The 56,498-nt window shown below is 68.3% G+C and carries 53 protein-coding genes and 1 riboswitch (1 of these 54 running past the window's edge); of the genes, 25 read left to right on the top strand and 28 right to left on the bottom strand.

The window, feature by feature from the left end:
• On the bottom strand, nt 1-96 hold the 5' portion of the coding sequence (locus tag GOALK_RS24375; protein ID WP_232283195.1) for a hypothetical protein. Its footprint begins 1,263 nt before the window's first position; only the first 96 of its 1,359 coding nucleotides appear in the window; it begins with the start codon at nt 94-96; its stop codon lies beyond the left edge, outside the window.
• Nucleotides 97-158: 62 nt separating this feature from the next.
• Nucleotides 159-740: a phosphatase PAP2 family protein gene (locus GOALK_RS20010; protein ID WP_006360655.1), complete on the bottom strand. Its 582-nt coding sequence runs from the start codon at nt 738-740 to the stop codon at nt 159-161.
• A gap of 226 nt (nt 741-966) precedes the next feature.
• On the opposite strand from GOALK_RS20010, the gene GOALK_RS20005 reads away from it, so the two are divergent.
• Nucleotides 967-1,689 (top strand): hemerythrin domain-containing protein, encoded by a 723-nt coding sequence (locus GOALK_RS20005; RefSeq protein ID WP_006360654.1) that lies wholly within the window; start codon nt 967-969, stop codon nt 1,687-1,689.
• A gap of 126 nt (nt 1,690-1,815) precedes the next feature.
• On the opposite strand, the gene GOALK_RS20000 is transcribed toward GOALK_RS20005, so the two are convergent.
• A complete protein-coding gene (locus tag GOALK_RS20000; RefSeq protein WP_006360653.1) occupies nt 1,816-2,955 on the bottom strand; it encodes an acyl-CoA dehydrogenase family protein in 1,140 nt (379 codons plus the stop codon).
• Between the two features lie 108 nt (nt 2,956-3,063).
• On the opposite strand from GOALK_RS20000, the gene GOALK_RS19995 reads away from it, so the two are divergent.
• Nucleotides 3,064-3,648 (top strand): TetR/AcrR family transcriptional regulator, encoded by a 585-nt coding sequence (locus GOALK_RS19995; RefSeq protein ID WP_006360652.1) that lies wholly within the window; start codon nt 3,064-3,066, stop codon nt 3,646-3,648.
• A 262-nt stretch (nt 3,649-3,910) separates the two neighbouring features.
• On the opposite strand, the gene GOALK_RS19990 is transcribed toward GOALK_RS19995, so the two are convergent.
• Together GOALK_RS19990 and GOALK_RS19985 are read right to left on the bottom strand one after the other, a co-directional pair.
• On the bottom strand, nt 3,911-6,700 hold the full coding sequence (locus GOALK_RS19990; protein WP_006360651.1) for a sacsin N-terminal ATP-binding-like domain-containing protein: 2,790 nt from the start codon (nt 6,698-6,700) through the stop codon (nt 3,911-3,913).
• 17 nt (nt 6,701-6,717) lie between these two features.
• A complete protein-coding gene (locus GOALK_RS19985) occupies nt 6,718-7,506 on the bottom strand; it encodes a DUF3027 domain-containing protein (RefSeq protein ID WP_006360650.1) in 789 nt (262 codons plus the stop codon).
• A gap of 236 nt (nt 7,507-7,742) precedes the next feature.
• On the opposite strand from GOALK_RS19985, the gene GOALK_RS19980 reads away from it, so the two are divergent.
• Nucleotides 7,743-9,563 carry an MFS transporter gene (locus tag GOALK_RS19980; RefSeq protein ID WP_006360649.1) on the top strand — a complete coding sequence of 607 codons (1,821 nt, stop codon included), beginning with the start codon at nt 7,743-7,745 and terminating at the stop codon, nt 9,561-9,563.
• The gene (locus tag GOALK_RS19975; protein ID WP_006360648.1) at nt 9,560-10,093 is read left to right on the top strand and encodes a DUF2771 family protein; all 534 of its coding nucleotides are present in this window, start codon (nt 9,560-9,562) and stop codon (nt 10,091-10,093) included. Before GOALK_RS19980 ends, GOALK_RS19975 begins: the two co-directional genes overlap by 4 nt.
• Before the next feature lie 37 nt (nt 10,094-10,130).
• Here the strand turns inward: GOALK_RS19975 and GOALK_RS19970 are convergent, their stop codons facing one another.
• Nucleotides 10,131-10,544 carry a cold-shock protein gene (locus GOALK_RS19970; protein WP_006360647.1) on the bottom strand — a complete coding sequence of 138 codons (414 nt, stop codon included), beginning with the start codon at nt 10,542-10,544 and terminating at the stop codon, nt 10,131-10,133.
• Nucleotides 10,545-10,785: 241 nt separating this feature from the next.
• On the opposite strand from GOALK_RS19970, the gene GOALK_RS19965 reads away from it, so the two are divergent.
• The 5 genes from GOALK_RS19965 (at nt 10,786) to GOALK_RS19945 (ending at nt 14,006) form a co-directional block, all read left to right on the top strand.
• Nucleotides 10,786-10,995 carry a hypothetical protein gene (locus tag GOALK_RS19965; RefSeq protein WP_006360646.1) on the top strand — a complete coding sequence of 70 codons (210 nt, stop codon included), beginning with the start codon at nt 10,786-10,788 and terminating at the stop codon, nt 10,993-10,995.
• Between the two features lie 7 nt (nt 10,996-11,002).
• The gene (locus GOALK_RS19960; protein ID WP_040004380.1) at nt 11,003-11,548 is read left to right on the top strand and encodes a flavin reductase family protein; all 546 of its coding nucleotides are present in this window, start codon (nt 11,003-11,005) and stop codon (nt 11,546-11,548) included.
• Between the two features lie 13 nt (nt 11,549-11,561).
• Nucleotides 11,562-12,650, top strand: a complete 1,089-nt coding sequence (gene moaA / locus GOALK_RS19955; protein ID WP_006360644.1) for a GTP 3',8-cyclase MoaA — start codon at nt 11,562-11,564, stop codon at nt 12,648-12,650.
• Nucleotides 12,651-12,661: 11 nt separating this feature from the next.
• The gene (locus tag GOALK_RS19950) at nt 12,662-12,910 is read left to right on the top strand and encodes a MoaD/ThiS family protein (protein ID WP_006360643.1); all 249 of its coding nucleotides are present in this window, start codon (nt 12,662-12,664) and stop codon (nt 12,908-12,910) included.
• Nucleotides 12,911-13,164: 254 nt separating this feature from the next.
• Nucleotides 13,165-13,364: riboswitch (cyclic di-AMP (ydaO/yuaA leader) on the top strand.
• A gap of 6 nt (nt 13,365-13,370) precedes the next feature.
• Entirely contained in the window at nt 13,371-14,006 is a 636-nt protein-coding gene (locus GOALK_RS19945) for a transglycosylase family protein (protein WP_006360642.1), read from the top strand.
• Between the two features lie 111 nt (nt 14,007-14,117).
• Here GOALK_RS19945 and GOALK_RS19940 read toward each other — a convergent pair whose 3' ends face one another.
• On the bottom strand, nt 14,118-14,969 hold the full coding sequence (locus GOALK_RS19940) for a helix-turn-helix domain-containing protein (protein ID WP_006360641.1): 852 nt from the start codon (nt 14,967-14,969) through the stop codon (nt 14,118-14,120).
• A gap of 53 nt (nt 14,970-15,022) precedes the next feature.
• On the opposite strand from GOALK_RS19940, the gene GOALK_RS19935 reads away from it, so the two are divergent.
• Entirely contained in the window at nt 15,023-15,850 is an 828-nt protein-coding gene (locus GOALK_RS19935; protein WP_006360640.1) for an SDR family NAD(P)-dependent oxidoreductase, read from the top strand.
• On the opposite strand, the gene GOALK_RS19930 is transcribed toward GOALK_RS19935, so the two are convergent.
• From GOALK_RS19930 to GOALK_RS19915, 4 genes are read right to left on the bottom strand one after another with little or no spacing between them, the layout of a single operon-like run.
• Nucleotides 15,847-16,278 carry a molybdenum cofactor biosynthesis protein MoaE gene (locus GOALK_RS19930; protein ID WP_006360639.1) on the bottom strand — a complete coding sequence of 144 codons (432 nt, stop codon included), beginning with the start codon at nt 16,276-16,278 and terminating at the stop codon, nt 15,847-15,849. The two genes, GOALK_RS19935 and GOALK_RS19930, sit on opposite strands and share 4 nt — an antisense overlap.
• Nucleotides 16,279-16,315: 37 nt before the next feature.
• Complete coding sequence (locus GOALK_RS19925) at nt 16,316-16,819, bottom strand: MogA/MoaB family molybdenum cofactor biosynthesis protein (RefSeq protein ID WP_006360638.1); 504 nt, start codon at nt 16,817-16,819, stop codon at nt 16,316-16,318.
• Nucleotides 16,812-17,348 carry a cyclic pyranopterin monophosphate synthase MoaC gene (gene moaC, locus GOALK_RS19920; protein ID WP_006360637.1) on the bottom strand — a complete coding sequence of 179 codons (537 nt, stop codon included), beginning with the start codon at nt 17,346-17,348 and terminating at the stop codon, nt 16,812-16,814. Before moaC ends, GOALK_RS19925 begins: the two co-directional genes overlap by 8 nt.
• Before the next feature lie 5 nt (nt 17,349-17,353).
• Complete coding sequence (locus GOALK_RS19915) at nt 17,354-17,584, bottom strand: hypothetical protein (RefSeq protein WP_006360636.1); 231 nt, start codon at nt 17,582-17,584, stop codon at nt 17,354-17,356.
• A gap of 88 nt (nt 17,585-17,672) precedes the next feature.
• Between GOALK_RS19915 and GOALK_RS19910 the strand changes: the two genes are divergently transcribed.
• Complete coding sequence (locus tag GOALK_RS19910; RefSeq protein ID WP_006360635.1) at nt 17,673-19,871, top strand: RCC1 domain-containing protein; 2,199 nt, start codon at nt 17,673-17,675, stop codon at nt 19,869-19,871.
• A 141-nt stretch (nt 19,872-20,012) separates the two neighbouring features.
• Nucleotides 20,013-22,382 (top strand): protein kinase domain-containing protein, encoded by a 2,370-nt coding sequence (locus tag GOALK_RS19905; protein ID WP_006360634.1) that lies wholly within the window; start codon nt 20,013-20,015, stop codon nt 22,380-22,382.
• A 24-nt stretch (nt 22,383-22,406) separates the two neighbouring features.
• Here the strand turns inward: GOALK_RS19905 and GOALK_RS19900 are convergent, their stop codons facing one another.
• On the bottom strand, nt 22,407-23,168 hold the full coding sequence (locus GOALK_RS19900; RefSeq protein ID WP_006360633.1) for an IclR family transcriptional regulator: 762 nt from the start codon (nt 23,166-23,168) through the stop codon (nt 22,407-22,409).
• A gap of 150 nt (nt 23,169-23,318) precedes the next feature.
• Here GOALK_RS19900 and GOALK_RS19895 point away from each other — a divergent pair, with 150 nt between their 5' ends.
• The gene (locus tag GOALK_RS19895) at nt 23,319-24,593 is read left to right on the top strand and encodes a DUF6986 family protein (protein ID WP_006360632.1); all 1,275 of its coding nucleotides are present in this window, start codon (nt 23,319-23,321) and stop codon (nt 24,591-24,593) included.
• A gap of 56 nt (nt 24,594-24,649) precedes the next feature.
• Complete coding sequence (locus GOALK_RS19890; protein WP_040004377.1) at nt 24,650-25,462, top strand: bifunctional allantoicase/(S)-ureidoglycine aminohydrolase; 813 nt, start codon at nt 24,650-24,652, stop codon at nt 25,460-25,462.
• A gap of 168 nt (nt 25,463-25,630) precedes the next feature.
• Here the strand turns inward: GOALK_RS19890 and GOALK_RS19885 are convergent, their stop codons facing one another.
• From GOALK_RS19885 to GOALK_RS19865, 5 genes are all read right to left on the bottom strand, one after another.
• Nucleotides 25,631-25,921, bottom strand: a complete 291-nt coding sequence (locus GOALK_RS19885) for a type II toxin-antitoxin system RelE family toxin (protein WP_006360630.1) — start codon at nt 25,919-25,921, stop codon at nt 25,631-25,633.
• The gene (locus GOALK_RS19880) at nt 25,918-26,193 is read right to left on the bottom strand and encodes a type II toxin-antitoxin system Phd/YefM family antitoxin (RefSeq protein ID WP_035753144.1); all 276 of its coding nucleotides are present in this window, start codon (nt 26,191-26,193) and stop codon (nt 25,918-25,920) included. The genes GOALK_RS19885 and GOALK_RS19880 overlap by 4 nt, the downstream gene beginning before the upstream one ends.
• Before the next feature lie 153 nt (nt 26,194-26,346).
• A complete protein-coding gene (locus GOALK_RS24370; RefSeq protein ID WP_006360628.1) occupies nt 26,347-26,592 on the bottom strand; it encodes a type II toxin-antitoxin system Phd/YefM family antitoxin in 246 nt (81 codons plus the stop codon).
• A gap of 81 nt (nt 26,593-26,673) precedes the next feature.
• Complete coding sequence (locus tag GOALK_RS19870) at nt 26,674-27,396, bottom strand: aspartate/glutamate racemase family protein (protein ID WP_006360627.1); 723 nt, start codon at nt 27,394-27,396, stop codon at nt 26,674-26,676.
• Between the two features lie 20 nt (nt 27,397-27,416).
• Entirely contained in the window at nt 27,417-28,970 is a 1,554-nt protein-coding gene (locus tag GOALK_RS19865) for an NCS1 family nucleobase:cation symporter-1 (RefSeq protein WP_006360626.1), read from the bottom strand.
• A gap of 249 nt (nt 28,971-29,219) precedes the next feature.
• Between GOALK_RS19865 and allB the strand changes: the two genes are divergently transcribed.
• The 4 genes from allB to GOALK_RS19845 all read left to right on the top strand — a co-directional run bounded on the left by allB (nt 29,220) and on the right by GOALK_RS19845 (nt 35,864).
• A complete protein-coding gene (allB, locus tag GOALK_RS19860; protein ID WP_006360625.1) occupies nt 29,220-30,614 on the top strand; it encodes an allantoinase AllB in 1,395 nt (464 codons plus the stop codon).
• Nucleotides 30,615-30,666: 52 nt separating this feature from the next.
• Nucleotides 30,667-33,015, top strand: a complete 2,349-nt coding sequence (locus GOALK_RS19855) for a helicase-associated domain-containing protein (protein ID WP_006360624.1) — start codon at nt 30,667-30,669, stop codon at nt 33,013-33,015.
• Between the two features lie 199 nt (nt 33,016-33,214).
• Nucleotides 33,215-34,138 (top strand): oxygenase MpaB family protein, encoded by a 924-nt coding sequence (locus GOALK_RS19850; protein WP_006360623.1) that lies wholly within the window; start codon nt 33,215-33,217, stop codon nt 34,136-34,138.
• 55 nt (nt 34,139-34,193) lie between these two features.
• The gene (locus GOALK_RS19845) at nt 34,194-35,864 is read left to right on the top strand and encodes a DNA repair helicase XPB (RefSeq protein ID WP_338155879.1); all 1,671 of its coding nucleotides are present in this window, start codon (nt 34,194-34,196) and stop codon (nt 35,862-35,864) included.
• A gap of 127 nt (nt 35,865-35,991) precedes the next feature.
• On the opposite strand, the gene GOALK_RS19840 is transcribed toward GOALK_RS19845, so the two are convergent.
• Complete coding sequence (locus GOALK_RS19840; protein WP_006360621.1) at nt 35,992-37,698, bottom strand: serine/threonine-protein kinase; 1,707 nt, start codon at nt 37,696-37,698, stop codon at nt 35,992-35,994.
• 130 nt (nt 37,699-37,828) lie between these two features.
• Nucleotides 37,829-38,383: a hypothetical protein gene (locus tag GOALK_RS19835; RefSeq protein WP_006360620.1), complete on the bottom strand. Its 555-nt coding sequence runs from the start codon at nt 38,381-38,383 to the stop codon at nt 37,829-37,831.
• 101 nt (nt 38,384-38,484) lie between these two features.
• On the opposite strand from GOALK_RS19835, the gene GOALK_RS19830 reads away from it, so the two are divergent.
• Complete coding sequence (locus tag GOALK_RS19830) at nt 38,485-39,651, top strand: pyridoxal phosphate-dependent aminotransferase (protein ID WP_035753159.1); 1,167 nt, start codon at nt 38,485-38,487, stop codon at nt 39,649-39,651.
• Between the two features lie 243 nt (nt 39,652-39,894).
• Here the strand turns inward: GOALK_RS19830 and GOALK_RS19825 are convergent, their stop codons facing one another.
• Nucleotides 39,895-40,878, bottom strand: a complete 984-nt coding sequence (locus tag GOALK_RS19825; protein ID WP_006360618.1) for an LLM class F420-dependent oxidoreductase — start codon at nt 40,876-40,878, stop codon at nt 39,895-39,897.
• Between the two features lie 51 nt (nt 40,879-40,929).
• Complete coding sequence (locus tag GOALK_RS19820; protein ID WP_157139174.1) at nt 40,930-41,640, bottom strand: DUF3558 family protein; 711 nt, start codon at nt 41,638-41,640, stop codon at nt 40,930-40,932.
• A 99-nt stretch (nt 41,641-41,739) separates the two neighbouring features.
• Here GOALK_RS19820 and GOALK_RS19815 point away from each other — a divergent pair, with 99 nt between their 5' ends.
• The 3 genes from GOALK_RS19815 to GOALK_RS19805 are packed head-to-tail and all read left to right on the top strand — an operon-like array spanning nt 41,740 to nt 45,573.
• Nucleotides 41,740-42,321 (top strand): TetR/AcrR family transcriptional regulator, encoded by a 582-nt coding sequence (locus GOALK_RS19815; RefSeq protein ID WP_006360616.1) that lies wholly within the window; start codon nt 41,740-41,742, stop codon nt 42,319-42,321.
• A complete protein-coding gene (locus GOALK_RS19810) occupies nt 42,314-43,855 on the top strand; it encodes a flavin-containing monooxygenase (RefSeq protein WP_006360615.1) in 1,542 nt (513 codons plus the stop codon). Before GOALK_RS19815 ends, GOALK_RS19810 begins: the two co-directional genes overlap by 8 nt.
• Nucleotides 43,852-45,573: a GMC oxidoreductase gene (locus GOALK_RS19805; protein WP_006360614.1), complete on the top strand. Its 1,722-nt coding sequence runs from the start codon at nt 43,852-43,854 to the stop codon at nt 45,571-45,573. The genes GOALK_RS19810 and GOALK_RS19805 overlap by 4 nt, the downstream gene beginning before the upstream one ends.
• Nucleotides 45,574-45,630: 57 nt before the next feature.
• Here GOALK_RS19805 and GOALK_RS19800 read toward each other — a convergent pair whose 3' ends face one another.
• On the bottom strand, nt 45,631-46,260 hold the full coding sequence (locus tag GOALK_RS19800; protein WP_006360613.1) for an alpha-ketoglutarate-dependent dioxygenase AlkB: 630 nt from the start codon (nt 46,258-46,260) through the stop codon (nt 45,631-45,633).
• Between the two features lie 330 nt (nt 46,261-46,590).
• Between GOALK_RS19800 and GOALK_RS19795 the strand changes: the two genes are divergently transcribed.
• Entirely contained in the window at nt 46,591-47,103 is a 513-nt protein-coding gene (locus GOALK_RS19795) for a hypothetical protein (RefSeq protein ID WP_006360612.1), read from the top strand.
• 77 nt (nt 47,104-47,180) lie between these two features.
• Here GOALK_RS19795 and GOALK_RS19790 read toward each other — a convergent pair whose 3' ends face one another.
• Together GOALK_RS19790 and GOALK_RS19785 are read right to left on the bottom strand one after the other, a co-directional pair.
• A complete protein-coding gene (locus GOALK_RS19790) occupies nt 47,181-48,068 on the bottom strand; it encodes an oxidoreductase (protein ID WP_006360611.1) in 888 nt (295 codons plus the stop codon).
• Nucleotides 48,069-48,191: 123 nt separating this feature from the next.
• Nucleotides 48,192-49,907 (bottom strand): adenylate/guanylate cyclase domain-containing protein, encoded by a 1,716-nt coding sequence (locus GOALK_RS19785; protein WP_006360610.1) that lies wholly within the window; start codon nt 49,905-49,907, stop codon nt 48,192-48,194.
• 233 nt (nt 49,908-50,140) lie between these two features.
• On the opposite strand from GOALK_RS19785, the gene GOALK_RS19780 reads away from it, so the two are divergent.
• A complete protein-coding gene (locus tag GOALK_RS19780; RefSeq protein WP_006360609.1) occupies nt 50,141-51,982 on the top strand; it encodes a hypothetical protein in 1,842 nt (613 codons plus the stop codon).
• A 103-nt stretch (nt 51,983-52,085) separates the two neighbouring features.
• On the opposite strand, the gene GOALK_RS19775 is transcribed toward GOALK_RS19780, so the two are convergent.
• The 4 genes from GOALK_RS19775 to GOALK_RS19760 all read right to left on the bottom strand — a co-directional run bounded on the left by GOALK_RS19775 (nt 52,086) and on the right by GOALK_RS19760 (nt 54,882).
• A complete protein-coding gene (locus GOALK_RS19775; protein ID WP_006360608.1) occupies nt 52,086-52,637 on the bottom strand; it encodes a YceI family protein in 552 nt (183 codons plus the stop codon).
• 203 nt (nt 52,638-52,840) lie between these two features.
• Nucleotides 52,841-53,089 (bottom strand): hypothetical protein, encoded by a 249-nt coding sequence (locus tag GOALK_RS19770; RefSeq protein ID WP_230461904.1) that lies wholly within the window; start codon nt 53,087-53,089, stop codon nt 52,841-52,843.
• 147 nt (nt 53,090-53,236) lie between these two features.
• Nucleotides 53,237-53,839 (bottom strand): NUDIX hydrolase, encoded by a 603-nt coding sequence (locus tag GOALK_RS19765; protein WP_040004372.1) that lies wholly within the window; start codon nt 53,837-53,839, stop codon nt 53,237-53,239.
• Nucleotides 53,836-54,882, bottom strand: coding sequence for a hypothetical protein (locus tag GOALK_RS19760; RefSeq protein WP_006360605.1), 1,047 nt, complete (start codon nt 54,880-54,882; stop codon nt 53,836-53,838). The genes GOALK_RS19765 and GOALK_RS19760 overlap by 4 nt, the downstream gene beginning before the upstream one ends.
• 546 nt (nt 54,883-55,428) lie before the next feature.
• Between GOALK_RS19760 and GOALK_RS19755 the strand changes: the two genes are divergently transcribed.
• The coding region (locus GOALK_RS19755) for a tyrosine-type recombinase/integrase (RefSeq protein ID WP_006360603.1) at nt 55,429-56,498 on the top strand (1,070 nt) is incomplete at its 3' end.

Raw genomic sequence — 56,498 nt, 5'->3', positions numbered from 1 at the left:
CACCACCGTCGGATGCGCGGGTTGGCTCGTCGTCGGCGGCTCGTCGGGCCGGGGCGCGCCGGAACCACCTTCGAACGGCGGCCCCGGATGCGACATCACCCCAGTCAAGCTCAGTTCACGATCGCGGGACTATCCTTCGCGCAGACGAATCCCGTGAGTCAGCCCGCGTGTGCGGCGGGAACGTCTGCACGCCTCCGCGTTTCGTACCGCACCAGCACCCACGTGCAGAGCGCGACCCACAGCACACCGACGATCCAGCCGGACACCACATCCGTCGTCCAGTGCACCGCGAGCTGAATGCGGGTGAGCCCCACCAGGATCGACATCAGTGGCGCGAGCAGCAGAATCCACCGGTGGTCGCGCACCCACGCGAAGCAGCGGTAGGCGACGACCGCGAAGAGGCCGAACACGACCATCGTCATCATCGCGTGGCCCGACGGGTAAGAGAACGAGTCGATGTTCAGCAGCCGGTCCTCGATGGGCGGGCGGTTGCGCGCGAACCCGAACTTGAGGCTCTGCATCAGCACGTAGCCCAGGATCGTGCCGAGGGCGACGTACACGGCGTCGACGCGGCGTCCGGCGTACGCCAGTGCGACCACGGCCAGAACGGTGAGGGCGGTGACCACCAGGGTGTTGCCGAGGGTGGTGATCACCTGGGCGATCGTGATCCAGGGCTCGGAGCGGTTCTGGACGACCCAGTCCCACGCGTTCTCGTCGATCGTCGTCGGCGAAATGAACATCCGCTGCCGGCCTTTCTCCACCGCGGTCGCGCTGTCCGTCGCAACCGATCCCACACGTCAGCCACTTTATCCGGGGCTTCGCAACCGTTCGTCGCCACCGCCACCGGACCGGCTGTGACCTGCCGGAATCCGATGCTCAAGCCGTCCTCAAGTGCACTGCAAGAGGCCAGACCGACAGTGGTCTCCGTCAGCCCGAACCCCGACCCCTGAGATGAGGACCCACCCGATGACGACCCATCCCGCTGCCACCGCGTTCCCGATCCAGCTCCGCCTCCCCGGTCAGGCCGCCGCGCCCGAGGGTCCGATCGACCCGTTCATGATGTACGTCCTCCACCACGCGTTCCGCCGCGATCTCGCCGACTTCGCCGCGGCCGTCCCGCGCACCAAGCTCGACGACCCCGGCACCTGGCGAGCCCTCGCCGACCGGTGGACGATGTTCGCCACGGCGCTGCATCACCACCACAACGGTGAGGACCTGGAGCTGTGGCCGCTGCTCGAGGAACGCTGCGACGAGACCGAGAAGCGGGTCCTCGAGGCGATGGACGCCGAACACGATCAGATCGACCCGATCCTCGAGGAGTGCGCTGCCGGTTTCACCATGATGGCCGCGCACCCGAACGAACAGACCCGTGCCGAGCTGGTCGACGCACTCGTCCGCGCCCAGCCGATTCTCGGCGATCACCTCGCGCACGAGGAGGCTGACGCCCTCGCCATCGTGCAGCGTCGGATGACCATGCACGACTGGGAGGAGTTCGAGGCCAAGATGAGCAAGCAGTCGGGCCTCGGCGAGATGCTGAAGATGAGCCCGATGATGGTCAAGGGGCTGTCCGACGTCGACCGCGAGGTGGTGTTCGCCCGCCTCCCCGGCATCCTCAAGCTGCTCGTCAGGCTCGGCGGCCCGCGGTTCCGTCGCCTCGACAGCCGCGCGTTCTACTACCTGAACCGATGAGCGCGTGCTGGTCGGGCGGTCCCGGCCGCCCGCGGGATCGCTACCTCACCCCGGAGGCGCAGGCTGCGAACAGCGCTTCCGAGCGGAGGGCGCGATCCTGCAGCGGGTCCGGGCCACGCCGAGACGTCACTTCGCGAGCGCGCGCCCGATCACGAGACGCTGGATCTGGTTGGTCCCCTCGAAGATCTGCGTGATCTTGGCCTCGCGCATGTAGCGCTCGACCGGGAAGTCGCGGGTGTAACCGTAGCCGCCGAAGACCTGCACCGCATCGGTGGTGACCTTCATGGCGGCGTCGGTCGCGACGAGCTTCGCGGTCGCCGCGGCCCGGGAGTACTCCATGCCCGCATCACGACGACGCGCCGCGTCGAGGTAGGTGGCACGTGCGGAGTCGACGGCGGCGGCCATGTCGGCCAGCACGAACGACAGACCCTGGTGATCGATGATCTTGCGGCCGAACGCGGCTCGCTCCTGCGCGTACTCGACGGCCGCGTCGAGCGCTGCCTGCGCCAGACCGGTCGCCACCGCGGCGATGCCGAGTCGCCCGGAATCCAAGGCGGAGAACGCGATCTGCAGGCCTTGTCCTTCGGCGCCGAGACGGCGGCCCTCGTCGATGAAGGCGTTGTCGTACGACGCGCCGGTGGTGGGGACCGCGTGTAGGCCCATCTTGTCCTCGGGCTTGCCGAAGGTCAGGCCCTCGGTGTCCCGGGCGACGAAAAGACAGGAGATGCCCTTCGAGCCCTCGCCGGTACGCGCGAAGACGTTGTAGACGTCGGCGATGCCGCCATGGGTGATCCACGCCTTGGAGCCGGTCATCGTGTAACCGCCCTCGGTGGGCGTCGCGCGGCACGCCAATGCCGCCGCGTCGGAACCGGCCTGCGGTTCACTCAGGCTGTAGGCACCGATCAGCTTGCCGTTCAACAAGTCCGGGAGCCAGCGCTGCTTCTGCTCCTCGGTACCGAAGTTGAACAGCGGATGGCACGCGAGGCCGTGGACGCTCACGGCCACCGCGACCGACGCCCAGCGCGCGCCGAGTTCTTCGAGCACCTGCAGGTAGACCTCGTACGGCTGACCGCCGCCGTCCCACTCGGTCGGGTACGGCAGGCCGAGGAGGCCGGCCTCACCCAGTTCGGCGAACAGCCCCTCCGGATACTGCCGATCCTTCTCGTGCTGGTCGACGATCGGCTTCATCCGCTTGTCGGCGATGTCGCGGACCAGCGCGATCAGGTCGCGAGCCTCGTCGTTGGGGAGCAGACGGTCAACCGGCATCGGTACCTCCATGTCAGAGAGCTCAGGTAATCAAACTAGTACTCAAGTCCTCTGCACAGTACTATTCCGGGAGCGGTCAGTACAGCCGACGTAGTCGGGAGGAGTCGTATGCCACGCGAGGGGTTCGCGACGCGGCGTCGTGCCGCCCTGTTCGACGCCCTGCTCGAGCTGATCCTGCGCGACGGTTTCGCCCACCTGTCGATCGCCGACATCGCCTCCGAGCTCCGGTGCTCCAAGTCGACGCTCTACACCCTCGCGGCGAGCAAGGAACAGCTGGTCACGGCCACCGTCACCCACTTCTTCCGCACCGCGACCGAGCAGGTCGAAGCGCGGGTCGCGGCGTCGAACAGCCCACGCGAGCGGGTCATCGCATACCTGGTCGCCGTCGGTGAGGCGCTGTCACCGGCGTCGGAGGCGTTCATGCGCGACCTCGACGCCTTCACCCCGACCCGCTCGCTCTACGAACTCAACACCGCCGCCGCCGCGACCCGGGTACAGAAGCTGATCGCCGACGGTGTCGCCGCGGGCGACTTCCGCAACATCGACGCCGCCTTCGCCGCCGACCTCGCCGCCTCGATGATGAGTCGCATCCAACGCCGCGAGGTGTGGGCCGCCACCGGCCTCGACGACGCCGCCGCATACCGCCAGCTCGCGAGCATCCTCACCGCGGGGATCGACGCGGGCCGGCAATAGGTTTCGCTGACCGAAACCTACTGCTGGCTGCCAGATCCGAACGCGCGCTTACCCCATCGCTGCCTGAGGTGTGAGGAGCGTAAGCGACGAGCCTCGAAGGCCTGGTGAGTGGTTGTCGAAAACTCTGATGTCGCAATAGGTATCGCTGATCGATACGAATGGCTACATCTGGTGCGTTGGTGAGTCGCCAGCCCTTCGAGGCTCGTCGCTATCGCTCCTCGCACCTCAGGGAGCAGGAGTTGCGGGCGACATCGGTCCGGCTTCAGGACGTAGGAGCCGCACGCCGCTCGAGATGCGTGACCCCGTCCTCCACCCACCAGCGCACGCGGATGTCTCGCTGGGAATCCGCAGAGCGCAACGAGATCCACAACTCGTCATGCAACCGCACCTGGCCACGCGGTACCTCGACCCCGCGTTCGGCACCGAAACGCACCGCCTCGGGGTGGGCCCAGGTCGCGGCGTCGCCGGGGTCGCGGACGGTCGCGGTGTACTCCTCGGAGCCGAGCGGCAGGTCGAGCAGCGTCGCCAGGACCTCGGCGTCGGCGGGAGTGATCACCGGTCCGGCGAGAACCGCCTCCAGGTCCGGCACGGCCTGCAGCAACCACGGCTGGTCGACGACGACCGCGCGTTCGGTGACGGTGCCGGCGATCGTCCGAACCCGTTCGGGCACCTCGACATCCGCAGGATCGATGACGCCGCGACGGCACGCCGCGACCACGGCGGCGTGCACCATCACCGCGGCACCGGCGGAGATGTCCCGCTCCGGATCTCCGAGGCGAATCAGCAGGAGGTCGGCATCGACGGCGGTGTCGGGTTCGAGGCGTGCGAGCGCGCCTACCAGCGCGTCGGCGTGCGGATGATCGAGCGGGTCGATGATCCCGGCGAGGATCTCATCCGAGGATGCGCGGTACTCCCCCAGCAACAATCCGTCGACCTCGGCATGCCGCCGCAACCACCAGGCGGTGTACCCGTCGCGGTCGGCGAGCAGCGGTGCAATGTCCGCGTCGGTCGCCATCATGGTCAGCGCCTCGGACCAGGACCGGTCGTCGATCAGGTCGAGATCCCGGACCGCCGTGAGCCTTTCGGGTGCGTCGGGCAGCGTGTCCCACCAGTCCTCCTCGTCGGGGAGGTCGTGGTCGGGACCGACCGGCAGGTCGTCGACGACGGTGAGGAATCCCCACCCGACGCCCAGGCGCCGCAATTCTTCTGCGCCACACTCGGACACGACCTCGTCGTCGACGACACCGAACGGATGGTCGTCGACGAGGACCGACAGCAGCGGACTGTCGGGCAGCAGCAGTTCATCGGCGGGGCGGAGCTCGCCGTCGCTGTCGAGCAGCGGCAGGGTGGCCAGCCACGGCGGTACGGACGCATCCGGATCGGCCCGTAGGACCGCACAGATCTCGGCGGCCAGCCCGTCGTCGCCGGCACCGTCGAGGTCGATGTCCTCGACCAGCACCCGAAGTGCCGGGTCGGCCAGTGCGTCGGCGACGGAGAGTTCCCGCACGCCCAGGCGTTCGAGGAGCGAATGCCGGGCGTCTGGGTGGACGGTGGGCATCCATCGCATCGGCGTGGCGATGCGATCGCTCACGAACAGTCCGCGGACCCCGACCGACATCCGTCCGTCGGATCGCGGGATCGGCAGCGCGCCCAGTTCCTCGACCTCGCGTCCCGTCGACACGAGCGGCGCGAGCGCGTCGTACAGGTCGTGCCACCAGGACGGCTCGTGGTGCAGGCCGCCGAGCCGCTCGGCCAGCGCCGCCAGCCCGAGTTCCTCGACGCCCAGCCGCCCGAGCGTCGGAAGATGCTGGGCGAGTGAGATGTCGGGGTGGACGAGATCCGCGAAGTGTTCGGACAGCATCCCGGCCAGGCGATCGGTCAGCCCGATCAGGACCACCGACCGCGACGGCAGCAACGGCTCGCCGTCCGCACCCGGCAGCCACGCGACGTCGCGGAGCTGTACGCGCACGGCCTCGATCAACCTGGCGTCGTCACGATTTCGCGCGAGATGCAGCTCCGGCACGAGCTGTAGCCGACGAACCGGGTCGACGAGGAGCAGAAGGTCCACATAACCGGCTGCAGCATCGCCGATCTCGGCACCCGGGTGAAGGTGCCGACGGTCGGGGGTGAGCGCGAGGTCGGTGATGCACCGGCACGGCAGGCTCAGTTCGATGTCGGTGGGCGTGGGTGCGCGCAGCACATCGTGCTCGGGTGCGCGACCGCCGTCGGCGTCGACGAGCCAGCGCGTCCCGCCGCGGGTGACCTCCAGCCAGCGTTGCGTCGACGACGACCCGGGACCGTCCACGGACACGGTGACGATCGCGGACGAGGCCTGATCGTCACCGATCTCGGGTCCGGCGGACCGCTCGACCGTGACCTCCACGCCGTCCACGGTGATCCGTTGCAGCGCAGCGAGTTCCACGACAAGATCCGGCGCCTGGACGAGCATCGCGTCGATGAGCGGCCCGGACGGCTCACGCAGACTCAGGACCACCTCGGTGTCGAAGCCCGCTGTGCTGGAACCCACCCCCGCCCCCGGCACGGCATCGGTCGGCCACACAAGCCGTAGGACCGGAACGGTGTCCGCCGAGAGCCCGGCATCGTCGACGGCTTCGGCGGTGGCGGCGCGGTCGAAGACGATCGACCCGGTACGAGACCGGACCTCGACGCGGTCGGCGACCGTTGCGGTGGCGGTGAATCCGACGCCGAATCGTCCGATCTGACCGTCGGTGGGCGCCTTCGCCGACACCCGCAGCGCGGCCAGCGATCGGACGCCGTCGACACTCAGCGGCTCACCGGTGTTCGCGACATGTAGCTCGTCACCGTCGACCCAGACGGCGAGCTCCCCCGCGATCCCCGCCGCGGCCGCGGCATCGGCGGCATTCGCGGCGAGTTCGGTGAGCAGCCGATCGCGGTATCCGACGGTCACCAGATCCGACTCGGCAGCCGCGTCCTCGGCGAGACGGGTCGGCGAGGCCGTCCAGGCGTCGAGCGTCGACGACCGCAGTGCGGCGGTGCCAAACGGGTCCGGGCCGAACGGATCGGCGCTCATGGATGGTGGCGAGTCGTTCAGGAGCGGGCCGGTTCGGCGTCCCGGGTGACCGAGATGACCTCGAGGGCGCCGTCGTCGTAGGCGTCGTAGGCGGGTGAGCCCTCACCCTTGGGCGCCTGGACATCGGAGTGCGCTCCGCAGCCGTACTCGGCGGAGACCACCCGGCCGTCGGCTGCGTATTCGTTGGTGCAGGCACCGAATCCGGCGCGCAGCGCACCCGCGAGGGGCACATAGAAACCACAGGTGCAGCAGGGGAACGGGGCCGCCTGAGCCATCTCCGACGACGGACCGAAGTCGCCGTCGTACCAGCGCTGCGCGGCGTCGGCGCGACCGTCGTAGCTCAGCAGTCGGCGACGGCCGAGGCCGATCTCGCCGGCGATCTGACCGATGTCGTCGGGGTCCTCGGACTCGGAGTCGAAGCGGAACTCGTCGCCGGTGTCGATCTGGTTGGGCACCAGACGCGGATCGTCGGGTTCGGCGGCCAGCAGGTCACCGGGCGCGAGGTCGCCGGAGGCGACACGCTCGGCCCACGGCACCCACGGCGGTGCGAGCAACGAGCCGTCGCCCGGCAGCAGCACGACCTCACTGAGGGTGATCTCGTCGCTGCCCGGGGAACCGGCCAGCACGACGCACCACTGCCATCCGCGATAGCCTGCGAGCTCGGCGTCGAAGTAATGCGCAGCGGCCCACTCGCCCTCGGCGACGCTGCGCCGATGCGCGCCGGGCTGCTGTCCTTCGTCGACCAGCGCGGCTCGTGCGATGTCGACGGCCGCCAGCAGTCGTCCGCCCTCACTTACGTCAGTCACGCTTCCAGTGTGCAATATCGCCGACGTGTGCCACACAACGACCCGCTTCAAGCGGCACCGGCACGAGATGAGGAACAATCGGGGGCGTGATCCCACGGAGTTCCCGACACGACGATGGGCGCGGGGCCCCCAGGGGTCCGGCGAGCCAGCATTCTCGACCGCCGACAGACGATCGCGGCCGTCGCGCCGCGCAGCACCCCGGGTCGGCCAACTACCCGGCCGACGAGACCCGCCAGATGCGCGGCCGCCGGCCCGCACCCGGCTGGGGACCGCCACCCGGACCGGGTCCCGGCCGCAATGCCTACCTGCCCCCGCCCACCCACAATCCGCATCTGCCGCCGCTCGACGAGCGAGGTCAGCCGCAGTACGACGAGTCGGCGACCCGGGCGATGCCCGCCGACCACGGGCCGCGAACGCCCAAGAAGCTGACCGTGATGCGCGTCGCCGCGATGCGCAGCCGCGAGCTGACGGGCAAGGGCATCGGCAAGATCCACCGGGCCGCGACCGCCGACGGCGCCGACCAGTCCGGCCTCACTGCGCTCACCCTGCCGGTGATCGCGAACTTCGCCGCCGACGCCGCGATGGCCGTCGCGCTGGCCAACACCCTGTTCTTCGCCGCCGCGTCGGGTGAATCCAAGACCAACGTCGCGCTGTATCTGGCGCTGACGATCGCGCCGTTCGCACTCATCGCTCCCCTGATCGGTCCGCTGCTCGACCGACTCCAGCGCGGGCGTCGTATCGCGATGGCCACGACCTTCGGTCTGCGCGTCATCCTGGCGCTGCTGATCATGTCGAACGTCCAGTGGAACGACGCCACCCAGCAACTCGAGTACGACCCGTGGGTGCTCTATCCCTGCGCGCTGGGCCTGCTGGTGCTGTCGAAATCTTTCGGCGTGCTCAAATCGGCGGTCACCCCACGTGTGGTGCCCCCGACCATCGACCTGCCGCGGGTGAACTCCCGCCTGACCACCTTCGGCCTGATCGGCGGCACGATCGTCGGCGGTGCGGTGGCCGCGCTGATCGAGATGCTGCTCGGCAAACTGCTGCCGCTGCATCTGCCGGGAGCCATGGTGTGGCTGGCGATCGTCGCCGCGGCCGGCGCCTACCTGTGCATGCGCATCCCGTCGTGGGTCGAGTCGACCGAGGGCGAGATCCCCACGACCCTGACCTATCACGGCGAACCGGCCCGCTCGGCGATGCCCGAACACGAGCCGACCAGCGCTCGCGAGGGCGCCAAGATGCTCGCCGCGAAGATGCGTCAGCCGCTGGGCCGCACGGTGGTGGCCGGTCTGTGGGGCAACGGCACCATCCGCATCCTGACCGGCTTCCTGACGCTGTTCGTGGCCTTCTACGCCAAGGCCCAGCAGGGCGACGCATCGGACTGGACGCAGCTGCTGCTGCTCGGCGCCGTCGGTGCCGCCGCCGGCGTCGGCAACATGATCGGCAACGGCGTCGGCACCCGGCTGGAGCTGAAGAACCCGCCGGGCATCATCGTCTGGGCCACCGTGGCCTGCTTCGTCGTCGCGGTCCTCGCGGCGATCTTCGGCAACATCCTCTTCGCGGCGGTCGCCGCGCTGGTCGCCTCGGGCGCCAGCGCGATCGGCAAGGTGTGCCTCGACTCGTCGATCCAGGACGACCTGCCCGACGAGTCGCGCGCCTCGGCCTTCGGCCGTTCGGAGACGGTCCTGCAGTTGTCGTGGGTGTTCGGCGCCTCACTCGGGGTGCTGCTGCCCCCGACCCTGTGGATCGGCTTCACCGTCGTCGCCGTGCTTCTCGGGCTGGGCCTGCTCCAGACCGTGATGACGACCCGCGGCACATCGCTGGTGCCGGGTCTGGGCGGTCGACGCCCCGACCACGCCGCACCGACTGTCGCCTTCCGGGCCGCCGGTTCGGACGATGCCGCACGCCGGACCGGACCGGGGTCGGCACCGACCCGGGCGCATTCCCAGCGGCCGACGACCACGCGGATGCCGTCGACGGCACCGTTCCCGAACTCCGGTCACCGGCCACCCGGTGACCGCTCCACCCCCGACGAGACAGGACAACGCCGACCGTGATCAGCAGTGGTGAGAAGAAGGCACTTTCGATCATCGCGATCGTCGTGGTGGCGTTCGTCGCAGTCGTCGGCGTCTCGGTGTTCCTGCTGACCCGCAACTCCACGCACGACGACCGGCCGTACGTGCACATCGCCGTCGGCAAGAACCTCTACACCGTCGAACCGGTGCGGTGGTGCGACCTGATGCTCGACGAGTGCGACCCGCCGCTCGGCACGTCGCAGCGCGAGGCGCCCCGGGTTCCGGTGGCGGTCGGCGACACGGTGATGCTGTCGGTCTCCGGCGACATCGCGAAGGGACCCTGGAACCTCGCGGCCGTCTACTGGACGCCGAAGGGGCTCGTCGAAGACGAGCAGCCCCAGGCGTCGGGTGAGACGTACACGGTCACGCTGAAGACGGCACCCGAATTCGTCCTGCTGGGGGTCACCGTCTACCCGGCGTCGGCCCGGTTGACGCAGAACGACGAGATCATCCCGCGCGGAGTGCTGGCAGCACAGACCGCACCGGAGAATTTCCTGCAGTACCTCGGCTGACGCCGCGGCGTCGAGGTCAGCGCTCGACGACCGGGGTTCAGCTCTCGAGTTCGCGGGCGACCGCGCGCACGACCTCGGAGATCCGCTGCGCGGTCTTGCGGTCGGGGTAGCGCCCCTTGCGCAGGTCCGGCTGCACCTTGCCCTCGAGCAGGGTGATCAGATCGGCGACCATGCCGTGCAGTTCATCGGGGGTGTGCCGCTTGGTGTCCTTGCGGGCGGCCTCGCGCACGTTCTTGGACACGCTCGGCGCGGGTTCGAGAACCTTGACGCTCAGTGCCTGCGGCCCGCGGCGACCGGCGGCCATGCCGAACTCCACCCGCTGCCCCGGCTTGAGGGCCTCCACCCCTTCGGGCAGGGCGGACGAACGGACGTAGACGTCCTCACCGCTCTCCTGAGCGAGGAAGCCGAAGCCCTTGTCCGCGTCGTACCACTTCACCTTGCCGGTCGGCACTGTGCTCACCCTCATCTGTACGTCGTAGATCTCTTGCGGATCTGCCTGTCACAACAAAAGACGCCGTCACCCATCACACGACCCACGGCGGAAAGTCCGTATGGGCCCAGACGGATGCAAGGCGCCTGCTGCGCCCCATGGTAGCCAACACCCCACCCCGCGGTCACACCATTACCTCAGCCCAACCCGTCACACCCTTGCGCGACGTCGCCCTCCCGGAGAGTGCACTACCGTAGACGGCATGCAGAAGACGACGTCCCCGCGGCTGCTGCAGGTGGCCATGGTGATCTTCGCGATCGGACTCATCGCCCTCGTGGCCTTGTTCGTGACCCCGCTGGTCACCGACGGCGACACGGCACCGACCTTCGTCTACCTGCTGACCATGTGCGCACCCCTGGGTTTTCTCCTCGGCCTGGTGTATGCACTCCGTGCCGGACGCCGAGCCAGGTGAGGACCCCGTGACAGCGACCATCGACACCACCCCAGACCTCGCCCCCGTCTCCGACGCCAAGGCTCTCCGGGCAGCGTTCAGCTGCTTCCCCAGCGGCGTCGTCGCGGTGTGTTGCCTACAGGGTGAGGGAGATTCGACCACGCTGATCGGAATGGCGGCGAGTTCTTTCACCACCGTCTCCCTCGACCCTCCGCTGGTGTCGGTGTGCGTTCAGAACACGTCGACGACGTGGCCGCAGATCCGTACCGCGCCGGCCATCGGGGTCAGCGTCTTCGCCGGCGACCAGACCGACGTCTGCAAACAGCTCGCCGGTCCGTCGGAGCGCCGTTTCGACGGCATCACACCGCTGCGTACCGACGCCGGGGCCGTCTTCGTCCCGGACGCCGCCGCCCATCTGTCGTGCACCATCCACAACGAGATCCAGGCCGGCGACCACACCGTCGTGCTGCTGGAGATCAGCACCCTGCGCGCCGACCCCGACGTCGAGCCGCTTGTGTTCCACGCCAGCACCTTCCGTGCTCTCGAGGCCCGTAAAGACCCGAACGCCACGTGATCTGCAGGACAGCATGAGCACGGTCGGCCTCGGGATCCCCACGCCACGGTCGATGACGGCCGCGGCACCATCGGACGTGCCCACGCAGGGACCCCTGCGCGACACGTTCGGGCGGGTCGCGAAGGACCTGCGGGTCTCGGTGACCGACCGATGCAATCTGCGCTGTACCTACTGCATGCCGGCCGAGGGACTCGACTGGATGCCCAACGACGCGGTGCTGAGCGCCGACGAACTGATCCGTGTGCTGACGGTCGCGGTCCGGGATCTGGGGATAGAACGCATCCGCTTCACCGGCGGGGAGCCCCTGCTGCGCCGCGACCTCGAGCAGGTCATCGGCGCCGTCGCCGCCCTGCCCCGGCGACCCGAGATCGCGATGACCACCAACGGCCTGGGTCTCACGCGGCGGATCGACGGTCTCGTCGCCGCCGGCCTCGACCGCATCAACATCTCCCTCGACACCGTCGACCGCGAACGATTCGCCGAGATCACCCGGCGCGACCGGCTCGACGACGTGCTGGCCGGTCTCGCCGCCGCCGCACGCGCGGGCCTCGACCCCGTCAAGGTCAACGCCGTGATCCCCGACCGCGCCGACCTCGACGCCGTCCCCGATCTACTCGCCTACTGCCTGGAACACGGCTACGAGCTGCGGATCATCGAGCAGATGCCGCTCGACGCCGACCACGCCTGGCAACGGACCCGGATGGTGACCGGCGACGAGATCCTCGCGACGCTTCGCACACGGTTCGATCTGCTGCCCGATCCGGCACCGCGCGGCAGCGCCCCGGCGGCCACCTGGATCGTCGACGGCCATCGGACTTCGCGGGGCCCGGCCAGGGTCGGGGTGATCGCCTCGGTCACCCGCCCGTTCTGCGGCGACTGCGACCGCACCCGGCTCACCGCCGACGGATCGCTGCGCAACTGCCTGTTCGCGTCGTCGGAGACCGATCTGCGCGCCGTGCTGCGCACGCTGCCCGACGACGAGATCGACGCCGCCATCGCGGCGCTGTGGCGCACCGACATGTGGCAGAAGGCTCCCGGACACGAGGTGAACGCGGCCGGCTTCGTGCAGCCGACCCGGCCCATGTCCGCCATCGGCGGATAGGCTCTGCCCCGATGAACCTCACCGTCCGCTTCTTCGCCGCGGCTCGCGCCGCCGCCGGCACCGAGGCGCGCGTCGTCGACATCGACACCGCGACCACCCTCGGCGACCTGGAGTCGACGCTGTCGGCCGGCAACCCCGAACTGGCGAAGGTCCTGAAGCGCTGCTCTTATCTCCGCGACGAAACGACCTTCACCGACCGTTCACAACAGCTCGGCATCTGCTCGACACTCGACGTCCTCCCCCCGTTCGCCGGTGGCTGACACCACAGTCGCCTTGTGACCTTTATCACATAACGGCCCGATAACGAGATGGCCACGGGAGCGCATCCGGCCCGATGAACTGCGATGACGCCGAATGTTGGTCGGGAGACCCGGTTCTGGCGAAAAAATCAGTTGCGTACAAGCAGGTGAATCGGCCGATCGAACGACGTACTGTACGAAGCGACCTTCCCGAAGGTCACGGTAAGGAAACAGAACATACGTCCCGCCGGCCGCGCCGAGCCTCGCTCCGCCGGAGGGTACGACCGCACGAAATCTAGGAGCGAGGACGGGGGACCCACCCTCATCCCCTGAGACCGGGCACCAAACACGGTGTCCTCGGGGTTAAGTCCCAGGCGCAGAACCATGGTTAACAAATCATGGTGACGCACTGGGGCCGAGCAGCCTCTCGCTCGAACCCGACAGCTGACTTCGTAGGCGCGTGGAGAGAGGAATTCGATCTATGTCCGGACGTCACCGCAAGCAGACGACCAACTCGACCACCAAGACCATCACCAAGGTCGCCCTCACCGGCGCCGTCCTCGGTGGCGGAGCCGCACTCCTGGGCACCGGTACCGCGAATGCCGCGACCGACGCCGAGTGGAACCAGGTCGCCCAGTGCGAGTCCGGCGGTAACTGGGCCATCAACACCGGCAACGGCTACCACGGCGGCCTGCAGTTCTCGCCGAGCACCTGGAGCGGCCACGGCGGCGGCGAGTTCGCCCCGACCGCCGAGCAGGCCACCCGCGAGGAGCAGATCGTCGTCGCCGAGCGCGTGCTCGCCTCGCAGGGCAAGGGCGCATGGCCCACCTGTGGCGTCGGCCTGTCGGGCCACACCCCGCGCACCGCGCCGAGCGATGTCCCGGCCCCGATCGTCAAGAAGCTCCAGGACGGCAACGGCAGCTTCAGCCTCGTCAAGGCCCCTGAGGCCAGGACCACCGACGACGTCGCCAAGCAGGTCACCTCGGTTCTCACCGATGCCGGTGTGAGCCCCGAGGTCGAGAACCTCTGGAACGCGGCCAAGAACAGCGGTGTCTCGCTGAGCCCCGATCAGATCAAGATGTTCAACGACAACAAGCACCTGCTGCCCAACCCCTGACGAGTAGCAACCCTTACCTGTAGCAGCTCGGACACAATCCGCAGCGCACAGAGGGACCCAGACGAAGGGCCCCGCACGATGACTGATCCGTGCGGGGCCCTTTTCCAATTCTCAGCTGGTTTCCGACAACCCCGCAGCGTCGGAACCGAGAACCTGCAGCAGGGCGAGCGCCTCGGCGTCCGCCGAACCCGCCGGCGCACTGTAGAGAACCAGATGCTGATCCCGCTCGGCGAGCTCCAGCGAATCGCAGTCGACCGTGATCTTTCCGACGACGGGATGCTGCAGACTCTTCCGGAGCGTCGGTGCAGCTGCGACGTCGTGCTGATCCCACAGCCGGGCGAACTGTGCGCTGCCTTCCCGGAGATCCTCGATGAGACCGGCGACCGTCGGGTCGGAGGGATAGCGGGTCGCCGCGAGCCGCAACCTGGCGACGACGTGGTGACGGAACTCCGCGCCGTCGGAGATCCCGTACAGCGGCGCGGCGTCGTCGGTGAGGAACGCCCGACGCGCGAGATTGCGTTCGGCCGGGCCGAGTTCGCCGAAGTCCTCCAGAAGCGCAGCCGCCAGATCGTTCCACGCGAGAACCTCGAAGATCGCCGACATCACGAACCCCGCGGTCTGCGGCATGCGGCCCAACAGGGCGACGATGCTCGGACGCACGTCCCGCCGATGAAGGGCGGTGCGGAGTGGGGCTGTCCCGGCGAGCATGTGCAGGTGATCGGACTCCTCATCGGTGAGCAGCAGCGCACCGGCGATGCCGACGAGCACCTCCGCCGACGGGCGGGGTGCGCGACCCTGCTCGAGGCGTACGTAGTACTCGGTCGAGATGTGTGCGAGCACTGCGACCTCTTCCCGCCTCAGCCCGGGAGTCCGACGCCGGGTACCGGCCGGCAGACCGACGTCCTCCGGCTGCAAACGCTCGCGTCGACTCCGCAGGAAGGAGGCGAGCCCGTGTTTGTCCATACCTCGAGTGTGCGTCCGGTCGGCCGGCGGAGAGTAGTACAGCCTGTGCCTGAATGAGCTCGTCTGTCGCGGCCACGCTGAACGGCATGACACACAACCCCGACATCCGGTCCACCCCGTCCATCGGCCTGCTCCGCGGCAAGGTCGTCTTCATCAGTGGCGCCAGCCGCGGAATCGGCGCCGCCGCAGCTCATCTGTTCGCCCACGAGGGCGCCTCGGTCGTCCTCGGTGCGCGCGGCCTCGATGCCCTCGAGCAGATCGTCGACGACATCCGGTCGACCGGCGGCACCGCCGACGCGGTGGCCCTCGACCTGGCCGACGACGCGAGTGTCCACGCCGCGATCGACCGTGTCGAGGAGCTGCACGGCCGCCTCGACGGCGCGTTCAACAACGGTGCCGTCGTCCAGGAGGTACCCGGTCAGCTGCAGGACACCACGGCAACCGACATCGACCGGCAGTTCGCGGTGAACTTCCGCGCGCACTGGATCGCGATGAACGCCGAAGCGGCGCTGATGCGGCGCAGTCGCGGCGGCGCGATCGTGAACACCTCGAGCATCGGGTCACGACGCGCCAACCCCGACCTGCCCGCCTACGGCGCGATGAAGCGCGCGCTGAACAGCATCACCGAGACCGCGGCCGTGAGCTGGGCCCGCGACGGCATCCGCGTCAACGGGCTCACGCCCGGGGGCACCGCCACCGAGATGATCGACGAGTGGGAGGCGGCCAGCCCGGGCGTCACCCGATGGATCAGCGACACCACCCCGCTCGGCCGGATGGCCGCTCCGCGGGAGATCGCCGAGGTGGCCGCATTCCTGCTCAGCGACCGCGCCTCGTTCGTCACCGGCGCGATCGTGCCCGTCGACGGTGGCGCCGGGGCCTAAGCCGAGTTGATCCACTCCTCGGTGCCGTCGTCGTAGTACTGGTGCTTCCAGACCGGCAGGCGCGCCTTCACCTCGTCGACGAGCCGCGCGCACGTCTCGAAGGCCGCGCGACGATGGTCGGCGGCGACGGCGACCACGAAGGCGACATCACCGATCTCGAGCTCTCCGACGCGATGCGAGACGGCGACCGCGCGGACTCCGTCGACCGCCGACACCTCTTCGACGACCTCGGCGAGCACCTTCGGCGCCGTCGGATGGGCGGAGTAGTCCAATTCGGCGACGGTCCGGCCGCCGTCGTGATCGCGGACCGCCCCGACGAAACCGACGATCGCGCCGGCCTTGCCGTCCGAGGCGTCGGCGACCATCGCCTCGTGGTCGGCGAGCCCGATGGGCTTATCCGACACCGCGGTGTGTACGACTACGGTCATTCGTCGATCCTGTCTTGTCGCGGTGATCGGGGGACGATCAGTGATCCCCGCCGCGGATCTGATCGAGGGCGTGGTGCACGACGCCGGAGAGGACGCTCAGGCCGTCCCGCACGCCGCCGGTCGAGCCGGGCAGGTTGACCACCAGTGTGGTCCCGGCGACCCCGGCGAGGCCACGCGAGAGCACGGCGGTCGGCACGTCGGGCAGTCCGGCGGAGCGGATGGCGTCGGCCAGGCCGGGGATCTCGACGTCGAGCAGCGGCCGCGTCTCCTCGGGCGTGCGGTCGGTGGGTGACAGACCCGTTCCGCCGGTGGTGAGCACCAGGTCGACGCCGGCGTACACAGCGGCGCGGATCGCGGCGCCCACCGGTGGGCCGTCGGCCACCACATCGCGTTCGGCGACGCGGAAACCCTGCTCGGCGAGCCAGTCCTCGATGATCGGGCCGGTGCGGTCGGGATAGACCCCGGTGCTCGCCCGCGTCGAGGCCACGACGATCTGCGCGACGCGTTGCCGCGCGGGGTCGGACGAGGGGTTCTCAGCCATCGGCCGGGTCGTCCCGCAGCCAATCGCCGGATTTGCCGCCGGTCTTCTCGAGCAGACGGATGCCGTCCATGTGCGCACGCTTGTCCACGGCCTTGACCATGTCGTGCAGCGTCAGCCCGGCGACGGCGACCGCGGTCAGTGCCTCCATCTCGACGCCCGTCTGGCCGGAGGTGGCTACGGTCGCGGTCACGTCGATGGAGTCGGTGCCGATGGTGAAGTCGACCTCCACCGACGACAACGCCAGCTGATGGCACAGCGGGATCAACTCATCGGTGCGCTTGGCCGCCATGATCCCGGCGATGCGGGCGGTCGCCAGCACATCGCCTTTGGGCAGCTTCGACTCACTGAGGAGACCGATCACCTCGGTCGTGGTGTGAAAGGTGCCGCCGGCGATCGCGCGACGCTTCGTCGGCGCCTTGTGCCCGACGTCGACCATGCGCGCCGTGCCGCTGCTGTCGATGTGCGACAGGCGGCCGGCACCTTCCCTCGGAGATACCGACCCGCCGCTGTTGGTTCCGGTGGTCGGCATCGGCGTCAGCGGTTGACGACCGTCTTCGACTGCACGAACGGCAGGTCGTCGACCGGGAGCGGGAACTGGGTGTCACCGAACGGGGACAGCGCACCCGAGATGTGCGTCGCGAGCTCGGAGACCGCGTGGTCGGGATGGTTGCCGTCCTCGTCCTTCGGCCAGCCGTTGTCGACGTAGTGCTTCTTGTCGGCTTTGTCACCACTGTTGTTTGCCACGGGAGCATTGTGCCACGCCATTCGAATGTAAGAAGTGCGGTGTCCGGGCATGGCGGCCGGACCGGGGCTATCGTCGTCGCATCACAGGTCACGCCACCAGGAGGCGCTGATGGCCCACCACCCGGAAGAGGTCGCCGGCTACCGCGTGATCAGCCGCCTGGGCACGGGCGGCATGGGCACGGTCTACCTGGTGGAGAACCCGCAACTCCGACGCCGCGAGGCACTGAAGGTCATCTCGGTCGCCGAGACCGTCGACGAGGAGTTCGTCCGCCGGTTCAGCCGGGAGGCACAGACCGCGGCATCCCTCGACCACCCGAACATCGTCACGATTTATCACTACGGCGTCACCGACGACGACCCGTGGTTCACCATGGCCTACCTCGACGGACGCGACCTGCGGAGCAGCTCGTTCCGGCCGGACGAGATCCTGACGATCGTCGACCGCGTCGCCGACGCCCTCGACTACGCGCACGCCCACGGCGTCGTGCACCGCGACATCAAGCCGGGCAACATCCTCGTCACCCGGCGGGCGATGGACGACGCTCTCGACCGGGTCGTGGTCCTCGACTTCGGGATCGCGAAACTGGCCACCGCCACCACGCTCACCGCACCGTCGTCGTTCGTGGGCACGCTGGTCTACGCCGCGCCGGAGATCCTCGACGGCAAACCGGCCGGTCCGGCGTCAGATCAGTACGCGCTCGCCTGCACCGCCTACGAGCTGTTGTCCGGCACGACGCCGTTCGAGGCCGACACCCAGACCCGGCACATCGTCGCGAAGCTGACGTCACCGCCGGAGCGGATCAGCCGGTACCGGCCCGACCTCACCGCACTCGATCCCGTCTTCGACCGCGCCCTGGCCCGCGGGCCGCTGGACCGCTACCCCACGTGCACCGACTTCGCCGTGGAACTGCGGCGGGCACTCACCGCGGCCGGCGTCGGCACCGCGGCGACGCAGATCGTCCCACCGCCCTCCGGTACGGAGACCCTGCCACCGGAGACCCAGCAGCGGCGGCCGTATCCCGGTCCGCCGCCGCCTCTGTACGCGCAGGGCCCGCCGCCGGATACCCATCACCTCTCCGCACCGGGCTTCACTCCCCCGCTGCCCGCCCACTCCGCACCCACCCGGGCCGCGACGCCGGGCCGCCGACGCCGCCTGCCGTTGCTCGCCGGCGCGATCGGCGTGGTCGCGCTGCTGGCGGTGGTCGCGGCCGTCGTCCTGCTCACCCGCGGCGACGACAAAGGCGGCGACGGTGGTTCGAGCCCGCAGGCAGCCGCGACCGAGGAGATGCGACTCAGTGCCGGTCTCGGTGCCTCCTGTTCGATCCGGGACGGCACCGCCTGGTGCTGGGGTGACAACCAGGCCGGACAACTCGGCGACGGCACCACGACAAACCGCTGGACACCCACCCGCGTCGCCGACCTCACCGGCGTCACCTCGATCACCACCGGCGGCCCCAACACCTGCGCCATCGCCGAGAGCGTCGCCTACTGCTGGGGCAACAACGACTACGGACAGATCGGCGACGGCACGACGACCAGCCGCTGGAAGCCGGCCCGGGTGGCCGACCTCGCCGACGTCACCGCGATCTCCACCGCGAACTGGGCCACGTGCGCCATCGCGGCCGGAACCGCCTACTGTTGGGGCACAAACGATTTCGATCAGCTGGGCGATGGATCGACGGCCAACCAGTACCGTCCGGTGCGCGTCGCCGGGCTGGCGGACGTGACCTCGATCAGCGTCGGCGTCAACTTCGCGTGTGCGGTCGCCGGCGGCGACGCGTACTGCTGGGGACTCAACGACAACGGGCAGGTCGGTGACGGCACCACCTACAACCAGTCCAAGCCCACCCGCGTGGCCGACCTCGACGCCGCGACCTCGGTGTCGGCGGGCGATCAGGCTGCCTGCGCCGTCGCCGGCGGCAGCGCGTATTGCTGGGGCAACAACGCTTTCGGGCAACTCGGTGACGGCACCAAGGACTCCCGCACCTCCGCGACGCTCGTGTCCGGCGTCGACGACGTGACCGCGATCAGCACCGGAACCGGGCACACCACCTGCGCGATCGCCGGCGGCGTCGGCTGGTGCTGGGGCGCCAACGCCTGGGGGTCGGTCGGAGACGGCACCCTGGAGGACCGCCCGAATCCCACGCGGCTCAACGGGTTGTCCGATGTCACCGCGATCTCGACGGGCGAACGGACGACGTGCGCACTCGCGTCGTCGAACGTCTGGTGCTGGGGCTTCAACGCGACCGGTCAGCTCGGCATCGGCACCACCGACGACAAGCTCACACCCACGCAGATCGGGTACTAGACATGGCCGTCATCGGATCGGCAGTCATCCGGTTGAAGGGTGCCCCGCACCAACGCCGCTTGGGTATCGTCCCAGCGTACGTCCGCCAGGAGTCCGAGTTCTCCCCGTAAGTGATTCTCACCGTAAGAAAGAGGTGTCGCCGTGCCACTGAGTCCGGGCACCCACATCGCCGGCTACCGCGTGATCTCCCAGCTGGGTGCCGGTGGCATGGGCGAGGTGTATCTCGTCGAGAACCTGCAACTCGAACGGCGAGAGGCGTTGAAGGTCATCTCGACCGCCGTCAGCGCCCAGCTCGGGTTCAACCAGCGCTTCACCAACGAGGCGAAGACCACCGCGAAACTCGACCACCGCAGCATCATCACGATCCACCAGTACGGCATCGAGGACGGTTCGCCGTGGTTCTCGATGAGCTACGTGGAGGGCAAGGACCTCACCGAGGAGCGCCTGAAGCCGGCCGAGGTCTCGACGGTCGTCACCCAGGTCGCCGACGCCCTCGACTACGCGCACCGTCATCAGGTGGTGCACCGGGACATCAAGCCCGCCAACATCCTCGTCACCCGCGACCCCGCCTCCGGCACGATCGACCGTGCCCTGGTGCTCGACTTCGGCATCGCGAAACTCGCCGGCTCGGCCAACCTGACCGGTACCCACTCGTTCATCGGGACCGTCGCGTTCTCCGCACCGGAAACCCTCGAAGGTGCCGACGCCACAGCACGTTCCGACCAGTACTCGCTGGCGTGCACAGCCTATGCACTGCTCGCCGGACAACCGCCGTTCGTCGGGCAGTCCGAACCGTCGGTGATGCTCGGCCACATCCAGCGGCCGGTCCCCCACATCGGCCAGTTGCGCGGCGACCTCGCGCACCTCGACCCGGTCTTCCAGCGCGCACTCGCCAAGGACCCGGCGGCCCGCTACCCCGACTGCCGCAGCTTCGCCGCCGCCCTGAAGTCGGCGATCGAATCGCCGTCGGCACAGGGCAACACGATCGCGGCCGCACCGGTTCCCCCACCCACGCTCGTCGGCGGCAGCACCGGCGCACCGTCGGCACCGCAACCGCCGTACGGCCGGCCCTACGGGCAGTACACCCCGCCGCCGCAGCCGACGATGACCGGACCGTCCGGCCCACAGCCGCTGATGAACCACCCCTCGGGGCCCGGCGCGACCGCGAACATCTCCGGGCCGCAGCCGCTTTACAGCTCACAGCCGCACGGCGCGATGCCACACGCGCCGGCCGGCCATCCGGGCGCACCGGGTACACCGCCGAAGAAGAAGCGCACCGGCCTGATCATCGCCGGCGTCCTGGGCGCCGTGCTGATCGTCGTCATCGGTGCGATCGCCGGGCTGGTCCTCCTGAGCAGCACCGCCGACGATCCCGAAAAGGCCACCGTCGCACAGCCGTTGGTCAGCACCAACTTCGGCACCAGCTGCGCGATCGTCAACGAGGCCGTGAACTGCTGGGGCGACAACACGACCGGCCAGCTCGGCGACGGGACGACCACTCCGCACAGTCGCCCGGCCACGGTCGGCGGCGTCACCGACGCGACGTCGGTCTCCGTCGGCGGCTACCTCACCGGTGAGAACAAGTACGTCGGCACGGCGTGCGCGGTCGCCGCCGGCGAGGCGTGGTGCTGGGGCAACAACCACTACGGCGAGGTCGGCAACGGCTCCGACGGCAACACCGTCGAGACCGCGACCAAGGTCGGCACCCTCTCCGACGTGAAGGCGATCACCACCGGCTGGGGCACCAGCTGTGCGGTCGCCGGTACCGACGCCTACTGCTGGGGCAACAACGAATACGGACAGCTGGGCACCGGCGGCACCGATGCCGTCTCGGTCCCCGCCAAGGTCCCGGGCCTCGGAGTCGTCACCGAGATCACCACCGCCTACGGCACCACCTGCGCGGTGTCCGACGGTTCGGCGTTCTGCTGGGGCAACAACGACAGCGGCCAGATCGGCGACGGCAGCACCACCGAACGGTCGGCGCCGGTGAAGGTCGGCGGGCTGGGCGAGGTCACCGACATCTCCCTCGGCGGTTACCACGAGTCGGCCCCCGACGACGACAACGACCCGAGCACCAACACCAGCACGTACTTCCAGACGGCCTGCGCGATCGCCGGCGGAGACGCGTACTGCTGGGGCGCCAACGCCTACGGCCAGATCGGCAACGGCACCGCCGAACCGCGCAAGACACCCACCAAGGTGAACGACATCTCCAAGGCCTCGGCCATCTCCACCGACTGGGGGACCACCTGTGCGGTCGCCGACGGAAAGGCCTGGTGCTGGGGCGACAACGACCGCAGCCAGCTCGGCTCCAGCGGCGGCTCGGTGAAGATCCCCCGCGAGGTCAGCAGCCTGACCGACGTCACCTCGATCTCGACCGGCAACGGCACGTCGTGCGCGATGGCTTCCGGGTCGGTCTGGTGCTGGGGCTTCAACAACGACGGCCAGATCGGTGACGGCTCGAGCGGCGACTCGGCCAATCGCACGACGCCGACGAAGCTCACCATCTGACACCACCGCGCGATTCTGCGTCGGCTACGACTCCTTCGCGCCGACGAGGGCTTCGGAGATGGTCTCGGCCGCTGCTCGCAGGGCGCCGACCGCCCGCGTACGCAGGCCCTCGTCGAACCGGGCGACCGGCCCCGAGATGCCGACCGCCATGGGCGTCGGCGCACCGGGCACCGCGACGGCCATACCGCAGACCCCGACCTCGTACTCCTGTTCGTCGGTGGCGACACCCTCTGCGCGCACCTGTTCGACGGCCGCGAAGACGCCGGACAGCGAGGTGACGCTCCACTCGGTGGCGGGCGTGAGGCCGGCCTGGGTGACGTGCTTGAGGATTCGCGCGTCGTCGAGTTCGGCGAGGACCGCCTTGCCGACCGCGGTGTTGTGCATCGTCACCCGACGCCCGACCTCGTTGTTGGTGCGCATGCTGTGTGGCGACGGGACCTGCGCCACGTAGATGACCATGTCGCCGTCGAGCACGGCGAGACTCGCGGTTTCACTGAGTTCGGCGACGAGCGAGCCGAGTACGGGCGCGGCCACCGCGCCGAGTTGCCGGTTGGCCACCTCGCCGAGTCGGATGAGGCGCGGGCCCAGCGCATACGACCGGTTCGGCAGTTGCCGGACGTATCCGATGCCCACGAGAGTGCGCAGCAATCGGTGGATGGTCGGTGGCGGCAGCGGCGACTCCGACGACAGATGGCTCAGGGAGCACTCACCACCGGCGCGTCCGATGAGTTCGAGCAGCTCGAAAGCCCGCTCGACCGACTGGACACCACCCGAGTTCCCCGCCATTGCCACCTCCACAGTTCGGCGCAAGATTACGTTCCATGATGTGAAACCACAATCGGAGTCCATGTCCACCTGCGACTGGCGACGTGGACTCATTCAGGTAAACTCCACTCTGCGGAATTATTTTTCCATCAGACCGACGGAGGACTCCTCATGAGCGTGCAGCCCGGCCGCCTCGGTGCGGCCTTCCTGGCCGAGGTCGAGGCAGCCCTCGCCCCGGCGGACGCCCTCCTGTCCGCGAGGTATCCCGGCGACGACGGGAGCCGGCAGCCGGTCCACACCGTCTACGTCCCTGCCGACCGTTATTCCGCGGACCTCGCCCGGTCGTGGGGTCGCACGGCGCTGGATGCCGCCGCCGACCACGGCGGCCTCGACGCGATCGCCCGCGCGACCGTCGCCCGGACCGATTCGACCGCAACCGAACTCGCGACCCTCGTCGAGGCGAAGCTGCGCACCGAGCCCATCGAGGATCTGCGCGTCGACTTCGAGGACGGTTACGGCGTCCGCGCCGACGACGAGGAGGACGCAGCCGTGGCGGCTGCCGTCGCCGCGATCCGCGACTCCGGCGACAGCTCGCCGCCGTTCCTCGGTATCCGCTTCAAGTGCTTCGAGGCCGATGTGCGAGCTCGTGGCCTGCGCACCCTCGACCTGTTCATCTCCGGACTCGCCGACACCGGCGACCTCCCGGCCGGCCTGACGCTGACACTGCCGAAGGTGACCTCGACCGATCAGGTGGCCGCGATGGTCACCGTCGCCCGCGAGCTCGAGCGCGTCCATGGACTGCCGGACGGACGGATCGGGTTCGAGATCCAGGTGGAGACCCCGCAATCGGTGATGGGCATCGACGGTTCGGCGCCGGTCGCGAAGATGATCCACGCCGGCGAGGGTCGAGTGACCGCGCTGCACTACGGAACCTACGACTACTCCGCGTCCCTCGGCATCGCCGCCGCCTACCAGTCGATGGAACATCCGGCCGCCGATCACGCGAAGGCCGTGATGCAGCTGGCCGCAGCCGGCACCGGTGTGCGCCTGTCGGACGGATCGACCAACATCCTCCCGGTCGGCGACCGCGAGGCCGTCGAAGCCGGTTGGGCATTGCACTCGCGACTGGTCCGCCGCCACCTCGAACGCGGTTTCTATCAGGGCTGGGATCTCCACCCCGCCCAGCTGGTCACCCGCTTCCTGGCCACGTACGCCTTCTACCGTGACGGATTCGATTCCGCCGCAGAGCGTCTGCGCAACTACGCCCACCAGATCTCGTCGTCGGTGCTCGACGAACCCGCGACCGCCCGCGCCCTCGCCGGCTTCATCCGCCGCGGTGAGGTGTGCGGCGCGCTGACCGTCGACGAGGTGGAGACCGCAACCGATCTGCCCATCGCGAAGGTGCGTGAACTCGCACTCCACCGGCCGCCAGCACCGAGTAACTGAGCCGAGACCAACAGCCCGACATGACCATTGACCCATCCATCGAGAAGGACACCCCGATGACCGCGTCGCCGTACTACACCCCCGCGGGCGGACTCCCGCCGCAGACCGATCTGCTCTCCGACCGCGCAGTGGTCACCGAGGCCTACACCGTGATCCCGCGCGGCGTGCTCCGCGACATCGTCACCTCGGTCTTCCCCGAGTGGACCGGCACCCGCGCGTGGGTGCTCAACAGCCCGGTACCCGGTGGCGCGCAGACCTTCTCGCAGTCGATCGTCGAGGTCGCGCCGGGCGGCGGATCGGAGGCACCGGAGCCGCAGCCGGAGGTCGAGGGATTCCTCTTCGTCACCGCGGGCACGCTGACCGTCTCCGTCGACGGCGTGGAACACACACTGACAGAGGGCGGGTTCGCCTTCCTGCCCGCGGGCACCGCGTGGTCGGCGCACAACCGCAGCGACGCCACCACGACCTTCCACTGGATCCGCAAGCGCTATCAGCCGATCGCGGGCCACGCCCCGGCCCCGAAGTTCGGCAACGAGCGCGACATCGAACCCTCCCCGATGCCCGACACCGACGCGTGGAGCACCACCCGGATGCTCGACCCGCAGGATCTCGCGTACGACATGCACGTCAACGTCGTCACCTTCAAGCCCGGCGGCTCGATTCCCTTCGCCGAGACCCACGTGATGGAGCACGGCCTGTACGTCCTCGAGGGCAAGGCCGTCTACCGGCTCAACGAGGACTGGGTCGAGGTCCGGGCCGGCGACTACATGTCGCTGCGCGCCTTCTGCCCGCAGGCCTGCTACGCCGGCGGGCCGTCGAACTTCCGGTACCTGCTCTACAAGGACGTGAATCGGCAGATCGTCCTCTGAGTCAGGCGATTGAAGAACAATGAGGCGCCCCGGTGTGGGTCGACGGCCAGATCGTCGCGGTGGGCGAGGTGACGGTAGTCGCGCTCGGTGTCGAGGGCCTGGCGAGCGTGTTCCCGGGGTCGTTCACGACGTTCTCCCCTTCGTCCAGGTATGCAGCGCCACAGTCAGTCAGGTGCGATATGCGTGGGCACGGTGGTCGATTCTGACGACGACGATGGTGTGGTTGGGGTCGTCGATGCGCAGCAGGACCCGGTAGTCACCGCGGCGGGCGCTGTGGAGGCCTCCGAGGTCGTCGCGCAGCGGTTTGCTGAGCCGGTGCGGGTTCTCGGCGAGGGGTCCGGAGATGAACTCGATGACGGCGTGGACGATCCGGGATGGAAGGCGTTGAAGGTCGCGGCGAGCTGGGGATGCGACCTCGACCCGGTAGGGGGCAGGCGAGTCTGTCGGAGCGTCGTTCATTTCGGCGGCAGGCCGTGTTCGGCGCGCAGGTCGTCGATGGAGACGGTGTGGCCGGCGGCGTACTCGGCGTCGGCGGTGGCGACGTCGTCGCGGAGACCGGCACGTGAGAGCCAGTAGATCGTCTCGTGCAACGATTCGAGGTCGTCGGCCGACATCAGCACCGCGGCGGGTTTGCCGTGCTTGGTGATCGTGATGATGTCGTGCGTGGTCTCGGCGCTGTCGATGAGCGCGGAGAGCTTGTCCTTGGCCTCGCCGAGTGGCACTGTAGTCATGGCTACAGCGTAGCCGCAATAATGGCCTTTCAATAGCCAGACTTCTAGCCGGGCTGTGCGGCGTGTGGCTGGCGGCGAGCGGCGGCCGCCGCGCCCACCTGTGACAACAACAGTTCGCGGCGCATCGGTCCGAACTCATGCGCATGAGGGATCTCACCGACGAACCCCACTTCGTGGTCGCCAGGATCGGCGGTTTGGACCGACACCGTTATCGAGCTCCCGTAGAGGGTGTCGAGAGCGTTGGATCGTCTCGCGCAGCGATTCGAGGTCGTCGGCCGACATCAGCACCGCGGCCGGTTTGCCGTGCTTGCTGATCGTGATGATGTCGTGGGTGGTCTCGGCGCTGTCGATGAGCGCTGTGAACTTGTCCTTGGCTTCGCCGAGTGGCTGTGTCGTCATGGCTACAGATGGCTTGTCTCGAGAGACAACGACAGCGCCCCGGTGTCAGGTCACCGGGGCGCTGTCGTGTTCAGATGTCCGTCAGATCTTGAACGGCCACCCCGTGACCTTCTTCTCCCGCGGCGTCGCGTAGGTCCTGACCTTCGACGTCGAGAGTCCCATCCGGACAAGCCCTTCGGCGATCGTGACGGCCGAACGCACACCGTCGACGATCGGGACGCCGGTCGCGGCGCGGACCTGCTCCTCGAGCTCGGCCATGCCGCCGCAGCCGAGGCAGATCACCTCGGCCTTGTCGTCGGCGACCGCCAGCCGCGACTGTTCGACGATCGCCTCGACCGCCCGCACGGGATCCGACTCGAGTTCCAGCACACCGAGTCCCGACGCCCGGACCGACGCACATCGCGCATCGAGGCCGGCGAGCTTGAGCCTGTCCTCGATCAGCGGGACCGTGCGGTCCAGCGTCGTCACGACCGAGAACCGGTGTCCCAGATACATCGCCGTCGACGCCGCGGCCTCGGTGATGTCGACGACCGGGACCTCGAGGAGTTCCTGCAACCCTTCCCGGCCGTGTTCGCCGTACCCGGCCTGGATGACGGCGTCGTACGGTTCGGGGTAGGCGAGGATCGCGTCCATCACCGCGATCGCCGCGAGATAGGACTCGAAGTTGCCTTCGCACGAGTCGGCGCCGAATCGCGGTGTGATGCCGACGATCTCAGTACCCGGTGAAGCGACCGAACGAGCCGAGGCGGCGATCGCCTCGGTCATCGACTCGGTCGTGTTGACGTTGGCGACGAGGATGCGCATCGGGATCTACCTCCTGGCGATCAGTGGGTGCTGGCGACGGAGATCGGCTCGCCCGACACCTCGGCGAACGGTCCGCGACGGTCGGCGACCAGCAGGTAGACGACCGCGCCGAGACCGGCACCGATGAACCAGGAGAACTCCGAGACCACTTCGAAGGCCGGAACGAAAGCCATCACCAGGGCGAAGGCTGCCGTCGGGACCAGCGCGACGATGGCCCGCAGGTTCACGCCGTTCCGGTAATGGTAGGCGGCGTCGGGCGCTTCGGAGAACAACGCGGGCACGTCGATCCGCGAACGGCGGACGAGCCAGTAGTCGGCCATGACGATGCCGAACAGCGGTCCGAGCAGCGCACCCAGCCCGCCGAGGAAGTAGTTGATCACCGCAGGCGAGTTGTAGAGATTCCACGGCAGGATGACCAGTCCGATGATGGCGGTCACGAGCGCCGCGCGGCGGAAGTCCAGGTAGCGCGGGAACAGGTTGGACAGTGCGTAGATCGGCGCGACGAAGTTGGCCATCAGGTTCACCGCGACCGTGAGGATCAGCAGCGCCAGGCAGGCCAGCACCAGCAGGAAGGTGTTGGGCACGGTCTGGACGATGTCCGACGGCGACTCGATGACCCGGCCGTCGATCCGGAACTGCGCGCCGGCCAGCACGACCACGATGCCGCCGAAGAGCAGCATGTTGAGCGGGATGCCCCAGAAGTTGCCGCGCACGATGGCTTTTCGCGATTCCGCGTTGCGGGTGAAGTCGCAGAAGTTCAGGACGAAGGTGCCGTAGATGGCGACCCACAGGCTCGCGCCGCCGATGATCTGCAGCCACATGTCCACGCCGGTCAGCGAGTCGGGAGTGGTCCACGCGATGGTCCAGTCCGCGTTGCTGAGCATCCAGATGGCCAGCGCCACCATCGTGAACAGGATGACCGGGCCGGCGAAGGCCTCGTAGCGGCGGATCATCTCCATGCCGTAGCTGACGATGATCACCTGGATGACCCACAGCGAGACGAAGGAGATCCAGCCGAGGGTCGAGAGGCCGAGGAAGCGGTTGGCGTCCAGGTCCTCCGCGCCGGGGAACAGCGCGACCAGCATGATCCGGAGGACGACCGACGCGAGGTAGGTCTGGATGCCGAACCAGGCGATCGCCACGCCGCCGCGGATGAGGGCGGGGATCTGCGCACCGCGGATGCCGAACGAGATGCGGCTCATGACCGGGAACGGGACGCCCGTCATCTCGCCCATGAAGCCGGACAGGTTGAGCAGCAGGAAGAGGAAGACACCGCCGAGCACCAGCGCGGTCAGGATCTGCCAGCCGCCCAACCCGAGCGCGAAGAGTCCGATGGCGAAGGCGTAATTGCCCAGACTGTGTACGTCGTTGGCCCACAGCGTGAAGATGTTGTAGCTCTTCCAGCGACGACCTTCGCGGCTCGTGGGCGCCAGGTCGTCGTTGTACAGCTTGGGACTCAATCCGGCCGGGACGGTTCCGGTCACGCCGTGGCTCTCCTCGCCGGCGGACACGCCGATCGTGGACGTCATCGGCGTCGCCTCGTCACGCTGGATCGTGGGCGGTTCAGTGCTCATCTCTGCACTTTCGTCGGACGGTCATCGATGACCGCGCTCCTACACTCGTGGAACTTCCGTGATGTGGAATCAGGGTTCCGCGTTGGTGAAGGTTAGCGCCCGCGTGCGGGGCGTTGTCAATAGCATCGCTCAGCGCTACTCGCGAGTCACGTTTCCGAAATCGCGACGCGACATTCCACGATGAGGAATCTGCTGGGTTAGTCTCTGGAACGAACCCAGGACACGGCGATCAGCAAGGAGTCCCGCCCCATGACCTCAGAAACCGGTGCCCCGGCCCCTCTCTCCGACGCCGCCACGGACTCGACCGCTGCGCCGTTCGACCTGGTCGTGCGCGGTGAACAGACCCTGACGACCGCGGGCATCGTGGCGCGCGAGATCGGTATCCGCGACGGCCGCGTGGTCGCCATCGAGCCGCTCGGCAGCGGGCTCGTCGGCACCGAGGTCATCGAACTGGCCGACGACCAGGTGATGATTCCCGGATTGGTGGACACCCATGTCCACGTCAACGAGCCCGGCCGCACCGAATGGGAGGGCTTCGACTCGGCCACCCGCGCGGCCGCCGCCGGTGGCGTCACCACGCTCATCGACATGCCGCTGAACTCGATCCCGCCGACCGTCAACGTCGACGCCCTGGCCGAGAAGCGCGCCGCCGCACAGGGCAAGACCCACATCGACGTCGGCTTCTGGGGTGGCGCCATCCCCGGCAACTCCGACGACCTGCGCGGCCTGCACGACGCGGGCGTGTTCGGCTTCAAGTGCTTCCTGCTGCATTCGGGCGTCGACGAGTTCCCGCACCTGACGGCCGACGAGATGGAAGCCGACATGGCCGAGCTCGCCGAGTTCGACTCACTGATGATCGTGCACGCCGAGGACTCCCGCGCCATCGACCACGCGCCGTCCCCCGAGGGCGACGAGTACGCCCGCTTCCTCGCCTCACGCCCGCGCGGCGCCGAGAACCTGGCCATCGCCGAGGTCATCGAACGTGCCCGCTGGACCGGCGTCCGCGCACACGTGCTGCACCTGTCGTCGTCGGATGCCCTGCCGATGCTGGCCAGCGCCAAGCGCGACGGCGTGAAGATCACGGTCGAGACCTGCCCGCACTACCTCACCCTGCTGGCCGAGGAGGTCCCCAACGGCGCGACCGCCTTCAAGTGCTGCCCGCCCATCCGCGAGGCCGGCAACCGTGAGTTGCTGTGGGAGGGACTGCTCGACGGCACGATCGACTGCATCGTCTCCGACCACTCGCCGTCGACCATCGACCTCAAGGACCCCGAGAACGGTGACTTCGGCGTCGCCTGGGGCGGGGTGGCCTCATTGCAGCTCGGACTGTCGCTGATCTGGTCGGAGGCCAAGAAGCGCGGCATCGGTCTGCCGCAGGTCATCGAGTGGATGGCGTCGAAGCCCGCTGATCTCGCCGGCCTGCCGACCAAGGGCCGCATCGCCCTCGGCTGCGACGCCGACTTCGCCGTCTTCGAGCCGGAGTCCGCGCAGATCGTCGACGTCAACCGACTGCACCACAAGAACGCGATCAGCCCGTACGACGGCCGCGCACTGGCCGGCGTGGTCAAGGGGACCTGGGTTCGCGGGCAGAAGGTGGACTTCGAAACGGCTCGCGGCCGGATGCTGCGCCGCGGCGACGTCTGAGGGCTGCCGCACCGGAGGTGGCGATCACACACCGACCGGTAAAGTCGATCGAATGAGTTCGGATGACCAGCACGCCGGCCTGGCCGAGGAGTTGGCCGCGCGTTCCGACGACGAGCTCACCGAGCTGCTGATCGAACGCCCCGACCTCGCCTCCCCCACCCCGCAGGGCACGCGTGTGCTGGCGCAGCGTGCGCTGTCCGCGGCGTCGTTGGCGCTGGCCGGTGAGGATCTCGACGTCTTGGCGGTCGCCGTCCTCGAGCAGGCGATCGCCCTGGGCAGCCGCAAGGCCACGAAGACCAAGCGCCCGTCGGAAACCATGATCGTCAAGTCGTTGTCCGGGCGCGCCGCGGCCAAGGACGTCCGCGCCCGCATCGACCTCCTTCGACGCCGCGCGATCCTGTGGGGCGACAAGACCTCACTCTGCGCGGGCGAGCACGTCGACTCCGCGATGCCCTGGCGGTCACCACATCTCACCGGACCGCTCGCGGGCCGGAGCGGCGAGGAGATCGCCGCGATGGTCGCCGACCTCGACGAGCGGCCGAAAGAACTCCTGGAGACCCTCGCCCGCGGTCCGGCGCTGGGCCGCAGCCGCGACGCCGATCCCGACGCCGACCCGAGCACACCCGTCGCGCAACTGATCTCGTCGGGTCTGCTGGCCCGCGTCGACAATCAGACCGTCGAACTCCCGCCGATGGTCGGCGCGGTGATCCGCGACGAACCCGCTTGGCGCACCGACGATCTCACTCCCCCACCGCTGCACGAGGCCGGCCTCAAGCCGCGTTTCCCGGCGAAAGCGGTCGACGCCGCGGCGGGCGGCGAGGCACTCGAACTCATCCGTCACCTCACCTCGCTGATCAACATCCTCGGCGCCACCCCCGCGACGGTTCTGCGGTCGGGGGCGCTCGGTGTCCGCGAACTCCGGCGCCTGTCGAAGCTCTCCGGGATCGAGACGCAGCGCGTCGCATTCCTGATCGAGCTCGCCGGCTACCTGCGGATCATCGACGCCGGGTTCCCGGAACCGCCGCCGCCCAACGACTCCGGCGAACAGTCCTTCGCGCCGACCTCCACCGCGGACACCTGGCTGCACCAGCCACGTGAGCGTCAATGGTTGTCCCTCGCCGACGCCTGGCTGCACATGCCCCGACGCGCCTGGCAGGTCGGCGACCCCGACCGCGACGGCAACGCGACGGCCACTCTGTCCGCCGATCTCCACGACGCGTACGCGCCGATCCAGCGGCAGCTCGTCCTGTCGACGCTGGCCCACGCCGACCCCGCGGTCGCGGTGACGCCCGACGCCGTGCTGGCGAACCTGCACTGGCACCGTCCCCGCCAGATCCGACGCTTCAGCAAACGCCTCGTCGCCGAAACCCTGCGTGAGGCACGCGAGATCGGGCTCGTCGCACACGATGCGCTGACCACCGTCGGCCGGGCATACACCGTCGATCCGCCGGCCGATGCCGATCCCGCCGACGCCGACGCAGCGGTGCTGGCGGCGATGCGCGCCGTGCTGCCCGAACCGGTGGACCACTTCCTCACCCAGGCCGACCTGACCCTCACCGTGCCGGGTCCGATGACGCCCGAACTCGCGGAGCAGGTCGAACTCGTCGCCGACCTCGAATCCGGCGGCGCCGCATCGGTGTACCGGATCACCCCGGAGAGCGTTCGACGCGCCCTCGACGCCGGACGCAGCAGCAACGAGCTGTTGTCGATGTTCACCACGCACTCGAGAACTCCGGTGCCGCAGTCACTCTCGTATCTCATCGAGGACGTCGCCCGAAGACACGGGCAACTCCGCGTCGGCGTCGCGTCGGCGTTCATCCGCTGCGAGGACCCGACGGTCCTGGCCGCGGTGCTGCGCAGCCCGGCCGCCGAGCCGCTCGCACTGCGGGCACTCGCCCCGACCGTGGCGATCTCACCGTCCGAGGTGCGCGAGGTCATCGACCAGTTGCGTGCCGCGGGTTTCGCTCCGGCAGGCGAGGATTCGACAGGCGCCGTCGTCGACCTCCGCGAACGCGGCAGCCGCGTCACCGTGTCGCGGGCCCGCCGCCAGGCCCAGCCGCGTCGCAGCGCGCCGTCGGAGGAACAACTCCGGTCGGTGGTCGGCCGCATCCGTTCGACCGACCGCGCCGCCGCGGCCACCCCGGTTCGCAGCACCTCGGCGTCGACGCCGGTGCGCGCCACCGGCAGCGGCGAGTCGGCCACCGCACTCATCCAGCTCGCACTGCGCGCCAAGCGCCGGCTTCGCGTCGGCTATGTCGACGCCCAGGGATCGGCCAGCCGCCACGTCGTGACCCCGAAGGTCCTCGGCGCCGGTCAGCTCGTCGCCGTCGAAGAGGGCAGCGACACCGAGCAGCGATTCTCGCTCCACCGCCTGACCAGCGTCGAACTGCTCGACGCGTAGCCTCCGAGGGCCGGTCCTCACCCGCTGCCCACCCAACCACCGGTCGACTTCAACCCGACCTGCAGACTTCGATCGACGTCTGCCGGTCGAGTTGAGGTTCGGCAGTCGGGATCCCCACCGCAATGACACGACCTGTGACATCCGTCTCACAATCTTGGTAGGCTCGCGGATACTCAGCGCCGAGGAAAGCTGGCCCGTCATGACCGCTGTACGCCACCTCACCGACGCCTCCGCCGGGGTACCGGACACCTACCAGCACGATCTCGTACATCGGATCAAGCCACCGTCACGACGCCGCCGCGTGAAACGTCCGGTCGACCTCGTCACCGTCATCGGTCCGACGCTCTCCGTCGCGAACGTGATCATGCAGCTGTCCAACCCTAAGGTCGGGTACGGCGTGCACGAGAGCCGCGTTCCACAGGGCAACGCCATCAAGCGCCCGGTCAAGCGGGCCCGCACCACCGGTACGTACCTGGCCGTCGCGCTGGTGGGCAGCGACTCCGACAAGGAGTACATCCACAACTGCGTCGGCCGTGTGCACGACCAGGTGTATTCGACCGGGACCAGCCCGGTTCGCTACAGCGCCAACGACTCGCGCCTGCAGCTGTGGGTGGCGGTGTGCCTGCTCAAGTACTTCATCGACCAGTACGAGCTGATCTACGGACCGCTCTCCGCCGCCGAACGGCACATGGTCCTCACCGAGGCGCATCCGCTCGGCACCGCGCTCAACGTGCCCCGGGACAAGTGGCCGGCCACCTACGACGAGCTCCTCGTCTACTGGAACAGCCAGCTGGCCGAACTCCGGATCGACGAGCCGGTGCGGCAGGAACTGCAGAGCCTCGCCGACCTCTCGTTCCTCGAGTTCCGCGCCGGCGTCGTCGGCACCATCGCCCACAAGACCCTCGGTGGTTTCCTAACCTATGCCATCAACGCCGGGCTCCCACCGGAGTTCCGGTCGATGATGGGCTGGACGTGGACCGAGGACGACGCCCGTCGCTACCAGGCACTTCTCTCCGCACTGCGCGTCGTCGACCCGGTCGTGGCGCCGGTATTGCGCGGCATCTTCCGGCTGAACATCGTCGACCTGCGGGTGCGCCGCCGCCTCGGCATCCCCGTGTTCTGACCCACAAAGAGGCCCGTCGCTGACAATCACCGCTCCTATCTGGACAATGGAGCGGGTGACCGATGGACCCCTGATCGTGCAATCCGACAAGACCCTGCTGCTCGAGGTCGACCACCCCGATGCGCAGGCGGCTCGTCAGGCGATCGCACCTTTCGCCGAACTCGAACGTGCCCCCGAGCACGTCCACACCTACCGGGTCACCCCGCTCGCGCTGTGGAACGCCCGCGCCGCCGGTCACGACGCCGAACAGGTCGTCGACGCGCTGGTCACCTTCTCGCGCTACGCCGTCCCGCAGCCGCTGCTGATGGACGTCGTCGACACGATGGGACGCTTCGGCCGGCTGCAGCTGGTCAAGCATCCCGCGCACGGACTGACCCTCGTCAGCCTCGACCGTGCCGTGCTGCTCGAGGTCATGCGGCACAAGAAGGTCGCGCCGATGCTCGGCGCGCAGATCGACGACGACACGGTCATCGTGCATCCGTCCGAGCGCGGACGCCTCAAACAGGTCCTGCTGAAGGTCGGCTGGCCGGCCGAGGACCTCGCCGGGTACGTCGACGGCGAGGCGCACCACATCGAACTGGACCAGGACGACTGGCACCTGCGCGACTACCAGGAGATGGCGGCCGACTCGTTCTGGGCCGGCGGCTCCGGTGTCGTCGTGCTGCCGTGTGGTGCGGGTAAGACGATGGTCGGCGCGGCCGCGATGGCCAAGGCCGGTGCCACCACCCTCATCCTGGTGACCAACACCGTCGCCGGCCGGCAGTGGAAGCGCGAGCTCATCGCGCGGACCACGCTGACCGAGGAGGAGATCGGCGAGTACTCCGGCGAGCGCAAGGAGATCCGTCCGGTCACCATCGCGACCTATCAGGTGATGACGCGAAAGTCGAAGGGCGAGTATCGGAATCTCGACCTCTTCGACTCCCGCGACTGGGGTCTGATCATCTACGACGAGGTGCACCTGTTGCCCGCACCGGTCTTCCGGATGACCGCCGACCTGCAGTCGCGCCGACGCCTCGGCCTCACCGCAACGCTCGTTCGTGAGGACGGCCGCGAGGGTGACGTCTTCTCCCTCATCGGCCCCAAGCGCTACGACGCCCCGTGGAAGGACATCGAAGCGCAGGGCTGGATCGCACCGGCCGAGTGCATCGAGGTGCGCGTGACCCTCACCGACGAGGAGCGTCTGCAGTACGCGGTCGCCGAGCCGGAGGAGAAGTACAAGCTCTGCTCCACCGCGCACACCAAGGTCAACGTCGTGAAGGCGATCCTGAACAAGCACAAGGGTCAGCAGACGCTGGTCATCGGCGCCTACATCGACCAGCTCGAAGAGCTCGGCCGCGAACTCGACTGCCCGGTCATCCAGGGGTCGACGAAGAACAAGGAGCGCGAGATCCTGTTCGACCGCTTCCGTTCCGGCGAGTTGCAGACCCTCGTCGTGTCGAAGGTCGCCAACTTCTCCATCGACCTGCCCGAGGCGTCCGTTGCCGTCCAGGTGTCGGGCACGTTCGGCTCGCGCCAAGAGGAGGCCCAGCGTCTCGGTCGCCTGCTGCGACCGAAACACGATGGCGGACAAGCACACTTCTACTCGGTGGTCTCTCGCGACACCCTCGACGCCGACTACGCCGCCCACCGGCAGCGCTTCCTCGCCGAACAGGGCTACGCCTACCGCATCACCGACGCCGACGACCTCCTCGGCCCGACCATCGGGGACACCACCCCGGCGGACTAGCGGGGTTCCCCCTCCCTGACCTGCTGAAACACGCCCCTGGGAACCACCCTGCACAGGCGGGCCGGTGACATGGTGTCGCCGGGTCGCCTGCGCAGGGCGGATCCTGGGGGCGCTTTTCGGTGGCCCCTCACACCTCCATCAAGCAGTACCCGATCGACTCGGGCTGGAAGAACGTCCAGCGGGCCTCGCCGGCAGCGCAGGTGACGGTCGACGCGCCTCGCCTGGTCACCTGCGCGAGCACCGTCCGCAACGCGGGTGCACTCGTGCACGGGACCTCGCGATAATCGGCCAGCGATCCGTCCTCATTCGGGATCAGGTAGCAGAGTCCTTCGTAGAAGTTCGGGGTGAGGCACAGCTTCCGGGTGCTGTTCGGGAAGGTCAGCGTCGAATTCTGTTCGCTGGCACAGGGAGTCGCGGTGGCGATGATCGACGCGGTGTAGAAGTTCATGCCCGACGAGTCGCAGTCCACCTCCGATGCCAGCACCGTCGCCGACGACCCGGCCTGCATGGCGATGGTGACGCACTCGCCGACCTGAACGTCGTCGGGACCCGTGACCGACAGCGGCGTCGTGTCGGTGGTGCGCGCCGCGGGGCTCTGGCTCGGAGTGGTCGCGGTGGTCACCACCGGCGCCGAAGCGGTCGTCGACGTCCCGGCGGCTTCCGGTGCGGACGACACCTTGGTCGCCACGTAGACGACGCCGGCGACGATCGCGAGCACGAGGACCAGCGCCAGCGCACCGAGCGCGATCAGCACCCCCGACCCCTTCTTCTCGGGCGGCGGCGGGTAGCCGGGTTGGGACGAATAGCCCTGGTAGCCGCCGGGATACGTGCCCGGCGGTGGTTGCCCGGGCGGAGTGCCCTGCGTCCCCGGTGGAGAGGCGGCGTACGACGGCTGCCCCGCATACGGCGGGTGCGATGGGCGCGCGGGTTGGGGTGGCTGCTGAATGCCCGGCTGCCGATAGGGGGCGCCCGGCGGTGGTGGCGCCGGTTCGCGGGTGGTCAGTGCATTTTCGAGTGCGACGCCGAACTCCCGGCACGACGGGTAGCGACGCTCGGGCTCCTTGGCCAGCGCGCGACTGAACACCGCGTCGGCGGCGGGTGAGATCCCGGGACGCAGGCTCGACAGTCGCGGGGGCATCGACTGCAGGTGGTGGGCGATGATCGACGCCGTGCTCGCGCCCTGGAACGGCGGCCGGCCGGTGAGGAGTTCGAAGACGGTGGCGGCGAGCGCGTACTGGTCGGCGCGGGCGTCGACCGCGTCGCCCAGTAGTTGCTCCGGCGCCGCGTAAGCCACGGTGCCGAGGAAGACGTTCGTCGACGTCAGGTGGCTGACGTCCTGCTCGGACTTGGCGATCCCGAAGTCCGCGAGCAACACTCGCGGTTCCGGACCGTCGAGGCCCTGCAGCAGGATGTTGGCGGGTTTGACGTCGCGGTGCAGCAGACCGGTCGCGTGGGCACGGTCGAGGGCGGCGCCGACGGACCGGACGATGGCGATCACGATCTGGGGATCGAGGCCCTGCGGGGTCTTCCGCAGCAGTTTGAGGGCGTCGATACCGTCGATGAACTCCATCGCGATCCACAGATGACCGTCGTACTCACCGGAGTTGAAGATCGTGACGATCGACGGATGCACGACGCTCGACGCATGTTCGGCCTCTTTGACGAAGCGCTGCCGGTACATCGGGTCGCGGCTGAGTTCTGCGGGAAGGACCTTCAGCGCCTCGTTGCGCGGCAGATGCGGGTGCCGGGCCAAGTAGATCTCGCCCATACCGCCTCGACCGATGAGTCGGATGATCGTGTAACCGGCGAAGTGCTCGCCGGGATTCCGCGGCATCGCCCCTCCTCATCCTCCTCGGGCAGGTTCGCTCAGTCTGCACCGCCAGATCGTGCGCGGCGACCACAATGCGTCCCGACGTCACGCAACGCCCACCACCCCGGGCCGCCGGCTTCAGACGGCGACGGCGTCAGGCACCCGAGAGCGACGCCAGGCAGAACACGCGCGGTTCGGGCTTGTCATAGGTGGCCTTGACCTGGCCTTCGGCGCATTCGAGGGAGCCGTCGCCGTCCGTCTCGACGCGATAGATCACCGCTTCCGAGCCGGCATCGGCGTTGCAGTCGACCTCCTTGAAGTCGACCAGCGAGCCACCTGCCGACTGCGGGATCTCGTAGCACTGGCCCTCCACGAAGTTCGGCATCAAACAGAGGCGATCGGAGGTGTCCGGGAAGGTCAGGTAGTTCTCGAACTCGCCGCACTCGCCGGGCACGACCTGCGACGCGATGAAGGTCATCCCGTCGGCGTCACACTCCGCCTTCGTCGCCTCGACGTTCGACTTGTCTCCATCGGTCGATCTGACCTGCACACATTGCCCGATCGCCACATCCGTGGGCTTGGAGACGTTGTTGGTCACGCGGTCGACCGAGGAACACGCGCCCACGAGGAACAGCGCGGCACACGCCACGATCGCGATGACGGTACGTCCCGCACGACCATGCTGGTGACCCACTACCGGCGCTGCCATGCGAGGGATCGTACGCTGCAGCGACGTTGCAAAGCGCGGAAATCGGGCAGGTCGGATCGAGTCCCGATTCTGCGCCCCGGCCGATGTGCCACCCTGGACGCATGTCATTCGAGAGCAGGACCGCAACCCGCTTGCGGCCGTTCATGACCACGATCTTCGCCGAGATGTCGGCCCTCGCCGTCGAGCACGGCGCCATCAATCTGGGGCAGGGCTTCCCCGACACCGACGGGCCGGAGTCGATGCTCGAGGCCGCCCGCCGCGCCATCACCGACGGCCACAACCAGTATCCGCCCGGGATCGGCGTCCCGGAGCTGCGGCATGCGGTCGCGCGCCATCAGCGCGAGCAGTACGGCCTCGACTACGACCCCGACCGCGAGGTGCTGATCACCGTCGGGGCCACCGAGGCGATTGCCGGCGCCGTCGTCGGGCTCATCGAACCGGGCGACGAGGTCATCATGATCGAGCCCTACTACGACGCCTACGCGGCGACCGCGGCAATGGCCGTAGGTGTTCGACGCGTCGTGCCACTCATCCCCGACGGCGACGGTTTCCGCCTGGACCGCGAACGCCTCGCGGATGCCTTCGGACCGAAAAGCGCGGTGTTCATGCTGAATACACCGCACAACCCGACCGGGACCGTGCTCTCCGACGACGATCTCGCCGAGATCGCGCGACTCTGCATCGAATTCGACGTGATCGTGGTGGCCGACGAGGTGTACGAACACCTGGTGTTCGACGGCCGCATCCACACGCCGATCGCGACACTGCCCGGAATGAAGGAGCGGACGCTCCGGATCTCGAGCGCCGCCAAGACTTTCAACTGCACCGGCTGGAAGGTCGGCTGGATCAGCGGACCACCCGAGCTGATCGCCGCGACGAAAACGGCCAAGCAGTACATGTCCTACGTCGGGTCCGGGCCGTTCCAGCCGGCCGTTGCGCACGCCCTCGACAACGAACTCGGTTGGGTCCGGGCGTCGGCCGCCGCGCTGCAGAGCAAGCGCGACATGATCACCGCCGCCCTCCTCGACGCCGGTTTCGACGTCCATCGCAGCGAGGCAACGTATTTCGTTTGCGCCGACCCACGCCCCCTCGGTGTCGACAACGGCATCGAGTTCTGTCGGTCCCTACCGGAACGGATCGGCGTCGCCGCGGTCCCGGTCAGCGTGTTCGCCGACGACCGCGAGCCCTGGCACCACCTCGTCCGCTTCGCCTTCGCCAAACGCGACGACGTCATCGCCGACGCCGCGGAGCGGTTGCGCAAGCTGTGAAGCCTGCTCCTCTGGTAGAGAGCCCCCACTGCTCCTTGAGTAGCGAGCTTGCGAGCGTATCGAAAGGGAGCGACACGGCCCCCGCTCCCTGAGGTGCGAGGAGCGCAAGCGACGAGCCTCGAAGCGCCGGTGAGACACCGTCGCCCACCCAACCACCGGTCGACGTCAACCCGACCCGCAGACTTCGATCGACGTCTGCCGGTCGAGTTGAGGTTCGGCAGTCGGGGCTCCGGACGTCCCAGCTCACCGCAACGCGGGCACCACGTGCTCCTCGAACAACTCGAGGTCCTCGCGGTCGTGGGCGATGTTCGGGAAGTAGAAGATCCCGTAGGTCATACCGGCTGCCCTGAGCCCACGAAGGTTGTCCGCGACCTGCTCCGGGGTCCCGACCGCAGGCATCCCGCGAAACGCGCCCATGCTGCCCGACGCCGCTTCCGGCCCGACGATCTTCGCCATCCCCGCCTCGAGGTCGGCGAGCTTACGCTCGACGTCGGCATCGGTCTCACCGAGTATGACGTTGTAGTTCGCCGAGCGGACGATCGCGTCGAAGTCGCGTCCGAGGTCGGCGCAATGCTGTTGCAGCACCGACGATTTGTGGGCGAATCCTTCGGGAGTGCCGTCGAAGTTGGTGTAATCGGCATACTGCGCCGCGATCCGCAGCGTCTTCTTCTCACCACCGCCGGCGATCCACAGCGGCAGCTTCCCGGCGGTCGGTTGCGGCTGACAGATCGCGTCGTTGACGGTGTAGTGCTTGCCGTCGAGGGTGGCGCGGCCGGTTTCCCACGCCTGCTTCATGATCTGCACGCCCTCGTCGAGCCGGGCGAGACGCTCACCGGCCGAAGGGAATCCATATCCGTAGGCGCGCCATTCGTGTTCGTGCCAGCCGCCGCCGATGCCCATCTGCACGCGTCCACCGGAGATCAGGTCCGCGGTGGCGGCGACCTTCGCCAGGTACATCGGGTTGCGGTAGCTCATCGCGGTGCACATCTGTCCGATGTCGACGCGACTCGTGGTCGCGGCCAGCGCGGAAACGAGCGTCCACGCCTCATGCGTGGCCTCGTCGGTCGGCAGCGGGACGGTGTGGAAGTGGTCGTAGACCCAGACCGAGTCCCAGCCGGCGGATTCAGCACGGTTCGCCACCGACGACATCACCTCCCACTGGTTCGCCGGGTCGATGCCCACGAGATCAAGCCGCCAGCCCTGGGGAATGAAGAGTCCGAATCGCATGAGGTCGAACTTACTCCGACACCGACCCGTCCGAAGGGACGGACAGAACGACTACGGCGGCATCTTGTCGATGGTGAGTCGCACGAATCCGAGCGCTTTCTCGCACAGCAGATTCACCCCCGGGCCGTCGCGAAGTAGATCGCGCATGGTCGTGACGACGACCGCAGAACCGGACTGAACAAACGCGTCACACGAGCCGCGCTCGACACTTACCACCACCGTCCTACCCGAGATCACGACATCGTCGAGCCACTCGTTGTACTCGGTGGATTGCAGCTGCTTGTAGTCCTTCAGGTTGTCGACGCCCATACCCGTGAGATTCCCGACGAACTGACTCAGCGACGGACGAAGAATCTCATCTCCTTCGAGGAGGTCCCATTGGCAGCCCCTCGCGGTTTGGTGGTTGGATGCCGCGACATCCTCGACTGTCGCTGGGTCCAATCCGAAGGCCCTCACCTGCGCATAGTCCACGGCAGTGCACGGTTCATAGGTGGTTCCGTCATTGTTGCGACTCCACCGATCAGGGAACTCGGTGTCGAAAGGCAGCCGCTTCCCGGCATCATCGGTCTGACGGATCGGCTCGGTTGCCGCGGACGAGGAGACCGAGGCGACGGCCTCGGGTTGCGCACTCGGTACGCCCTCGACATCACAGGCCACCATCGTCACGCCGAGGACGGCGACCACCGGGATCAATGCCAGCTTCCAGAACCGGCGCCCGACACCGACTCCGCGGTTGACCCCTACGACCCGACGGCATCTCACGAGTTCCAGAGGCTACTCGACAGAGCGCGCCCGGTCGCTCTGCAATCCCAAGCCTCATTTACAAGCAGTCCGGACTGTTTGTGTGTTACGCTCGCCACTGTGACCGAGCCCACCAGCACCCCGCGACGGCGTACCCAGGCCGAGCGCACCGCGGCGACCCGCACCCGGGTCCTCGACGCCGCGGTCGAAGCACTGGTCGAGGTCGGCTATGCGGCCACCACCACCCAGGAGGTCAACCGGCGTGCGGGTGTCTCCCGCGGCGCGCTGCTGCACCACTTCCCCACCCGGGAATCCCTCGTCGTCGCGGCCGTCGGGCACCTCGTCGACCGCCGCCTCGAAGAAGTCCTGTCTCGCCCGCGCACCGGCGACGAGGGACTCGAGGTCCTGATCGAGTCGTTCAGCGGACCGCTGTTCGACGCCGCACTCGAACTCTGGGTGGCCGCACGCTGCGACGTCGAGCTGCGCACCGCGCTGATCCCGCTCGAACAGCGGGTGTCCGACGCCCTGGCCGTGGGTTGCGCCGAACTGTTCGGCGACCGCTACACCCCGGCCGAACTCGAACTCTCCATCGAACTCGCACGCGGCCTCGCGGTGTCGCGCATCCTGCGATCCCCCGACGCCGACCGCGAATACCTCGACCGACTTCTGCCCATCTGGAAGGACCTGTTGAACCGTGGCTGACATCAGTTCGCTGCCCGAACACATCGACGTTCTCGTCGTCGGCGTCGGATTCGGCGGCCTCGCCGCACTTCACCGGCTGCGCAAGGACCATCCCGGCCTGACGACCCTCGCGATCGAGCGCGCCGAGGGCGCTGGCGGGGTCTGGCGCGAGAACGACTACCCGGGTGCGGCCTGCGACGTCCCGACCTCGCTCTACTCGCTGTCCTTCGCCCCGAACCCGGACTGGTCGCACACCTACGGTCGACGCCACGAGATCCACAACTACCTGCGTTCGGTCGCAGCCGATTACGACGATCAGATCCGCTACAACTGCGCCCTGACCGCCGCCTGTTGGGACGGTGCCGCGCAGGAGTGGGTCGTCGACACGACGCAGGGTCAGATCCGGACCCGCTTTCTCGTCGCCGCGCCGGGCGCACTGTCCGAGCCGGGCCTGCCCGAGGTTCCGGGTGCCGACGAGTTCACCGGCACGATGTTCCACTCCGCCAAGTGGGATCACACCCACGACCTGCGCGGACGCAAAGTCGCCATCGTCGGCACCGGGGCGTCGGCGATCCAGATCGTGCCCGAGATCGTCGACACCGTCGAACATCTCACCGTCTTCCAGCGCACCCCCGCCTGGGTGGTGCCACGCCTCGACCGCAACATCGGCCCGATGGAACGCGCCCTCTACAAGCGCGTCCCCGGCGTCCACCGCCTGGTCCGCAAGATGGTGTGGGCCTACCGCGAGGCCTACGTGCTGATGATGGCACGCAACCCCAAGCTGCTGCCGATCGCGAAAACCCTTGCCCTGGCGCAGCTGCGGGTCCAGGTCCGCGACCGCGCCCTGCGCAAGCGTCTCACCCCCGAGTACACGATCGGCTGCAAGCGGATGCTGTTGACCAACAAGTGGTTCCCCGCCCTGCAGCGCGACAACGCCACCGTGACCGGCGCCATCACCCGCCTCACCGCGAACGGCGCCGTCGACGATCAGGGTCGTGAGCACGAGGTCAACACCGTCGTCTTCGCCACCGGGTTCACCCCCACCCAGCCGCCCATCGCGAAGGCCGTCACCGGTCGCGACGGACGTACCCTGTCCGAGGCCTGGCAGGGATCGCCGCGCGCCTACCGCGGTGTCGAGGTCCACGGCTTCCCGAATCTGTTCTTCCTGTACGGCCCCAACACCAACCTGGGCCACAGCTCGATCGTGCTGATGCTCGAGCCGCAGGCGTACTACATGTCGAAGACGATCGCCGAGGTCATCGGCTCCGGACACTCGACGTTCGAGGTCACCCAGGCCGCCCAGGACGCCTACAACGCCGACCTCGACCCCGAACTGGAACGCACCGTGTGGAATTCGGGCGGCTGCTCGAGCTGGTACCTCGACTCCACCGGCCGCAACTCGGTGATGTGGCCCAAGTTCACCAGCGACTTCCGCCGCCAGATGGCGTCCTTCGAAGCCGCCGACCACCGCTTCGACGACGCCATCCCGGCCGTCGCCGACACCGTCGAGACCACCGCCACCGACACCGATCCCGAAAGGACCCTCGCCCAGTGACCAGGACCGCGCGCGCTGACGCCGACCACTACGACGCCATCGTCATCGGTTCCGGTTTCGGTGGCTCGGTGGCCGCCCTCCGGTTGACCGAGAAGGGATACCGAGTCGCGGTCGTCGAGTCGGGCCGTCGTTTCGCCGACGCCGACCTGCCCAAGACCAGTTGGCGCCTCAAGGATTACGTGTGGGCGCCGGCGCTGGGCATGTTCGGTGTGCAGCGCATGCACCTGCTGCGCGACGTGCTGGTCATGGCCGGCGCGGGTGTCGGCGGCGGGTCGCTGAACTACGCGAACACGCTCTACCGACCGCTCCCCGCATTCTTCGACGACCCGCACTGGGGCAAGATCACCGACTGGGCCGCCGAACTCGACCCCTACTACGACCAGGCATCGCGCATGCTCGGCGTGACCACCTATCCCAAGGTCACGCCCGCCGACCGCGTGATGCGCAAGGTCGCCGAGGACATGGGCGCCGGCGACACCTTCGTCCACACCCCCGTCGGCGTCTTCTTCGGCGAGCCCGGCAAGACCGTCGAGGACCCGTTCTTCGGCGGTGCCGGACCCGCCCGCACGGGTTGCACCGACTGCGGCGCCTGCATGACCGGCTGCCCGGTCGGCGCGAAGAACACCCTGGTCAAGAACTATCTGTATCTCGCCGAACAGGCCGGTGCCACCGTCATCCCGCTGACGACCGTCGACACCGTCCGTCCGCGCGCCGAGGGCGGGTACACCGTCGGCGCGCATCGGACCGGTCGACGCTGGTCACGTCGTGGCCGCCGCTCGTTCACCGCCGACCACGTGGTGTTCGCCGCCGGCACCTACGGCACCAACAAGTTGCTGCTGGACATGCAGCAGAGCGGCAACCTGCCCGGTCTCTCGTCACGCCTGGGCAAGGTGGTCCGCACCAACTCCGAGGCCGTCCTGGCCGCGACGGCCACCGACCTGAAGGTCGACTACACCGAGGGGGTGGCGATCACCTCGTCGTTCCACCCGAACGAGCACACCCATATCGAGCCGGTGCGATACGGCAAGGGCAGCAACCTGATCGGGCTGCTGCAGGCGATGCTCATCGACGGTGACGGCCGCTTGCCCCGACCCCTGGCGGCTCTGGTCGAGATGATCAAGCACCCGCTGGTCACGCTGCGCGGTCTCTCGGTTCGACGCTGGTCGGAACGGACGATCATCGCCCTGGTGATGCAGACCGCCGACAACTCCCTCGAATTGTTCTCCCGCCGTGGCCGTTTCGGTCCGATGCTGCGCAGTAGGCAGGGTGCCGGCGATCCCCCGCCGACCTGGATCCCGGTCGGCCACGACGCCGTCCGCAAGATGGCCGACGAGATCGACGGCGACGCCGGGGGTTCCATCGTCGACTGGCTGAACATCCCGATGACCGCGCACTTCCTGGGCGGTTGCTCGATCGGCCGGTCCGCCGCCGACGGCGTCGTCGACCCGTATCACCGCGTGTTCAACCACCCCGGCCTGCACATCGTCGACGGTTCGACGGTGTCGGCGAACCTGGGCGTGAACCCGTCACTGACGATCACCGCTCAGGCCGAACGCGCACTCGCGATGTGGCCGAATGCCGGTGAGGCCGATCCCCGTCCGGAGCTCGGTGCGTCGTACCAGCCGATCGCCCCGGTGCCACCGGTCCACCCGACAGTGCCCGAATACGCACCCGCCGCGCTGAGATTGCCGATCACGCCGATCTCCAACGCCGGCTGAGGTTCTCGTAGAAGTTGTGGGCGTATGACGTCCACAACTTCTACAAAGCCCAGTGAGTCACCACACCCCCGGCGGCCGCAGCTGGATGCTGATCCGGGCGCCGACGCCGCGCACCTTGGGAACCGCGTGTTCCCAGGTGCGTTGGCAGCTGCCACCCATGACCAGCAGGTCACCGGTCGACAGCGTGAACTTCAACGACTTCCCGCCGCCCCGCGGCCGCAGCATCAGCGGTCGCGGGGCGCCGAGGGAGATGATCGCGACCATCGTGTCGTGCGTCGACGCCCGCCCGATGCGGTCCCCGTGCCATGCCACTGAATCGTTGCCGTCGCGGTAGAGGCTGATCCCGGCGGTCGCGAATCCTTCGGGCAACTCCTCGCGGTAATGCCGCGACAGCGATGACCGCATCTTGGTGATCAGCGCATCCGGAAACGGGTCGTCCTTCTGGTAGATCGACACGAGCCGCGGGACGTCGACGACGCGGTCGTACATCTGACGCCGCTCGGCCCGCCACGGGACGTCGCGTCGAAGCCGATCGAAGAGTTCGTCCGGCCCGCTGATCCAGCCTGGGCACAGGTCCACCCACGCGCCGTCGGTGAGCGGACGCCGCGTCGTCGAGGTCGACAGGTCCGACAGCGCCGGCTCCGCGGCCATCTCGGCGAACAACGATCCCTGGATGCCGATGGACATACACCCCACCGTACACCCGGATCGAACGCCTGTTCGACGGACGGCATGTCCGTGCCGTTCGCGCCCACCCTTCGAACGTGAGCGGAAACGGATCGAGAGAGCGGGTAAGGACCTACGGGACCCCCGTCCGCGCACGAGGCGTCCCTCACATTTTCGAGTAATGCTCGGACCATCGTCGACGCAGCTCAAGCAGCCCCTGGCCCGACGCGGCAGTGACGAAGCGCACATTCGGCTCACCACGAAAGGGCCGCGATGTGAGGTGGCCCACAGCACGGTCGCCGGGTCGATGCTTTAATCAATTCGTTATAAATCGTTACAAGGGGGAACTCGATGAAGCGCACCGGTATCGCCGGTCTGTTTGCTGCCGCCGCCATGCTGATCCCGATCGCGCCGGCGACCGCCGATCCGGTCGGCGATCTTTTCGGTAGCGCCAGCGGCAGCCTCGACTCCGGAAGTTCCGCGTTCGGGTCGTCGGGCGACAAGGTCACCCACTACGGCAAGCTCGGCCGCGCGGGCGCACGCAACGGCGTGAAGTCCATCAACGTCTGGGTCTACAACCCGAAGGGCGCCCGGGAGATCACTCCGGGAACCTTCGGCAAGAACTCGCGGCTCGGCGTGCGCTGGAACTCCATCATCGACGCCGGCCCCATCGTCGACGGCAACGAGTGCCGCATGGAGGTCCGCCTCGCCGGACCGAAGGTGCCCAAGGAAGCCGCGCTGTACAAGACGCAGGACTGCACCGCGGTGAAGTCCTACTTCTTCAAGGGCGGCGGCAACTTCACCATCCGCGTCACCGACCTGGTCTCCGGCGCGTCGAACAGCATCGCGTTCTCGGTCCAGTAGTCACGCGAACCGCAGACACGAAGTGCGGGATGGATGCCGGTTTCCGGCACTCATCCCGCACTTTCGTCGTCAGGCGGTCAGCTCCCTGACACGTCGAACTTCTCCCCGGTCAGCTTCTCCGACTCCGCCCAGAGCGCCGCACGGAAGTCGGCGTCGTCGGCCGCCTTCTTGTACTTGTTCCGTCCGGGCGCGCCGTGCAGCCCGAAGAATTTCGTCGGTCCGTAGTAGGTGCCGGACGGCAGACCCGACATCGTCGCGGCGTACAGCTGCGGCAGCGCCCCGTCGGCAGCCGACTGCGCGATGGGCAGCTTGTTCGACAGCTTCGCCAGGACATCCATGAAGTTCTCGCTCCGACCCTGCAATTCCGTTGCGGCGTAACCGGGATGGGCGATGAACGACTCCTTCGACGACCCGGCCTCCGCCAACCGCTTGGCGAGTTCGAGGCCGAACATGAGGTTGGCCATCTTGGAGTCCCCGTAGGCCTGCCAGCGGCGATAGCGGCGCTTCTCCCAGTTGAGGTCGTCGAGCGCGATGTTCCCGATCTGGTGCACGCCCGACGACACGGTGACGACGCGGTCGGTGATCTTCGGCAGCAGCAACGCGGTGAGCGCGAAGTGGCCGAGATGGTTGGTGCCGATCTGCATCTCGAAGCCGTCGGCGGTGCGTCGCAGCGGTACGGCCATCAGTCCGGCGTTGTTGATGAGGACGTCGGCGCCGGTGAAACTCGACGCGAACGAGCGAACCGACGCGAGATCCGCGAGGTCGAGTTGGGCAACGGTCGCGTTGGGCCCCAGTTTCGACGCCACGGCGTCGGCCTTGGCGGTGTTGCGGCACGCCAGGATGACGTTGGCGCCGGCACCGACGAGCGCTTTCGCCGTCTCGGCACCGAGGCCGCTGTTCGCGCCGGTCACCACGAAGGTGCGACCCGTCTGATCCGGAATGTTCGCTGACGTCCAACCGTTCATCGCAGCCCCCAGGGATGGTGTGTCGGTCCGGCGTCCTCGCCGCGACCCTGCGGCCCACGCTATTGACGACCCCGGACGGCGTCAACGATTCGTCTCGGGCAGCCGACTTCGGTGGCGCGGTCCTCAGCCGCCGAAGAACGTCGTGAGCCGCAGCGGACCGGCGCCGACGATGCGTCGGGCCGGGCGTAGCAGTTCGGCGATCAGGTTGCGCGACGACCCGAGCCGTTCGACGAGGTCGGACGGGGCGTAGAACTCGGTCGGGGCCGACCGGCCGCGCATGATGCGGCTGCCGAGGAGTTCCCATTCGTCGGCCTCGGCGCCGGCGGAGTCGATCGCGGCGCCGCTGGCGAGGGCGGGGACGCGACCGGTCTTGGCCATGTCGGACAGTCGGGCGCATTCGTTGACCGGATCGCCGATGACGGTGTACTCATAGCGCCGTTCGGCGCCGATGTTGCCGGCGAAGACCTCACCGAAGGAGACGCCGATCCCCCACCGGATGTCGAGGCTCTTGGCGAGCCGGTCGGCGAGGTCGCGGGCGGCGGCGAGCGCGTGTCCGGCCGGGTCGTCGAGTTCGACGGGCGCCCCGAAGACGGCCAGCGCGGCGTCGCCCTCGAACTTGTTGACGAAGCCGGAATGCTGGTCGACGACGTCGAAGACGATGCTGAAGAACGCGTTGAGGAGTTCGGCGACGTCGTCGGGACTCCGGTCCTGGGACAGTCGCGTGGAGCCGACGATGTCGACGAACAGCACACCCACCTCGGTGTTGGTGCCGTGCATGCCGACGCCGTCGGAGAGGGCGAGGTCGGCGACGGTGTCGCCGACGTGCCGGGCGAAGATCTCGCGCATGCGGTCACGTTCGGCGAGTCCTTGCACCATCACGTTGAAACCGTGTTGCAGCACACCGAGTTCCGACGAGTCATAGACGGGGACGCGGGCGTTGAAGTCGCCGTGGTCGACGCGGTGGACGGCACGACGCATCTCGGTCAGCGGATCGGTGATGGCCTGCCCGACCAGGACGATCACGCGTGCGCCGGCGGCGAGTCCGACGACGGTGAGGATCACGGTGGTCCAGTCGACCGCGCCGTAGACGTCGGGCAGCATCCCGGTGAAACGACCGGCGTTCACGGTCAGCAAGCCGATCATCGGCACCGCCGAACTCACCGCCCACACCGCGAGCAGGCGGATGCGGACGCCGTTCATCACGTGGTTGGCCGGGAAGTCCTCGAGGACCACGATCGCCAGCGGGCGGGCGGCGCGTTCGACGAACAGATAGGTCAGACACGCGCTCGACAGACCGGCCAGCGTGAACGCCACCGCGACACCGGCGACGGTCGCGACGCTCAGGTCGTCGGCGACGAAGACGTAGAACAACGCCGCGCTGCACCAGGCGCCCACGGTGACGAGGAGCTCGAAGGCGGGCAGGCGTTGCACGGCACGTCGTCGGGCATGGTCGGCGGGTCGGCAGCTGACGAACCAGTCCAGCTGGGGCCGGAAGACGAGCAGGCCGAGTAGCAGATTCACCAGGATGCCGGTGACGATCGCGCCGACGACGGCCGGGAAGTTGGGGGCGCCGAGGGTCTCGGCGAAGGTGAGCTGGCCGCCGTTGAACGCGAGCTGCACGAGCAGGAAGGTCTCGACACCGACCAGCGCGTTGCTGGCGACGACAGCGGTCATCGCCGTGACGGTCGCGTGGCGGGCGATCCGGTTCCGCATGTCCGGGCCGACTCGCGCCCACGCCCTCGGGCTCGGCACCGTGGGCAGGCCCCACAGCATCCCGGCGGTGCGGCGTCTCAATCGCATCCACGGCACGACACGGCGGGTGCGACGCCTGCGTCCCATGGGCCTCTCCTGCCTGAAGGCGATACCCGCAGACTACCGAACCGGTTGTTACCGAGGACACGTCGAAAGTCCCTGTACCGGCGGCACCGCTCTCTGCATCAGGAGCGGCGTCGGAAGAACACGACCGGCGCGTGGTCCGATCGAGCGAATTCCGCCCCACAACTCCGTTTCCACACCGCCTCTGAGCTGGGCCGATGTTTCAATAGCTCGTCCGGATCGGAAGGAGCGCCCACATGCGTCGGTTCGCCGTCGTCCTCATCGCAGTCGCCTTGTCGGTGTCGGCGTGTTCGCTGTTCTCATCGCCCGACGACGACACCTCACCACGTCTCGAGTCCGGGCCGGTGACGGAACAGACCGTCGATGTCGCGCCCGACACCACGACCGAGGTCGCGGTCTCCGACAACTGGGCCATCTCGATCCCCCCGGGCGCAGCAACGCCGGGTTCGTCGTTCACCGTCCGGCCGGCCGAACAGTCGACTGCTGCCGGCAAGTCGGTGACCCCCGTCGCGGGCGCGGATCTGACGCTGTCGTCGGGGCAGCCGGTGGCCCCGCTGACCTTCCGGTACGAGTTGGACGAACCGCTGCCGGAGGGCACCGACCTGTATCTCGTCGGGAAGGAGGCCGATGCGCCGGGTTCGGCAGCTCCCGCCACCCCGATCGCTGCTGCGATCGATGGCGACCGCCGGGTCGCCACCGCCCAGGTGCCGCATCTGAGCACCTGGGAGTGGTTGGCGGTGGAGGCCAATCATTTCGTGACGTCGACGCTGGGATTGCGGGGCGGCGCACCACAATGCCCGACGCAGCCACGACCCGGATGGTTGGACGAAGCGGTGTTCCTCGACAGCAAGGAAGCGCCGATGCGCGTCTGCACAGGCGCTGATCCTGCGGACAAGAACATCGCGGTGGTGAAGATCCGTAACAACCGCGGGATCGCCATGATCGTCACCGCTCCGGTGACTCCGCGGTGGGCGCACCTCGATGTGTTCTCCGGTCAGCCGACGAATGTGGCTGCGGAGATCGAGAGCGCCACCATCTCGATGCTGGGAGTTCCGACGAGCGTTCGGTCCAGGACGTGGGTTCTGCCACCCGGCGGCGGCGTCGACATCGGTTTCACCGCGAGTTCACTACCTGTGATATCGAAGATCACCGCAACCGCGACCGTGTCCACGGTCCTCTACGGCGTCCTCTGGACTCAGCTCGGAGACCTGGTCGACGACCCGTTGACCCTGAGCGCGATGGAACTCGGCTTCATGGCCGCCTGTTTCGGCCAAGCGGTGGACTCGGGCCTCGCCGGAATGTCGGACTCGCAGGTCAGGGCCGCGGCGACCAGCATGACAGCGGTCGGCATGTGCTTGGCGCAGAAGGCGCCCGATGTGGTCGGGGAGATCGCCGGACATCTGTCGGAGCAGGCGTTCGAACAAATGCAGAACCGCAAGATCGCCGAGAAGGTGGGCCGAACCTACGCTCGCTACCTGCCGCTGCTCAACACGGTGACCACCGGACTCGTCGTCGCCGATGCGGTAGCGAGCGTCAACCTCGGTGCCGGGGCATGGGAGATCAGCCTGTTCAAGAAGATCGATCCGGAGTATTCGCTGAACGCCGCGTGCGGCCGCATCGACGATCGTCGCACAGTCGATCACCCTTCGCTGGGCACGGTCACCATCGGGTTGCGGCGCGGGGAGAACAGTCTTGCCGGAGAGGGGTGCATCGTCGCGGTGGACTCCAAGGGCAAACGGCTTCTCGTGCAGACCGTTTCGGTGTACGGCAACGCACTCGACTTCGCCGACCCCGCCACGGATACGACCGAGAACGTTTTCATCACGTACAACCCGGGCCGGTACGACGGCGTGATCACGCTTGTCCCCACTGCCACCGGGTATGCAGACATCGGTTGGGAGAAGGGCGGGTTGGCGTACCAGAGCACAACGCACGCCTACTACTTCGCCGAGGTCGTGGGTCCTGGTAGCGACGGCCGCTATGCGATAAAGACCTTCGACAACAACTGCGAACCGGACTGCGCCGGCGGCACTGTCACCACCAAGATCCTTCGCTGGAACGGCCAGCGCTACGTCTAGGAGCGCACACCAGACCGGCACCCACGCGGGGGATGCGCAGGTGCCGGTCGGTGAACCGTCCGGACTCTGGGGTGTCGAGTCCGGTCGGAGGGTATGCGGGAGATCAGGCCTGCAGAGCCTCGATCTCGAGCGTGATGGTGATCTTGTCGCCGACGACGACGCCGCCACCCTCGAGCGGCATCTCGATGTCGATGCCGAAGTCCTTGCGGTTGATGACGGTCTTCGCGTCGAATCCGGCGACCGCGCCCTGGCCCATGCCCGGGCTGGTGCCGTTGTACTCGAGCTCGAGGCTGACCGGCTTGGTGACGCCCTTGAGGGTGAAGTCGCCGTCGAGGACGTAGTCGTCACCGTTCTGGCGGACGCCGGTGGAGACGAAGGTGGCCTTGGGGAACTGCTCGGCGTCGAAGAAGTCGGCCGACTTGATGTGGCCGTCGCGCTGCTCGTTCTTGGTGTTGATGGAGGTCACGTCGATCTCGGCCTGCACGGCGGGGGTGCCGTCCTCGGTGACTGTGATGGTGCCGGAGAAGTTGTCGAAGGTGCCGCGCACCTTGCTGACCATGAGGTGCTTGACGGAGAAGCCGACGGCCGAGTGAACGGTGTCGATGGTCCAGGTGCCGGCGGGGATCGGTGCCTTGACGGTGGTGGCTGCGGTCATGATTGCGTCCTTCCAGACGAGGTCGAGGTGGTCTCGGATTCTCGTGGGTCTTCGCGACCCATCGATACTGTAAACGGACCGCGGTCCGGATTCATTCCCCGGAACAGACTTTCCCGTGTGATCCGCACCACAGACCCCGATGGGCCCTCAGTGGAGGACCCCACCCCACCGACCTGTGGAGTTCACCGGGACCGGCCTTTCGGTCAGCCTCGCCCGATGATGAGCGCGGCCACCACGAAGGCGATCACGACGAGCGAGATCGCGCAGCCCAGCAACACCTGCTTGCGCGTGGACATCGGCGCGTAAGGATCGTTGTACTCGTAGCGGTACACGATCGCAGCCGGTTCGATCGCCGGCTGCCGCGGCGTCGACGCCGGGGCCGCAGCCCGATGAGGTGAGCGACCTCCGGCCGACGAATCCGCCGCCGACTCCGACGAATTGGCATTGTTCACACCGGTAATCATGCCCAACCGGCGAGTGACCTGCCAGACAAATCAGTGTCATTTGTTCGATGGAAATCCATGTCGCAGAGCATATCTGAGAACATCGAAGTTTAGATGGGACGATCGTACAGGTCGGTCAAACGACCCGAATCGTGCCTATTTCCAGGCGAAGACGGGCTGCTCGAACTCGTCGACCCGGGTGTGGCGATCCCGCAGTACGACCTCGGCGAACTGGTAGATCACCGCCGCTGTCGGCGCATGCACCAGCGAGTCGACGATGGGCAGCTGGATCACCGGACGTTCCGACTGCGGGATCGTCAGGAACCGCGGCGCCACCGCCAGCTCCTCGAAGGTCACGAAGAACAGCTGCGACACCTCGGCCGGATTCGGGGTCGGTTCCTGAAAGTCCTCCGCCCAGCAGACGATCGGGGTGATCACGAAGCCCGACCGGGTCGGATAGTCGTCGAGCGTCCCCAGCACCGAACGGGGAGACAGTTGCACACCGAGCTCTTCGTCGAGCTCCCGCAGCCCCGCGGTGATGTGGTCCTCGCCCGGATCGAGCCGACCACCGGGAAGGGCGAATTGCGCCGCGTGGCGTCGCATGGTGGGTGGTCGTTTGCACAACCAGATGCCCTGTCGTCCGTCCTTCTCCGCCACCGCCAGCACGACGGCCGCGGCCGCCGCTCCGGGAACGTCGACCGTCCGGTGCTCGAACCGTTCGACGCGTTCGGCCGCCACTGCCCGCTCAAGGTGAGTCACACCCTCAGTTGATCATGTCTGCCGTTCGACGCCGTGACGGCCTGGCCGAGGTGGTAGCTGACCACGCTCAGCGCGAACAGCCCGATCGCGAGGTTCAGCAGGGCGCCGAAACCTTCCATCGCGAAGTCGACGAGAGCGTTGCTGAGAAGGAACACCAGCGACGCGATGCGCAGTGTCCGCAGCGGCCACAGCCCGGCGGTCCCCCGCCGGCGGGCGAGCATGGCGGGCAACGCCAGTGCCAGCGTCGCGATCGCGCTCAGGAACAGGATCCAGGTGGCGATGCGGTTGTCGGCGAGCTCGATGTAGATGTCGAGGTCGTCGAAACGGTCCTTGGTGAACACGAAGCTGAGTGCTCCGACGACGACACCGGCGGCCGAGGCCACCACGAGGAACCATCCCACGATCGGCACCCAGCGCGGGCTGCGCAGGAAGTCCGGGATGAGGCGCACGGCCCGGTCCCGCAGGATCATCAGCCGGTCGGGGGTGTCCTTGCTCGATTCCAGCAGGGCCCGCACATTCGCGATGGTGCGGGCATCGAAGCCGTCATCACCGGCGGCGACGAGGAAGTCCTCGGCCTGTCGTCGTCGACGGTCCGGCAGCCCGTGCGCCACGCCGTCGGCGGCGATCGACGCCGCGTTGGCGAGCGCTTCGGCGCCGGTCGGCGGGGTGAAGTCCCGCACGATGCGGCTGATCAGCAACACCACCACGACGAGCACGTACATGATCTCGGCGGACGGCCCGTAGAAGTAGTCGTTGTCGCGGGTGACGAACTTGCCCACCTCGTCGAGGAACAGACCGAAACCGATGCCGCCCAACACAACGGCAGTCACCCGCGCGGTGGCTCCCAGGAACAGCCAGCCGGTGACGAGCGCCAGCATCATCAGCGCACCGCCCCACAGGGCGTGGGCGATGTGGAGGGTGCCGCCACCGACCTGGGGGTAGCCGGTCAGTTGCAGGTACAGCCGGGTGATGAGGATCGTGGCGATCGCGATGATGAGGAACCACTCGACGGCCGCGGTCCCGTAGGTGCTCCGGACGATCACCGAGGTGGCGCGATTTCTCATGGGGAGAGTATTACGGGTCGACGACCCTCTACCGCGGCAATCACCGCGAGCGGCACGAAACAGACGACACCGCACCGCGATGAGCCGACTCTCTCGGGGGCTCGTCGTGGTGCGGGTCGTCGATCTCTCAGGCCTCGAACAGGTCCGGGTCGGGGTCGCGCCCGCCGGCCGGGCTGCCGATGCCCCGGACACCGACACCGGTGTCCCCAGAGGCAGTCACGACCGAGTCAGGAAGCGCCTCGTCGTCCGATACCACGTGCCCGACCCGACGATTCGGCCGACCGGATCGACTCGGGCGTCACCGGCGACGGCCGCGAATCCGCTGTGGGCGTGCCGATCTCGTCCGCCGACCGCGCACGGCGGCGCGGGTGGTCGGCAACCACAGCACGCACCGCAGTTCTCCGGGGGACTCCCCCGGCGGGAACCGCGCGCCCTCCGCATGCGTCTCAGTGTGGACAGACCGCCCACCCACGACGGGTAAGGAGGGATCCCCATCCCCGCAGACCTGACCCCCAGCCGGCCCCGATGAGCGTCACCAAGTACCGGACGGCCGCGGGCGCACCGCGCTGGCGGGTGACCTGGCGGCTGCCCGACGGGCGCAGCCGCAGCAAGGTGTTCGGCACGCTGCGCGAGGCCCGGGCCTTCGAGGCCGAGGCGATCACCGCGCGCACCCGGGGCGTGGTGTTCGACCCGCGGCGCGGCGACGCGGTCACCGTCGCGTCGGTCTATGCGTCGTGGCTGGCCACCCGCCAGGATGTGACGCCCAAATCCCGGCGCGGCTTCGAGGACAACTGGCGGCTGCACGTGCAACCGGAGTTCGGGGCGTGGCCGGTGACCAAGGTCGACCGCGAGTCCATCCAGACGTGGGTGAACGCGATGGACTGCTCGCCGCGGACCAAACGCTGGCGGCACTCGCTGCTGCGGATGATCCTGGCCCACGCCGTCGCCGACGGTCTGCTGCTGAAGAACCCGGCCGAGCGCACGGTGTTCCCGCCGCTGGATCTGGCCGAGCACCTCTACCTCACCCACGCCGAGGTCGACGAGCTGGCCAGACGCTGCGGCCCGCAGGGCGACATCGTGCGCATCCTCGCCTACACGGGGCTGCGCTGGGGTGAGCTGACCGGACTGAACGTCGCCGACGTGGACCTGGCGCGCCGGCGGATCTCGGTCCGCCGCTCGATGACCCAGGTCGGCGGCACGCTGATGACCGGAAAACCCAAGAGCCGGGCCGGGATTCGCACGGTGCCGCTCCCCCGGTCGCTGGTCGCGGTGCTGGCGGCCCGCGTCGAGGGCCGGGCCCGCACCGCGCCCGCGGTCACCTCACCCAAAGGGGCGCGGCTGAGCCGGGAGAACTGGGTGCGCGCGGTGCGGTGGCGGGAGCAGGTCACCGCGCTGGGCTATCCGACGCTGCGGGTGCACGATCTGCGTCACACCTATGCGAGTCTGGCCCGCGCCGCCGGCGCGGATCTGCGGCTGCTGCAGGTGGCGATGGGGCATGCGTCGATCACGGTGACCGCCCACACCTACGCGGACCTGTTCGACGGGGAGCTCGACGCAGTGGCCGCGGCACTCGATGCGCGCCCCACCGGGATCGA

Source organism: Gordonia alkanivorans NBRC 16433 (genome assembly GCF_000225505.1).
Lineage (GTDB): Bacteria > Actinomycetota > Actinomycetes > Mycobacteriales > Mycobacteriaceae > Gordonia > Gordonia alkanivorans.
This window is presented reverse-complemented; position numbering and strand designations above follow the sequence as displayed.

What these genes read in the sequence shown, in the direction of transcription:
- GOALK_RS19825 (WP_006360618.1), bottom strand. Translation starts at nt 40,878, where the DNA reads ATGCGATTCGGACTCTTCATTCCCCAGGGCTGGCGGCTTGATCTCGTG.
- GOALK_RS24370 (WP_006360628.1), bottom strand. Translation starts at nt 26,592, where the DNA reads ATGACGACACAGCCACTCGGCGAAGCCAAGGACAAGTTCACAGCGCTC.
- GOALK_RS19925 (WP_006360638.1), bottom strand. Translation starts at nt 16,819, where the DNA reads ATGGCTGAGAACCCCTCGTCCGACCCCGCGCGGCAACGCGTCGCGCAG.
- GOALK_RS19840 (WP_006360621.1), bottom strand. Translation starts at nt 37,698, where the DNA reads ATGCCGCGGAATCCCGGCGAGCACTTCGCCGGTTACACGATCATCCGA.
- allB (WP_006360625.1), top strand. Translation starts at nt 29,220, where the DNA reads ATGACCTCAGAAACCGGTGCCCCGGCCCCTCTCTCCGACGCCGCCACG.
- GOALK_RS19915 (WP_006360636.1), bottom strand. Translation starts at nt 17,584, where the DNA reads ATGGCGTGGCACAATGCTCCCGTGGCAAACAACAGTGGTGACAAAGCC.
- GOALK_RS20010 (WP_006360655.1), bottom strand. Translation starts at nt 740, where the DNA reads ATGTTCATTTCGCCGACGACGATCGACGAGAACGCGTGGGACTGGGTC.
- GOALK_RS19900 (WP_006360633.1), bottom strand. Translation starts at nt 23,168, where the DNA reads ATGGCGGGGAACTCGGGTGGTGTCCAGTCGGTCGAGCGGGCTTTCGAG.
- GOALK_RS19870 (WP_006360627.1), bottom strand. Translation starts at nt 27,396, where the DNA reads ATGCGCATCCTCGTCGCCAACGTCAACACGACCGAGTCGATGACCGAG.
- GOALK_RS19830 (WP_035753159.1), top strand. Translation starts at nt 38,485, where the DNA reads ATGTCATTCGAGAGCAGGACCGCAACCCGCTTGCGGCCGTTCATGACC.
- GOALK_RS19890 (WP_040004377.1), top strand. Translation starts at nt 24,650, where the DNA reads ATGACCGCGTCGCCGTACTACACCCCCGCGGGCGGACTCCCGCCGCAG.
- GOALK_RS20005 (WP_006360654.1), top strand. Translation starts at nt 967, where the DNA reads ATGACGACCCATCCCGCTGCCACCGCGTTCCCGATCCAGCTCCGCCTC.
- GOALK_RS19850 (WP_006360623.1), top strand. Translation starts at nt 33,215, where the DNA reads ATGACCGCTGTACGCCACCTCACCGACGCCTCCGCCGGGGTACCGGAC.
- GOALK_RS19795 (WP_006360612.1), top strand. Translation starts at nt 46,591, where the DNA reads ATGAAGCGCACCGGTATCGCCGGTCTGTTTGCTGCCGCCGCCATGCTG.
- moaA (WP_006360644.1), top strand. Translation starts at nt 11,562, where the DNA reads ATGAGCACGGTCGGCCTCGGGATCCCCACGCCACGGTCGATGACGGCC.
- GOALK_RS19990 (WP_006360651.1), bottom strand. Translation starts at nt 6,700, where the DNA reads ATGAGCGCCGATCCGTTCGGCCCGGACCCGTTTGGCACCGCCGCACTG.
- GOALK_RS19885 (WP_006360630.1), bottom strand. Translation starts at nt 25,921, where the DNA reads ATGAACGACGCTCCGACAGACTCGCCTGCCCCCTACCGGGTCGAGGTC.
- GOALK_RS19930 (WP_006360639.1), bottom strand. Translation starts at nt 16,278, where the DNA reads ATGACCGTAGTCGTACACACCGCGGTGTCGGATAAGCCCATCGGGCTC.
- GOALK_RS20000 (WP_006360653.1), bottom strand. Translation starts at nt 2,955, where the DNA reads ATGCCGGTTGACCGTCTGCTCCCCAACGACGAGGCTCGCGACCTGATC.
- GOALK_RS19865 (WP_006360626.1), bottom strand. Translation starts at nt 28,970, where the DNA reads ATGAGCACTGAACCGCCCACGATCCAGCGTGACGAGGCGACGCCGATG.
- GOALK_RS19785 (WP_006360610.1), bottom strand. Translation starts at nt 49,907, where the DNA reads ATGGGACGCAGGCGTCGCACCCGCCGTGTCGTGCCGTGGATGCGATTG.
- GOALK_RS19855 (WP_006360624.1), top strand. Translation starts at nt 30,667, where the DNA reads ATGAGTTCGGATGACCAGCACGCCGGCCTGGCCGAGGAGTTGGCCGCG.
- GOALK_RS19935 (WP_006360640.1), top strand. Translation starts at nt 15,023, where the DNA reads ATGAGCTCGTCTGTCGCGGCCACGCTGAACGGCATGACACACAACCCC.
- GOALK_RS19775 (WP_006360608.1), bottom strand. Translation starts at nt 52,637, where the DNA reads ATGACCGCAGCCACCACCGTCAAGGCACCGATCCCCGCCGGCACCTGG.
- GOALK_RS19940 (WP_006360641.1), bottom strand. Translation starts at nt 14,969, where the DNA reads ATGGACAAACACGGGCTCGCCTCCTTCCTGCGGAGTCGACGCGAGCGT.
- GOALK_RS19910 (WP_006360635.1), top strand. Translation starts at nt 17,673, where the DNA reads ATGGCCCACCACCCGGAAGAGGTCGCCGGCTACCGCGTGATCAGCCGC.
- GOALK_RS19780 (WP_006360609.1), top strand. Translation starts at nt 50,141, where the DNA reads ATGCGTCGGTTCGCCGTCGTCCTCATCGCAGTCGCCTTGTCGGTGTCG.
- GOALK_RS19880 (WP_035753144.1), bottom strand. Translation starts at nt 26,193, where the DNA reads ATGACTACAGTGCCACTCGGCGAGGCCAAGGACAAGCTCTCCGCGCTC.
- GOALK_RS19800 (WP_006360613.1), bottom strand. Translation starts at nt 46,260, where the DNA reads ATGTCCATCGGCATCCAGGGATCGTTGTTCGCCGAGATGGCCGCGGAG.
- GOALK_RS19980 (WP_006360649.1), top strand. Translation starts at nt 7,743, where the DNA reads ATGCGCGGCCGCCGGCCCGCACCCGGCTGGGGACCGCCACCCGGACCG.
- GOALK_RS19835 (WP_006360620.1), bottom strand. Translation starts at nt 38,383, where the DNA reads ATGGCAGCGCCGGTAGTGGGTCACCAGCATGGTCGTGCGGGACGTACC.
- moaC (WP_006360637.1), bottom strand. Translation starts at nt 17,348, where the DNA reads ATGCCGACCACCGGAACCAACAGCGGCGGGTCGGTATCTCCGAGGGAA.
- GOALK_RS19995 (WP_006360652.1), top strand. Translation starts at nt 3,064, where the DNA reads ATGCCACGCGAGGGGTTCGCGACGCGGCGTCGTGCCGCCCTGTTCGAC.
- GOALK_RS19950 (WP_006360643.1), top strand. Translation starts at nt 12,662, where the DNA reads ATGAACCTCACCGTCCGCTTCTTCGCCGCGGCTCGCGCCGCCGCCGGC.
- GOALK_RS19790 (WP_006360611.1), bottom strand. Translation starts at nt 48,068, where the DNA reads ATGAACGGTTGGACGTCAGCGAACATTCCGGATCAGACGGGTCGCACC.
- GOALK_RS19895 (WP_006360632.1), top strand. Translation starts at nt 23,319, where the DNA reads ATGAGCGTGCAGCCCGGCCGCCTCGGTGCGGCCTTCCTGGCCGAGGTC.
- GOALK_RS19945 (WP_006360642.1), top strand. Translation starts at nt 13,371, where the DNA reads ATGTCCGGACGTCACCGCAAGCAGACGACCAACTCGACCACCAAGACC.
- GOALK_RS19965 (WP_006360646.1), top strand. Translation starts at nt 10,786, where the DNA reads ATGCAGAAGACGACGTCCCCGCGGCTGCTGCAGGTGGCCATGGTGATC.